This window comes from Bacillus sp. Bvel1 (genome assembly GCF_014872755.1).
In the GTDB taxonomy this organism is placed as follows: Bacteria; Bacillota; Bacilli; order Bacillales; family Bacillaceae; genus Bacillus; species Bacillus velezensis.
In genome coordinates this window covers 288,358-345,054 of record NZ_JAAOBZ010000004.1, presented here as the reverse complement: position 1 = coordinate 345,054, position 56,697 = coordinate 288,358, and the positions used below count along the sequence as shown (strand labels likewise).

Below are 56,697 nucleotides of genomic sequence, written 5' to 3'. Positions count from 1 at the left end.
AATAAGCAACATTTATTTTTTTGAGAAAGCATCGTTGTCTCTCAACGACTTTTATAATTTAACACAGATCATTGAAATGAGTCAAGCCTTTTTAAAAAATTCTTTTGATTTTTCCTCTGCACTTTCCGCAGGCATATCTTTCCGGATTCATTGCCCGCTTCTTTATATACTGTTGGCCGCAGGCCTCGCATCTATACATATATGTTTTCTTTTGTGTCTTTTTGGTTTGCAGCGGCGTGCAGAATCTTGGCGCTCCGACTTTCTGAAGCAGGTTTCTGAAGTCTTTGTCTCTGTGCTTGTACCCTTTTCCCTCAAGATGAAGATGATAATGGCACAGCTCGTGCTTGATGATGCCTACCAGCTCGCTCCGTCCGTGTTCGAGCAGATATTTTCGGTTTAATTCAATGTTATGGGAAGACAGCATGTAGCGGCCGCCTGTCGTTTTCAGCCGGTCATTGAAAAAGGCCCGGTGACGGAACGGCTTTCCGAAATCTTGTGCAGAGATGTCTTCCGTCAGCTTTTGAAGTTGTTCGTTATCCATATGTGCACCCCGCTTTAAAAACATTGAACGGGACAATTCACCGTTCGCATACAATGTGTTAAAACCGACCTCTAACTAAAAGCTGAGGAGGAATGAGCCATGCCGAATTGGCTGATGAAACAAATGCAAAAAGCGTTTTTAGAAAAGGACAATTACCAAATCAAACTGCTGAACCAGTGCTGGTATTTCTACAGAAAAAAACACTGCTCGTAAGCAGTGCTTTTATTTTACCATAGACAGCGACACTCTGCCTTTTTGCACGTCCACCCCTTCAACCCATACGGTGACGATGTCTCCGACCGATACGACGTCGAGAGGGTGTTTGACGAATTGATTGCTCAGTTTTGAGATGTGCACAAGCCCGTCCTGCTTGACGCCGATATCGACGAAAGCGCCGAAGTCCACAACGTTCCGGACGGTGCCCTGCAATTCCATTCCTTCCTTTAAATCCTCAAGCTGCAGAACGTCTTTTTTCAGCAAAGGCTTCGGCACTTCGTCACGGGGATCTCGCTCCGGCCTTGTCAGCTGCCCGCAAATATCCGCAAGCGTAATCTCTCCTATACCGAGCTCTTCAGCCGTTTCAGACAGCGGCAGTGCGCTGATTTTCTCTTTTACGTCCGCGCTTCCGATCTGATCCGCAGTGAGCTGCAGTTTTTTGAGCAGCGCCTTTGTCTCTTTATAGCTTTCCGGGTGTATTCCGGTGCGGTCGAGCGGCTCCCGTCCTCCGGGCACTCTCAAAAAGCCGATGCACTGTTCATATGTTTTTGCGCCGAGACGCGGGATTTCTTTCAGCTCTTTGCGGTTTGTAAATTTTCCGAGCTCTTCCCTTTTTTTGACGATATTGCCGGCAACGGTTTTGGATAACCCGGCTACATATTGAAGCAGCGCGGCTGATGCTGTATTGACATTCACCCCGACTTGGTTGACGACGGTCTCTACGACAAAACGGAGAGATTCGTTTAAATGCTTTTGGCTGACATCATGCTGGTATTGCCCGACACCGACGGATTTAGGATCAATTTTCACAAGCTCGGCCAGCGGATCCTGCAATCTCCGCGCGATGGAGACGGCGCTGCGCTCTTCGACCTGAAAATCCGGAAATTCCTCACGGGCGATTTCTGACGCGGAATACACGCTTGCTCCGGCCTCATTTACGATGACATAATAAATGTCCCGCTCTGTTTCTTTCAGCACATCAACGACGAATTGCTCTGTCTCCCGTGATGCCGTGCCGTTTCCGATCGCCACAACCTCGACTTCGTACCGGTCCAGCAATTCTTTGATTTTTTTCCGGGCTTCCGCTGTCTTTTTGACGGGAGCGTGCGGGTAAATGACGTCGATTTTCAGCACTTTTCCCGTCTCATCAACGACTGCAAGTTTGCACCCCGTACGGAAGGCCGGATCGACGCCGAGCACGACTTTTCCCTTCATCGGCGGCTGCAGCAGGAGCTTACGCAGGTTTTCAGCGAAAATATGGATCGCCTGCGCGTCTGCTTTTTCTGACAGCTCTTTGCGGATATCGCGTTCAATAGCCGGCTGGATCAGGCGTTTATAACTGTCCTCAATGGCTTCTTTCAGCGTTTCTTTCACAGGTGTTTCACGGTGTTTGATGATTTGCTTTTCTAAATAAGCTTTTATCTGATCGGCGGGCGGTTCGATCGCAACCTTTAAAATGCCTTCTTTTTCACCGCGGTTCATTGCAAGCACTCTGTGAGGAACGACCTTTTGGATCGGCTCTTCGTACTCGTAGTACATCTCATAGACGTTTTTCTCGTCATCTGCGGCTGACTTGCCTGCCGCGGAAGTGAGAATTCCTTTTTTATACGTTTCCTGGCGGATCCACTTTCTGAAATGAGGATCATCCGAGATTTGTTCGGCTATGATGTGCTTCGCGCCTTCAATGGCTTCCTCTCTTGAAGCGACTTCTTTTTCTGCACTGATATATTGATCAGCGACGTCGTGAAGGCGGTTTTCTTTCGGGAGAGAAAGAATATAGTCCGCAAGCGGTTCAAGGCCTTTGCTTTTGGCGACGGTGGCTTTTGTTTTCCGTTTTTGTTTGAAGGGGCGGTATAAATCCTCGACTTCCTGAAGCTTGACCGCTTGCTCGATTTTTTGCTTCAGCCCGTCTGTCAGCTTGTCCTGCTCGGAGATCAATCTGATGACTTCTTCTTTCCGCTGCGTCAGGTTTTGTATGTATTGCCACCGCTCGGAGATTGCCTGAATCTGCACCTCGTCCATTGAGCCGGTCTGCTCTTTTCGGTACCGCGCAATAAACGGGACGGTATTGCCGTCTTCCAGCAGGCGGATGACACTTTCGACATGTTTTTGGGATAACGCTGTTTCTTCAGCAATTTGTTTTTTCAAAAGGGCTAACGTTTCCATATCACAAAAGCCTCCATCTCTTCTTTCTTTCTCTAGTGTATCAAAAAACGGCGGAACATAAAAAAAGCAGCCTTACGATAAAAGCTGCCCGAGAATATAGGTCAAATCATCACGTCTGGATGTTGTGTACGGATGAAGTGATTTTGATATTTCTTCTATTGAGTGTCCCTGCTTTAAGCAGGTGCGGATATGCGGAACCTCAAGCCCATCCGTGTAGATGATGAATGTCGCCCCTTTTTCGTATGATGACGTATACGTTTTGTATCTTTGCGGTTTGCCTGAGAGGTAACCCGAAATCGGCAGCGGATGAAAAACTTCGCCTGATGGGGAGTGCAGGAAGAAACGGACGTTGCCGATCGAGCAGTATGTCAATTCCCTTTTGATGAAATTGATTTTTAAGATGGAGGCAGTCGCCCCTCTTTTGTTTTTCATCGCTTGATTGCAGCGCTCAATGATGCTTTCCACATCCTCATCCGCATACGTTTCCACGATGTCTTTAATGGCTGACGAGGATTCGTTGGCAAGAGATCCGCTGCCGAGACCGTCCGCTACCGCGCAAACTAATTCTTCTTCATTCGCCTTCATAAAAAAGCTGTCGCCGCATATGGACTTGCCTTCTTTATTTAATTGGTATACAAGAGTTTGAACATGTTCATTTTCTTCAACCTGAATCATTACATTAGCTCCATGGAGGGATCTCCAATCAAGGCCTCTCTCAGTTTTTTCACCGCTTTCCGCTGCAGGCGCGAGACGTGCATTTGAGATATTCCGAGAATGTCCCCTGTTTCTTTTTGGCTTTTATTTTGCACAAATGTTAGATCGATAATCTGTTTTTCGCGGTCGGACAGCACATGAAGCACGCTTTTGATCATCATCTGCTGGTTGACGCGTTCGTATCCTTCCTCCTGCGACCCGACGATATCTAAAATCGTGACGGTGCTTCCGTCCGCATCCGCTTCGATGCTGTGATCGACAGAAAGCGCCTGATAGCTTTTTCCCATCTCCATCGTTTCAAGCACTTCCTCTTCTGACACATCGAGAAAGGCTGCGATTTCTTCGACTTTCGGCGACCGCTGCGTCTCTGTCGTCAGCTGATCCACCGCCATTTTAATGCGCGGCCCGAGTTCTTTAATCCGTCTCGGGACGTGTACGCTCCATGTTTTATCTCTGAGGAAGCGTTTGATCTCGCCGATGATGGTCGGAATCGCAAATGCTTCAAAGGATTTGCCGACCTCGGGATCATACCGTTTAATGGCTCCGAGAAGTCCGATCATCCCGACCTGGCGGAGATCTTCGTGAAAGCTTTTTCCTTTTGAATATTTCTTTGCCAGCATTTCGACGAGATTGGTATACACCTCGACGAGTGTTTCCTGGGCTTCTTTATTATCATGTGTTTGAAAGTCGCGTATGAGCCGATCAACTTCATCTTTAGTTAGTTTCGTAGTTTTTGATGGTTGTGCCATGATCAACTCGCTCCCCATTTAAATACTTTGTCATCGCCACGGTTACGCCAGAGTTGCTTTGAACTTTGACTTCATCCATGAGCGTTTCCATTAAATACAGACCGAGCCCTCCTTCTGACAATTGATCGACTGTGTGCGAAGGTGTGTACGGCCCGAGATCCTGCTGCTTCTGATCAAAATCAAAGCTGTCTCCCTGATCGGCGACAATGACCTCCAGCCGATCCTCAAACACACCGAACCGCACGGATACTTCTCCCTTATTTTCATCTTTGTATGCATGCTGGACAGCGTTTGTACAAGCTTCGCTGACAGCGATTTTTAAATCTTCAATGTCATCATAGGTATAGCCCATTCTGCTGGCGACTCCTGATAATGTAAGCCTGACGATTCCTACATATTCCGGTTCGGCCGGAATTTTCATCTCTATATAATCAACTGATGTACTCATTGCACGCCACCTTCTGACTTTGCCGAAATGTCGATGATGTCCTTAAGCCCCGTAATTTCAAACAGACGGACGAGCCGGTCGGAAAGATTCTCAAGCTTCAGAGAGCCGCCTTCCTTGCTCACCGTTTTAAACACGCCTACAAAAACACCTAAACCCGTACTGTCCATATAGTTTACATCTTTTAAGCAGATTCTCATGTCCTTCCCCTCGTTTGCCAGGGGCATCAGCTTTTCACGAACCACCGGAGCTGAGTATACATCGATTTCTCCAGCGATATTGATTTGTATATCTGAAAGATTCTCCTTCATATCTACCGTTAAATTCATCGTATCACCTCTGAAAGTTATCCTTACTCGTGCTAATGGCTTTTTACCCGTGCTGCCGTTTTTTTAAACCTTTCTTTTCAAAACAATTAACGTAAAATCATCATGAAGCTGAAAGTCCTGAAGTCTCAGCAGGCTGTCGTAAATATTTTTGACCATATCCTGCGCGGAGCAGTCCATATGTTCTTCCAGCATGCGCTGAATGTCGCTGCGTTCTAAGAAACCGTTTTCGGTACGGCATTCGGTGACGCCGTCAGAAAAAAGAACGATCATGTCTCCTTCGTCCATGTGCTGTTCATATTGGCTGTAATCAAAATCCTGGGAAATCCCCAGCACCAATCCTTTTGCCTCCAGATCATAAAACTTTTTTTCTTTTTCAGAGTAGTAGAAGCCCGGTTCATGCCCCGCAGAAGCATATGTAAATTGGTGATTTTTCGTATTGTAGTTTGCGTAAAACATGGTGATAAACATGCTTGAGTCCACGTTCTGTTCTACAACGCGGTTAAGATTTTTCAGCACTTGGGAGGGGTGAATGCCGATCTCCGGAAGAGAGTCCATGGCATACTTGATCATCGACATGCACAATGCGGCGGGTATTCCTTTTCCGATGACATCGGCTATCGCGATGTTAATCGATTCCTTGTCTTTGACAAAGTGATAATAGTCCCCGCTCATTTGCTTGGCGGGGACGCTGATCGCCCCGATATCCAGTTCTTCTTCTTCAGGAATTTTTGTGCCCAGCAGCGTCTGCTGAACATTTGCGGCAATTTCAATTTCTGAACGAAGCTCCTGCTGGATATCTCTCAGACTTTGGTGTTCCTGATAAGCCATCCCGTAGCCAATCATGACTTCTATTAAAAAATCCAGCGAATGAAAAACATCTTCCGGCAGATCCGGATACAGTTCCTTTACCACTTTTCGGTGGATGCTGATGATCTCCTCCGGAGGAACCTGATGTTCAATCGTTTTTCGGCTGAATTTTTGGGCTTGATATAAAGATGTTTCTGTTAATTCGGCTATATATCGGCTAAGCAGCTGATGATACCGCTGCTCTATAACCTCCCTGAAATCCACGTTCTAACCTCCTACCGAAGCCATTTTACGGCTTGAATCTCTGTTCCTTCCTCTGCAACAGATTGCAGGCTGAATTCGTCCATCAGCCTTTTGACGCCCGGAAGTCCCGCTCCCAGTCCGCCTGACGTTGAAAAGCCGTCTTCCATCACTTTACGGATGTCGGGGATTCCGGGTCCTTTGTCTTCTGCTATAATTTTAAGGCCTTTTTTCCCTCTGTCGTTTACTTGTTCTATGCTGACCTGGCCCTTGCCTGCATATAAGTAAATGTTTCTGGCCAATTCTGAGATAGCCGTCGTGATTCTGGCCTGGTCCACCGTGCCGAAGCCTAATTCCTTCGCAACGTTGCGGCCAAGCTGTCTGGCGGCTACGATATCCCATTCTGTCATGATTTTCACACAGGATTGGTCGTTCATCGCTATTCCCCCAATTCCCGCTTCAATGTCTCAAGCCCTTGCTCTAAATCGAGCGCCGTTTCAATTTCCTCAAGTGAGATTCCGAGTTCAATCAATGTGACCGCCACAGCCGGCTGAATTCCCGTCAATACGACCTTTGCGCCCATCAATTTAGACATGGTGATGACATCGCCGAGCACTTTCGCGATAAATGAATCAATCATGTCAACGGATGTCAGGTCAATGACGACCCCGTTTGCGCCGGTTTCATAGATTTTGTTCAGCAGATCTTCTTGAAAATGCAAAGCTGTCTGGTCGTCAAGCTCCCATTGGATGGATACCAATAAGCAGTTATACAGTTTCAGGATCGGGATTTTTGGATGTCTCACAATGTTATTCCCCCAATGAAACGATTTTTCGATTTGTCATTTCAAGCGCTGTTTGAATTCCTTTTTGAAGGGTATTCTTCGTAATAACCTGCGACAAATCAATTCCCAGATTAACGATCGTCTGCGCGATTTCCGGACGGATTCCGACGAGCAGACATTTCGCGCCGACAAGCCGCACCGCTTCTGATGCCTGAATAATATGGTGCGCCACCATCGTATCAACGACCGGCACGCCCGTGATATCAATTAATACAACCTGTGAACGGTGCTTTACGACGCCGTTTAACAGATTTTCCATAATATGCTTTGCACGCTCTGTATCAATTGTCCCGACAAGCGGCATGACCGTTACATGCTCAAATACCGGGATCAGCGGAGCCGACAATTCCTGAAGCGCGATTTTTTGCAAAGTAACCGTTTTTTCCCAGGAGATAGAATACTGATTTAAGATTTCCGTGTTGATCGGATTGAAAAAGCTGTCTATTTCCAAAATCAAATCTGCTCTGTCCTGATCGGCCATATTAAGGTCGACCATCGTTTCGTAAAGCAGTTTCCAAAACTCTGACAGGGTGGCTGAAAGAAGTTTCAGCGACAGGCCGAGCTGAACGGCGCGCAGTGCGAGTTCACTGATCTGCTCTTCGGCAGCCTCGTCATTTTTTGTCGATAATAAAAGAATGTCTATATAATCTTTACAAATATTTTCACATATGTGATTCGTAAGCTGATAGTCTTCCTGATTGCCTACTTCTTTTAGTTTGGCTGTCCAAGTATCAAGCAGTTCATCATGCTGATCAATAATGAACTGATACACTTTCTGATTCGACATGGGTTTCACTGACCTCCCGACACAAAACAACAAATTTTGTTTGATTATTTCTTTATTATAGCGCTTATGTTTTTCGAAAACAAAAAAAGTTGCTCTATATGAGCAACCAAAATATGACTAAAAATCAATGAGTGCCAAACTGATTTGCAGGGCTTCATCAACCTTATCCATCATTTCATCATCCAGATGAGTTATTTTATCCGTTAATCTTTGCTTGTCAATCGTCCGAATTTGCTCCAGCAAAATAACGGAATCTCTTTCAAAACCGTAGCGTTTTGCATCAATTTCGACGTGGGTTGGTAATTTCGCTTTCTGTATTTGGGCTGTTATGGCTGCAACAATAGCAGTCGGGCTAAAGCGATTTCCGATATCATTCTGGATCACTAAAACCGGGCGTACGCCGCCTTGCTCTGAGCCAACAACAGGAGATAAATCAGCAAAATAAACATCGCCGCGCTTTACAATCAAAATGATTATCCTCCGCTGACTAAGCGCTCAACGGTCGTTTCTGCTTCGCACTCAGCATAGTGAGCCTCAGAAGAGATATTCAAGTTGATTTTCGCCATTTCCATATACCCGCGTCTCATCAAATCACGGTTATGGCGAGTTGTCCGTTCGCTGACATACGCTCTCACTGCTTGTGATATCAGTTCGTTTCTGCTTCGTTTCTCCCGCATCGCTACACCATCCAATTCAGCTACTAAGTTTTCGGGCAAGCTGATTTTCATTTCGGTTCTTGCGCTGGATTCAGACAAAAAACATACACCTCCACCAAACTTACGGATACGACCAATTCATCCATCCAGACATAATGATACCATTATTCAAACGTCAAGCAAAGCTGTTTTATAAATTCTCTTTTTCCGGATGACGGCTACTTGTTTGTATTATCTTGCAGTAAAGGATTTCTTACTTCCATTATACTCTCATTTTCCAAAAACATACGGGGAACGCGGGAACTAATGGTACAAGGGACCTCGTAATTAATCGTCTCAAGCCGCCCTGCGATTTCATCCATCGTGATCGTTTCTTCCTTCTGGCTGCCGATCAGGGTGACTTTGGTGCCCGGCGGATAAGATTGATCTAATTCGACCATCAATTGATCCATGCAGATTCTTCCCGCGATGTTCATCCGTTTGCCGCCGATCAGCACAGACGTGCCGCTCAGCTTGCGGAGCCACCCGTCTGCATAGCCGATGGGAACCGTTCCGATCCATTGATCCTTCTCTGCGGTATATGTTGCGCCGTAGCTGACGCTTTCCCCTTTGCGGATCTTTTTCACATGGGATAACACAGAGTGCAGCGCAAAAGCCGGCTTTAATTGAAACGGAATTTCGCTTTGGATGTCAGCAGAAGGACGAAGCCCGTACATACTGATGCCGAAACGAACCGCGTTAAAGAAGCCTTTTTTAAGGCGAAGTCCGGCGGCGCTGTTCGCGCAGTGCACCATCAATTCTTTTAAAGGGAGCGGAGCGATCAATGTTTTAAAGCGGTCAAACTGGAAGAGGAAATAATCTCTGTTTTTCTCATCCGCGGTAGCAAAGTGGGTGAAAACGCCTTTACAGACTAAACCGGGATTTTGGCTGAGGATTTTTAACACGCTTTGGATTTCTTCCTCCGTTTTGACTCCGAGTCTGTTCATGCCGGTATCGACTTTCAGATGAAACGGCAATGTGGCACCTCCGAGGTGGCGCGCAGCTTCCTGAAGCCATTCAACAGAATATCCCGTGAGTGTTACGTCATACTCGGCAGCTGCTTGTACATATTCGGGCGGCACGGCGCCAAGCACAAGAATCGGCGCTGTAATGCCCCGTTTTCTCAATGAAATCGCTTCATCCAGTATGGCTACGGCAAGACAAGAGGCACCCGCTTCAAGCGCGGCTTTCCCAACTTCCAAATCTCCGTGGCCGTAAGCGTTCGCCTTTACAACCGCCATGAGATGGACGTTTTGCCCGATGTGTTTTTTCATATGCGTGACATTTTCTTTAATCGCGGACAGGTTGATTTCCGCCCACGTTTCTCTGTAAAAGGATGCTGTGTTCATTCGATACACTTCCTAGCATTATTTTCAATTCATATTGTTATTATCATACTAAAATTATTCTGCAAAGTGAAATGGAATCAAAAAAGAGACCGACAGCGGCGGCCTCTTTTTTGACATTATTTTGACGACTGTCCCTGCATGCTTTTGGCGGCGGCCACCATTTCATCCTTTGTCAGATCCTGTGATGACAGAAGATAATCCACTCCGTCATATGTCCACGTTAAAGACGTATCAGATAATGCGGCCACCGTGAAGCCGAGATTAACCGGTTCGCCTTTCAGCGTGACGGCAGAGGCGGCTTTTGCGATATGGGCTTTTTCTTGAATAAGGGTGAAGGATTTTTCTCCGCCGTAAGTCATGACGATCCGTTTGCCGTCCGCCGTTGAAATATCTTTCTCTTCAAGCTTTTTGACGCCGGCCGGCACTTGAAGCGGTGTTTTGACCGCAAATGAATCAGACGGCTTGGCGCTTGTGGCGACGTCCATCTGGGAAAGCGTCATATTTTTCTTCTCGTCAAAAGAGTCTTTATCAAACGGCTTGTTGAATTCAAAGCTTTTGAATTCGACTTTTACCATCACTTTCCGGTCTGTATCCATGACTTTGACGAGCGAAGGGCTCATGTCCTTTTTGTTGAAAGTGATTTCCTGAGTCGGCAGCATTTTGTTGTGCTGATAGTTTGTTTTTGTTTCAAACGTGTACTTTTTATCTTTGGCGGAATAGACGGCGTCTTTGTCATGCTGCACGTCCTTTACAAGTGACTCAAACAAATATACTTGGCTGCTGTTATTCGGCCAGTCGCTTTGGAACCTGAAGCTCTTATTTAAAGACGGCGTAAGGACAAAGACTCCGTTGGCGTTCCGTAAAATGACTTGGTTTTGGTCTTTTTTCGGATTTTCCAGATAGACCCGGTACAGGGAAGGTTTTTTATGCCAGATTTCCACATTGTATACTTGCGGATCACTCCCCGTCTGAATGGTCATTTTGGCTTTCGCTTTGTACGAGGTGTATTCTTTCGCCTTCTTATCTAAACCGTTCACGATATCTTCCTGTGATTTTTGGCCGCAGGCCGAAAGAATAAGGACGGCAAGCAGTCCCGTTAAAAGCAAAACAAAGCTTTTTCTCACCTTTTTTCAACCCCTTCTTCTCAATTGATGTAAAGGGAAGAAATCGCTTGTTTGACTTTAACGGTACGCCCTGAACGGACGGACGCGTACCATAAAAGCCTCAAACAACTTGTCTCCCTTAATGCACTATCAAATATATGAAGGGGTTTCGGCTAATATGCAGACTAGCGTGACAACCTTTCAATCACGACCTGTGCCGCGGCGTATTCTTTTGTATGGGTAATGGAGACGTGAACCGCCGCGCCGTCCAGCTTGGCGCAGGTCAGCACCGGCTTGCCCGCCGTGTCGTTTCCGGTTTCGATATCCTGAAAGCTGAGCTCTTTGCCGATACCCGTTCCGTATGCTTTCGAAAAGGCTTCTTTTGCCGCAAATCTTCCCGCGAGAAATTCAATTTTCCTTTTGTCCGACAGCAATGTAAAACGGACGTATTCAGCCTCCGTCAATATTCTTTGCGGAAACCTCGCCTGCCGGCTGAGCATGTTTTCAATTCTGTGCAGTTCAACGATGTCGATTCCGATTCCGAAAATCATGTGAATTCCTCCTAAAAGTCCGTACTAAAAAACGGTTTATGTCATAAACGTGTTACTATATATGTAACAAATCAGATGCAAAGGGGCTTGCGATGTTTATACGTACGGAAAATTTCCAGACTTTTATCAGACGTTATCCGGCCGTCAGCTGTATCTTGGCGCTGCAGGCGTTCTTGTGGCTGTTTTTCAGTATGCCGCTTCATTCCGTCATGATGTGGTCAGATGCAGTGACCGGCTATAATTACGGCGTTTCCTCGGGAGAATGGTGGCGGCTGGTGACACCGATGTTTTTACATGCGAATTTCACTCACCTTTTGTTTAACTCCATGTCTCTCTTTTTATTCGCGCCCCCGCTGGAGCAGATGCTCGGAAAAGTCCGTTTTCTGATTGTGTACATCGCATCGGGCATTATCGGCAATATCGGCACATATCTTGCCGAACCGCTTGATTATGTGCATGTCGGCGCATCCGGCGCGATTTTCGGACTTTTCGGCGTGTATGTGTTTCTGACTGTTTTCCGCAAGGAGCTGATCGGCCGGGACCAGTCGAAAATGATTATGACCCTGCTTATCATCGCGGTACTGTCGACGTTTATCAATTCTAATATTAACATTATGGCGCATTTGTTCGGACTGGCAGGCGGATTTTTGCTTTCCTTTTTATGCGTGCAGCAAAAAAAGCGGCGGTATTAACCGTCCGCTTTTTCATATGAATACCAGCGCCCGATGCGTTCTGCATCTTCCTCGCTGACATCCTTCAGCATGACATGCTCCATGTGGTGAGCTGATTTCACTGCGGTAGCCACGGATGCGAGCCGCCTTCTTTTTTGCAGAAAGGAGCGGCTGACTTCAAACATCTGCATTCTTCTTCTCAGCATAATCGTGGTCGTCTTCCCGATCAGCCGTGTGGTGAGCTGCAGCCTGCCGCCGTTTAAGCACCATGACGCGCTCTTAAATGAGGCGTAGCCCAGCACCAGTTCGACGGGAAGCACAAGGAGCGATGCATACCCCCACGGTTTAAACAGAATACAAAGCGGAATGATCACGAAAACCGAGAAGATAACGGAGCGGAATAAATACCGGCGCAGCGCCCTTTTCGGCAAATGATTCCGGTTTTCTTCCAGTACGTAATCCGGTGTGAAACCGTTCAGCATCACAACGAGCTTTGATTTGCGGATGATCGGAAACAGAATCGTCTGAGCTCCTTCTTTCTCATTCCCCGCACTTCCGGCGCTGACAATCGCAACCGTCGCGTATCCGAATAACTGCCTGATTACATTTTCTTTAATTTTAATGGCTTGGATTTTACGGAGCGGGATGGTCACTTGATGTTTTTCAATAATTCCTCTCGTAATGACCAATTCGTGTTCCTTTTTTTCTATCTTAAAGTTGGCATGCTTGATCATCATACCGGCGATGCTTAACAGCCAGGCGATGAACAATCCTATGAAAATGATCACGGCGTATATGCCGATGCTCGCATGCTTGAGAAAAGAAAACCTGTCGTAGAGCCAGTCCATCGGAAGTACTTCATCAAGCTGAGAAAAGAGGGCGAATACCGCTGAGATGATGACACCGATCCCCCCGGATGTTGAGGCGGCCATAAGCAGCTCACCCACAGACAGGCGGTAAACGGATTGCACATCTTCCCCGCGCATCGGCTCCTGCTCCGCTGCGGTCTCCCCTCGTTCTTCTTGCTCCGCTTTTTGCTGAAAAACAGCCGCTCTGATCCGTTCCGCCTCTTCCACAGTAATGGCGGATAAGACAGCCTCGGCGTTTTTCCCGTCGCCGGCCGTTTCGATTTGAAGCTTAACAAGCTTAAAAAGCTGCTGAACGATGCCGGCACTCGTATTCATTGATTGAATCCGGTCAATGGAGATGTATCTCTTTTTCGTAAAAAACAAGCCTTCTTCAATTCTGAATTCTCCGTCCTCAATCCGGTATGTAAATTTTCTCCACTCGATCACACTTGCCGTAATCAGCCAGACAAGCAGGACAGCGAGCGCAATGCCTCCGTAAAAGCGGATGAAGTGGTTGGAATTAACAATATAGACGAGAAAAAATGGCAGAATAATGTTTTTAATGGTTTCGATAATAATATGGAATAAGTTCAAAATCACGGCCGCCGGGTGCAGACGTTTCGGCTCAGACATCATCTTCCGTCACCCTTGCCAGACGGGAAATGGAATCCCTCAGCCGGTCAGCTTCCTCCATATCAAGCGCCGGAATGGAATGAACGGTAGCCGCCGTAGAGATTTTGACTGAGGCCAGGCGGTACCTTCTGAGGAGCGGGCCTTGTGAAGTATCTACGTGCTGCACCCTCACCATCGGCACAATGACCCGTTTGACTATAAAAATGCCGGATTGAATATCAATTTCATTTTCATGGACCTCATAGCGCCAGATCCTGTGCCTGATTTTCGGTATGGCATAGACGGATATCACTGAACCGATGATCCAAATGATACCGAGGACTCCGGTGATCCAATACGGCCAATGGAAGAAATGGCTTAAAACAGCTGCTGCTATAACGGCCAGAAGACAGAAGGCGGACAGGATGATTTCCTGAAGACGCCAGACTTTTAAGCCGCTTGGACTGATTCGATTTTTTGGCTGTGCTCTCAACATACCTACCTCCCATTTTTTATCATACATACAAATACGGCTGATTTGCAAAAAAGATTCACTTTCCGGCATATCGAAAAAAAGCGGACCCCGTAAAAGGGTCCGCTTCCTGTGTTTTAGTATGATTTTTTCTGGCGTCTGTCACCTGAAGAACGGCGGTCGCTTGAGCGTTTTTTATCGTAGGAAGAACGGTTGTTGTTTTTCCCTTTGCCGCCGCGGTAGCCGCCGCCTTGGCCGTCTCTGCGCTTAGAAGTACGCTGGTTTTTATAGCGTTTGCTGACCATCGGCGCTTCATCAGTGAGGCGTACAGGCGTGCTGTCCGGCTCTTTTGTCGCCATTTTAATGGCTGCAGCCACAACTGTCACTGCATCATGATCTTCTAACAATTCCGCAGCTGCCGTCATGTAGAAGTTCAGGTTGTTTTCGCTGATCGCCGTGCGCAGACGGTCAACCGTCACCTGCTGCTGACCTTCTAATGCTTCGTCAAGCGTCGGCTCTTTCATGCGGTCCATTTTGCGTTTTGTCGTTTGTTCGATCGCGCGAAGCATGTTTTTCTCACGCGGTGTGATAAACGTCATCGCCATACCCGTTTTTCCTGCGCGTCCCGTTCTTCCGATACGGTGAACGTAACTTTCAGGATCTTGAGGCACGTCAAAGTTGTAAACGTGGGTAACACCTGAGATATCAAGTCCGCGGGCAGCAACGTCAGTCGCTACAAGCACTTCGATCGCACCTTCTTTAAACTTACGGAGCGCTACCATACGCTTCGCCTGCGTTAAGTCGCCGTGAATTCCTTCAGCCGCATATCCGCGAAGGTTCAGCGCTTCCGTCAATTCGTCAACACGGCGTTTTGTACGGCCGAATACAATCGCAAGTTCCGGAGACTGAATGTCAAGAAGACGAGTCAGCGTATCGAATTTTTTGCGCTCCTGCACTTCCAAGTAGAATTGCTGAATGTTGGACACAGTCATTTCTTTCGCTTTTACTTTTACGTGTTCCGGCTCAGTCATGAAACGCTCTGCGATCCGTTTGATCGGCGCAGGCATTGTTGCTGAGAATAAGAGCGTTTGGTGGTCGCTCGGCACGTTTGAGAGAATGGATTCAATATCATCAATGAATCCCATGTTCAGCATTTCATCAGCCTCGTCCATGACAACCGTGTTCACGTTGTTTAAACGGATCGTGCGGCGGTTGATATGGTCAAGAAGACGCCCCGGCGTACCTACGATGATATGCGGGTTTTTCTTCAATGCGCGGATCTGACGTCCGATATCCTGACCGCCGTAAATAGGCAGCACTTTCGCACGCTTATCTTGTCCGATTTTATATAACTCTTCAGATACTTGAATGGCTAATTCACGGGTTGGCGCGATTACGATTGCTTGAATATTAGGAGACTCGGGGTTCATTTTTTCAACAAGGGGTATACCGAACGCAGCTGTTTTACCTGTACCTGTTTGCGCTTGTCCGATGACATCTTTATTTAAAAGTCCGAGCGGAATCGTTTGTGCCTGAATCGGTGTTGCTTCTTCAAATCCCATACGATTGATTGATTTCATGAGATCAGAACTTAATTGGAAATCTTGAAACGTTATAGTCAAATTATTCAAACTCCTTCTGATTGCTGTTTCAGTAATGTCGTGATTTACCACTAAAAACTGCCCTTTCATCCAAAGGACAGGATCATACGTATACAAAGCCCGAATTACTTTACGTTTAATCTTACCATTACACTATGTGTTTTTCAATAAGGCGAGATGGTCAGGCGGCCGGAAGCGGCCTGACCGGATTCTTCCCGCAAACGAGGCCGGACCCCGCGCCGGACGGGATTTCCCAGCCGGCGGCCTTTCTTTTTCATACGGACAGAATTATTTCACCCTGAATTAGTTTCTTCATTTTTGTATATTTTTATAATGCTGATCAGTATTTTTTCAGTTCTTCTCTAATAAATCTTTAACGATTTCTTCGAGCTTCATACCTCTCGATGCTTTAAACAGAAGGAGATCGCCGGAAGCGGCCATATCCTGTATGGCGTGAAGCAGTTCTTTTTTGTCGAGATAATGGCTGACGCGCCCTTCTTCAAAATGCCGGCGCGCTCCGTCTGCGATGAATGCGCCGAGTGTGCCGTAAGTAAATACATGGTCAATTTCCGCCGGATTGATCGCAGCTCCGCATTCTTCGTGGAATGCTTTTTCTTCATCACCGAGTTCAAGCATATCACCGAGCACGAGCATTTTCTTCCGATAGCCTTTCATCGTTTCGATTAATTCGACCGCCGCTTTCATTGACGTCGGGCTCGCATTATACGCGTCGTTTACGATCGAGATGCCGTTTTCCGTTTTAACCAGTTCCAATCTCATCCCCGTCACCTTCAGGCGGCTCAGTCCCAGAGCGGCATTTTCCGGCGTAATGCCGAAATAGATGCCGGCGGCGTATGCGGCCATGGCATTCATCACATTATGTCTGCCGAGAACCGGAATAAAGAAAGAACGTTCGATCCCGTCGATATTGAAGTACGTGCCTTCTTCCGCCTGTTTTATTTCTTTCAGGCGGAGATCATTGTCAGCGCCTGCGCCGTATGTCGTTGTCCGGCAAGTGTACGCCTTTTCGCGGAGCAGCGGCTCATCCCCGAAATAAAACAGAACGCCGTCTTCCCGAAGTCCGTTTATAATTTCAAGTTTCGCCTCCGCAATTCCTTCTCTTGAGCCTAAATCCTGCATGTGGGATTCGCCGATATTGGTAATGACGGCAGCTTCCGGTTCAGCAAGACGGCTCAGAAAATCAATTTCGCCTCTCGCGCTCATTCCCATTTCTAAAACGGCGATTTCTGTATCTTCAGGCATGGCAAGCACGGTCAGCGGCAGGCCGATATGGTTGTTGAAATTGCCGGCGGTTTTGTGAACGCGGTACTGAGTGCCGAGAACGGCGTGAAGCATGTCTTTCGTTGTCGTTTTTCCGTTGCTCCCGGTCACCCCGATGACCCGTGTGCCGAGTTCTTTCAAATAAGCTTTCGCCAATGTCTGCAGCGCCTCCAGCGTGTCATCGACAAGGATGACAGCACGCTCTTCCGGCGGATTCGGTTCAGAGCGGTCCCACAACACCGCGGAAACGCCTTTTTCGAATGCTTGCGGCACAAAAGTGTGGCCGTTAAAATGCTCGCCTTTTAAAGGAATGAACAGCTGATTTTTTTCCAAAGTCCGCGTATCGGTTGCGGCGCCCTCAATCATTGTTTGTTCAAATACAGGATTTGTCAGTGTGCCTTTGACCATGTCGGCGATTCGTTTTACAGTTCGCTTTATCAAAGGTGGCACCTCGCTTTCTGAAAATGTTGTCTGTTACGGGAAAAGACACTACCCCTTCAGGCAGTGTCCGTCTTCATTAAAATGTATGTTTAATCAGCTGTTTTTCGGCATGGCGTTCTTTTGCCAGCTCAACCAGCTGTTCGATCAGATCACTGTAATCTACGCCTGCTTCTTTCCAAAGCAGCGGGAACATGCTGAATGGCGTAAAGCCCGGCATTGTGTTCACTTCGTTAATGAGCACTTGACCGTCATTGGTCAGGAAGAAATCGGCGCGGACAAGGCCTGATCCGTCAATCGCTTTGAAGGCTTTAATCGCCATCTCGCTGATTTCCGCATATTGTTCATCCGTCACTTGCGCGGGAATCATTAAATCCGTGTCGCCGTCTTCATATTTCGCTTTGTAATCGTAAAAGTCGGTTTTCGGCGCGATTTCACCGACGGCGGAACATTTCGGTTCGTCATTTCCGAGTACGCCGATTTCGATTTCTCTGCCGGCGATTCCTTCTTCCACCACAATTTTCCGGTCATACTCAAAAGCCAGTTCGAAGGCTTTTTCAAGCTCTTCGCGGTTTCGGCATTTGCTGATTCCGACGCTTGACCCGAGGTTCGCCGGTTTGACGAAGCACGGATATCCCAGCTCCTCTTCAACCTGCTGTAAGCAGCTGTCCGGCGTCTGTTTCCAGTCCTTTTTTAAAAAAGCGGCGTACTTCGCCTGCGGAAGCCCCGCTTGAGCAAACAAATGCTTCATGATGACTTTATCCATGCCGGCTGATGATGCAAGCACGCCGTTGCCGACATAAGGAACGTTCAGCAATTCCAGCAGACCCTGAATCGTGCCGTCTTCACCGTTCGGTCCGTGGAGAAGCGGAAATACGACATCGATCGGCGCCTTTTCGTCAGGCGACGCTTCTGGAAACATTTCCCGGTTCAATGCTGATAGAGCGAAACTTTCACCGTTTTGTTCCAGCTGAAGCATTTTCACGTTGGAAACCGGCTCAGTCAGCAGCGGGCCTCTTTGCCATTCTCCTTTTTCAGTGATGTAAATCGGATGTATATCAAACTTCTCAGTATTAAGCGCTTTTGTTACAGCTAATGCTGTCTGCAGCGATACATTGTGTTCGGCTGACTTTCCGCCGTACACCAATCCTAGACTTGTTTTCAATGGATATTCCCCCCACAACAATTCATCTTTACTATCTTATCACTTTCCTCAGAAAATGATCTAATTATTTTTGGGCATTCTGAATATGAAAGCATTTGTATGTAATTCCTTTTTATTTTATATTAAAATGGCATGGAAAAGGAGATGTGTCATATGAAAAAAATCAGTACAACAGAACAATTTAATGAACTTATTCAATCCGACAAGGAAATCATCGTGAAATTTTTCGCTGATTGGTGCCCTGACTGCACGCGCATGAATATGTTCATCGGCGATATTTTGGAAGAATATAATCAAAATGATTGGTATGAGCTGAACAGAGACGAGCTCCCTGAGCTTGCCGACAAATATCAGGTAATGGGCATACCGAGCCTTCTGATCTTTAAAAACGGCGAAAAGAAAGCGCATCTTCACAGCGCAAACGCGAAAACGCCCGAAGAAGTCACAGAGTTTTTATCACAGCATATTTAATTCGTTTCACGATCTTTGTTTATGACTTCAGGCTCTACATGAACATGGACATGAGTCACATCATGTTCATGTTTTATTGCATATTCGACTTCATCGGCTACTTCATGGCCTTCTTTCACAGACAGTCCCGGATCTACCGTAATGACCATTTCCACATGAACCGTGCTCCCCAAATACCTTGCTTTCACATCCTTCAGCCTGCTGACCTCTTTTATTTCTTTCACTGTGTGTTTATACGGCTCCAAATCTTTCAGATCAAACCCGTCTGTTAATGAGTGGGAAGCATCTTTGAAGATGTCCCATGCCGTCTTACAGATGATAATTCCGATCAGAAAGGCAATGACCGGATCAATCCACGGCAGATGAAGCCGGGCCGTTAAGACGCCTATCAACGCCCCAATACTGACATAGGCGTCAGAACGGCTGTCTTTCGCCGCCGCATGAAGCGCAGAACTTTTAACCCGATCCGCAAGACGGCTGTTATATACATACATGCCGTACATGACAATCGCGCTTCCGAGCGCCGTCCATGCCGCAATGAAGCTCGGCTCGGCCTCCGTTCCGCTGACAATCGCCTTTGCTCCTCCGATCAGCACTTCAATACCGACCGCCATCATAATAAAAGACGCAATTAATGAAGAAATTGTTTCAGCCCGATAATGTCCGTAGGCATGATCACTGTCCGCGGGGCGCTGGGAAATCCGGAGCCCGATCAGCACAGCCAGTGATGCGACAATATCCGTGGCATTATTTAACCCGTCCGCACTGAGCGCTTCGGAATGATAAATAAGACCGATCACCAGTTTGACGGCGGCAAGGATGAGGTACGCGGCGATATTAAGAATCGCGCCTTTTTCGCCCCGTTTTAAGTTTGCCGTTTGATCATTCATGTAAGGACTCCTCCATTCTCATTCATAGTATGGATGGAAAAGCGGAAAAATAGCAGCTTTGATCTGACCAAATGCAATATTCGACAGCATTATTCCCCGGGAAACTATTTGTCGAAAAATTGGCGGTATTTTTCCTTTACATATGAATATGTCCATTGTATACTTTCATTAACTGATAATGATTCTCAATATCATTTGATTAGGAGGGTAATCATGAGGTCTTCTCCTCAGCTCAGATCATCAGTTGAAGGACGAAAAAAACATCTGATCCATTTGCTGATCAATAACGGAATATACAAAAAGTCGGAACGGCATTTATATGAATTATCGCTCGGAGAATTAGAAAGCGAATACAAATATGTAAGGAAGGTGCGGGCTCATGGCGAAACGTAAAATAAAAACATACGAACAGCTGATAAAAGAAAACAAGGCGGCCATTATGAATAATCAAAAGCTGATGAATGTGATCTATGACAGAATTGACCGCAAGCATCAAAAACTGCTCCGGCACAACAGCCATACATAAAAAGAGCCTTTTTCAGGCTCTTTTTTTTATTGCTCAAAGGCTTCCGCCGCTAATTTGCCGATGACCGCATCGTCCATCGGCGGATTGTGAAGGCCGGCCCGGGCATCCCGATAATACCGCTGAAGCGGATTATTTCGCTCCAGGCTTTTTGCGCCGGTGATTCTCATTGCTTTGTCAACAACAGAAAGGACGGCATTTGTCACAATATGTTTAGCCGCGCCGAGCTCGCTTTTGATGAAAGGGCGGCGTTTCGGGTCATCATACATTTGCGCCGCCGTGAAGAGAAACTGTCTCGCTTTTAACAATTCAAGCTCCATTTCCCCGACACGCTGCTGAACGGCCGGCACGTCTTTAATCGGTCCGTTCAGGCTGTTCGGCGAATATTCAGATGCAAACCGGACGGCATAGTCCCTTGCCGCTTGAGCGATGCCCAGATAAGCAGCGGGAATGTGAAGCAGCCAGCCATTCACTTTCGCCGCTCTCGGCCCGCTGATAAGCTCCACAAGCCGCTCGTCACTGACCGTGACATGATCTAAAAGGAGATCATGGCTTCCGGTCGCCTTCATGGCAATCATATCCCATGTTTCTTCGACTGAAACGCCTGCCTGATCTTTATGAATGAGAAAAACACCGGTCGTTTGTTTTTCTTCAATCCATGCCGTCACAAGCATATAATCCAAAGTCAGCGAAAGGGTTGTAAAGGTTTTTCGGCCGTTCAGCACCCATTTTCCGTCTTTTTTGACAGCGGAAGTGCCGGGTCTTCCTCCCCTCGTCGGACTGCCGGTCTGCCGTTCCGTCGCTGCCCTGTTCAGGACGGCTCCCTTTTTCACCTCTTTTGTGATAAATGAAAAGACATCTTCATTCCAGCTGTTTCCTTCTCCGAGCTCACCCATGACGGATAAATGCCAGCCGATTCCGAGAGCGACGGCCGCGTCTCCCCGCGCCAGCCGTTCCTGAAACAGCACCATCTCATAAACGGAAATGCCTGCACCGCCGAATGCCTCAGGTACCGTTAACGCCGTATATCCCGCGTCGCGCAGTCTTTGAATTTTCTCCGCGGGAAAACGGCCCGCCTCGTCATCAAGCGCGGCTGTTTTTTGAAATTCGTCTGCAAGCAGGCCGATTTTTTCCATCCATTCCCGCTGCCGTTCATTCTGTATCCATAAAGACACTGGAATCCCCCCATTATAATTCCGATAAAGTTAATAAGTATTATAGAGATTCAAGTCTCGTTTCGCAACTGTAAGGCTGTACAAAAAAACACGCTATCCCATAGAATAGCGCGTTCAGACTGCTTCCGGGCCGCGGTCCTGCTTGAGCCCGAGATAAATCAGCATATATGTGAGATAACCCATCGTCATCACAAGCCCGCCAAAGAAAAAGCTTGAAAAAATCGGCTCTTCAAACGCGGTAACCGCCGCAAGCACGATCCAGCTTGCATACAGGTAGATGATGAAATAACGGAATCCCGTCTTCATTTTATATAAGAGAAACAGCCCCACTGTAGAAAACAAACCCAGCGCAAGCCTGAAATAAACAAGATGTTCGAATTGAAACATGAATGACACAAAGGAAAAACCAAGCAATAACACAATCGGTAATGCGGTAATAAAATTTCTCAAGTGAGCACCTCCGTCATTACCTTTATTATAAATCAAAATAGCATAAATTATTGATTTATCGTGATCTTTTTCACAAAAATGTCATTCCTTTACTTTATACCCGAACATCGCGTTTGCAAAAGCTCCACCAAGCGACGGCTAAGAAGAATACGATATGGATAATGATAATGCCTGCGGAAAATAACGGCGTCATTCCCGCAAACAGCGGCTTCGCCCCGCTCATATATTGCGTCAGGTCAGTATTTGCGAACAGCAGAAAACTACCCCATTTATTTTGGAAGAGCGACATAATCGTCACAAGTGATTTTGCGCCGTACAGCACGATAAATGACAAAATGACGGCCGTTGCGCTGTTTCGGAATACAGAAGAACACAACAAGCCAAAGCATGCCATCGCAAACGCCTCGACCCAGTTCGTGCCGATTACTTTCAGGGTGTTCACAAGAAGCGTCCCTGATTCAGATGTCACCGACACTCCGAAGAAAGCCATGCCGAACAGCAGAGACAGAATATAGTACGCCGCATACAGGTACAAGCTGACCAAAAATACGGTAATGAGTTTAGATACAAAAATCCGCTCCCGCTTTACCGGGCGGATTAACAAAAATTTGATCGTTTTCTTATCAAATTCAGCGGAAATGATCGTTGCCGCGATCACGATCGTTAATGCCTCAAGCAGAATATTCAGCCCGGGGGCGTACGCCATATAGCCGATGAAATTCTCATCCGTTCCGGAACTGATGACAAGCCGTTTAATGACAAGCGCCATAATAAATTGGAGAACGGCCATCAGAATCAGCGCCACTAATGAGACTTTTCGGTTAAAGAGTTTCATATGCTCATTCGCTGTCAATTTAAACATTCGTCTTCCCCTCCTCTTGAAGCGCCGTCGTCACTTTCATGAATTCATCCTCCAGTGATTCCGCATACGGCATGATGGAATACACGAGAAAGTCTTGTCCGACGAGCGCACGGTTTAATGCCGGGATGTCCTTCTTCGCTACGGTGACGGTAATGCTCCCGCCGTTTTTCTCCGGAACGAATTGCTGCTGGGACAGCCATTCGAAGGCTTCGTCAGCCGGCTGAATGTCGAGGATGGCTTTTTCTTCTTTTTCCGCAGCGCCGCGCAGAACAACCTCTGTTTTGATCTCACCTTTTTGAATGATGATGACACGGTCGCAAAGGTCCTCCACTTCACGCAATAAATGCGTCGCAAAAAGGATGCTCGTCCCTTCAAGCTCCGCGAGTTCCTTTAAGTGATCGCGGAAATCCTTCATTCCGCCGGGATCAAGCCCGTTTGTCGGTTCATCTAAAATGAGCAGATTCGGACGGTGAAGAATGGCCTGTGCAATCCCGAGACGCTGACGCATGCCAAGGGAATACGTTTTAACTTTGTCATGAACGGCATTTGTGAGCCCGACCCGCTCGATGACTTCCTGAAGCCTGTCTTCTTTGATGTTTTTGTGCATGTTGGCAAAGTGCTTCAGATTTTCCCACCCCGTCAGGTACGGGTAGAATTCAGGATTTTCCACGATCGCTCCGACGGATTCAAGCGCTTTTTCGAAATCAGCATCGTGCTGAAAGCCGTTAATTGTAATCGTGCCGCTGTTTTTCTTTAAAAGGCCGACGATGATTCGGATAAGTGTGGTTTTTCCCGACCCGTTCGGACCGAGCAAACCGATGATCTCGCCCTGCCTGACATCCATGCTGATGTTTTTTAAAATGTGCTTTTTGCCTATTGTTTTGTCAAGGCCTTCAATATGTAAAATCGGCTCAGTCATACAGCCTTCCTCCTTTTTCACAAAAAATAAACAGTGCCCGTACATAGGCACTGTCTGCATTATAACATTAGTCATATATTCGTGAAGAGCCGGAGCCGTCGTTATGTCTTATCCGGGACCGGTCCGTTTTTTTCCTTCTCCTCATTATTGACGACATCCAGAATATCAAGCAGGAACACAAAAATCGGAATTCCGATAATCAAGCCCCAAATGCCGAAGAAATGTTCTGAGAAAATCAGAACCGTAAAGGTAAAAAAGATCGGCAGTTCCGTTTTTGCTGACATCAGTTTCGGATTAAGGAAGTACGTCTCAATCGCATGAATGACGAAAATGACCAGCACGATGTAGATGACGTACACAGCGCCGCCCGTCGTATACGCGATGATGCTGAGCGGAATGAGCGAAATCACCACACCCGCCACGGGAATGAGCCCGAGGAAAAAGACCATGATGGACAGGCCGAACAGCTGCGGAAAATGCAGAATCGCCAATGCGATCAAGGTGAGGATACAGTTCACCAGCGCGATAATAAATTGGGCTTCAAGCACTTTGCCGAATGTTCTCGCAAATTTGCTGCCGAAATAAGCAAGTTCGTAGTAAAAAACAGACAGCTTGCTGTGCTGAAATTTTTTCATAAACTCCGTGAGCCGCTTTTTCTCGAACAGGAAAAACATGCTGAGAATCAGTGACATCACGACCTGCAAACCGAAAGTGCTGATATCGGCCAAGTATGTATACAGTACATTAAAACCTTCTTTTACATAGGAACCGATATTGATATCGCCGAACACGCTCGATATCTCATCATAAAACGGAATGACATCGGGATGATACGCGATGTGCTTGATCTGCTTAATCAGCTGTTCAATCTGCTTGGCAACAATCGGGTAAAAGACAAAGCCTCCGACAGTCGCCCCGACAGCCAGCGCAATATATAAAATGGTGATGACCACCCTCTGGCTGATCCGGAAAAAATGGTTCAACACGTGCCGGATGACAGTCTCCAGCCGATCCATCAGAAAAGTAAAAATAAACGTAAGCAAAATCAAATTAATCATACTTCGGAATACAACTAACACCCCAGTCAAAACAAGAAAAACGGAAAAACGTCTGACACCCGGATGCTGAAAAAATTTAAAAATAGCCGCCATTTATACACTCCTGCTAGGACAAAAAGCCCTTAGATTTCATCTTTCACTCTCTAATTGTAAATTATATAACAAAATGACGCTAAGGTCTTTGTCCACCTCCTAATAAATTTAAACAAATTTATCTTTTTTACTCATGGCGGCCGAAAAAAAGAACGGCATGCCGGATGCATGCCGTTCCTTTCCTTTTATACCGCCGTTTTCATTTCTTTTACGGCCTGTGTGCTTTTCGCTTCGTCAAACTCATTTTCGCTCTTGGCTACGATGATGGTGGCGATTCCGTTTCCGATCAGGTTGACGATCGCCCTTCCTTCACTCATAAAGCGGTCAACGCCGAGGAGCAGCGCCAGTCCCTCCAGCGGAATAACCTGAAGCGCCGATAAAGTGGAGGCGAGCACGATAAATCCGCTTCCGGTTACGCCCGCCGCGCCTTTTGATGTCAGCATCAGCACGAGAATGATCGTAACCTGCTGGCCGATGGTAAGGTCAACGCCGAACACCTGCGCCAGAAAAACCGTCGCCATGGACAGATAAATCGAGGTGCCGTCCAGGTTAAAAGAATATCCCGTCGGAATGACAAGGCCGACAACCGATTTGGAACAGCCGTAACGCTCCATTTTATCCATCATCCGCGGAAGGACGGACTCAGAAGAGCTTGTGCCGAGAACGATGAGCAGTTCATCTTTAATAAAACGGAGATAGTTCCACAAGCTGAAACCGAATAGTTTGCAAATGATATTCAAAGCGACAAATACAAACAGGAACATCGTAACGTATACAGACAGCATCAGACTCGCCAGCGGCTTGATGGAATCAAGGCCGAAGTGCCCGATCGTATAGGCCATGGCCCCGAATGCGCCGATCGGCGCCGCGCGCATGATGTAGCCGATGATTTTGAAAAAAACGTGCGACAGTTTATCAAAGAAATCAATAATGCTTTTGCCTCTTTCACCGAGCGCCGCCAGGCCGACACCGAATAAAACAGAAAAGAATAAGACCTGAAGAATGTCGCCTTTTGCGAAAGCGTCAACCATATTTGACGGAACGATGTGAGTGATAAATTCAATCCAGTCAATCCCCTGTCCCCCGTTTTGGGTGTACTGAGAGACATCCCCTTTTTCAAGCTTGCTGTAATCAAGGCCCTCACCGGGTTTCATGATATTGACGACCAGAAGTCCGATAATAAGGGCAATGGTGGTCACGACTTCAAAATAAATAAATGCTTTTCCCCCGACTTTGCCGACTTTTTTCATGTCTCCCATCTTGGCGATGCCAAGCACGATCGTCAGGAATATGATCGGTGCGATAATCATTTTTACCGCATTGATAAATGTATCGCCGAGCGGCTTCATCTGCTTCCCGGCCTCAGGCCAAACGAGTCCGACAATGACGCCGATGATCACCGCCGTGATGACCTGCACCGTAAGATTTTTGAAAATTTTCATTCCTACTCCCCCTTGCCTCTCGCTGCGTCTATACAAAAATGATAGCGTTTTCATACGAAGAGGGGAAGCTTATGATCATAACGGACATTTTGGTCTTTTTGGTCTCGGCTAGCGGACGAATTTGTAGCGGTTAACCGGCCGTCCCACTCCCCCGTATTGAATGTCGAGCTTAATCTGGCCGTCCTTCTCAAGAAAATCAAGATAACGCCGCGCCGTCACCCTTGCGATTCCGAGCGCTTTGGCGGCTTCTTCAGCTGAAAGCGGCTCCGTCTGCTGTTTCATATAAGTCAAAATTTCATTCATCGTAAAATGATTTAATCCCTTCGGCAAATCCCGGGACGGATTTTGCGGAATTTTCAGCAGCATGTCAAGCTGCTCTTGCGACATCGTGTCATGCTCTTCAATTTTCCGTTTATATTGTTTATAGTTTTCGAGCGCCTGTCTCATCCGCTCCAGCTTAAACGGCTTCAAAATATAGTCGGCCGCACCGTTTTGCAGCATAAGCTGGATTGTTTCTTTGTCTTTTGCGGCCGAGACGATGATGACGTCCACTTCGAGCTTTTGTTTTCTGATTTCCTGGAGCGTTTTAATTCCGTCTTTTTTCGGCATGTATACGTCTAATACCACGAGCCCGGGCCGCAGATCTTTTATAAGCCTGATTCCCTCGTCTCCGTCAGCGGCCGTGGCGATGACGCTGAACCCTGAAACACCGGTGATAAATTCTTTATTCACCTCCTGCACCATCGGGTCATCTTCAATAAGCAGCACCTTGATGTCCATCGAATGATTTCTCCCCCTTCATCGGAAATAATATAGAAAATGCCGTTCCCTGTCCCTGCCGTGTGTCGACTTCAATCACGCCCATCCCTTTGTCGACGATTTGTTTGACGAGGTACAAGCCGTATCCCGTTCCTCCCGTTTTATTGACGGTAAACCCTTTGTCATAAAGGCGCGGGATGTGCTGATCGGAAATCCCGCTTCCGTTGTCTTCTATTAATATAGCAAGCACTTCATCATTTTGCTCGATACTGATGTCAATATGTTTGTCCTCCGTGTCCGCTGTTTCGAATGCGCCGAACGCATTTTCAATTAAATTGCCGAGCAGGACGACGATGTCATGCTGGTCGACATGCTCCGGAAATGCCGAGAAACTGCTGTTTTCATCAATTTTCACAGAAATGCCAAGCTCTTTTCCTCTTTTGATTTTGCTTAACAGCAGCCCCGCCGCGGCGTCATTCTGAATGGCCTGATGAAGAAAATCAGTGACGCTTTCTTGTTCTGATGATTCCTTAAAAGCAAGCCGGAGCGCTTTTTCTGATTTTCCGAGCTGAATCAGCCCCGCGATGGTGTGAAGCTTGTTCATATGTTCATGATTTTGGACTCTGAGCGCATCGACAAAATTTTTCACACCTGTCAGTTCTTCCGCCATTTTCGCCGCTTCCGTCCTGTCCTGAAAAATGGCGACGGCTCCGATGACCTTCTTTTTCATGACAATCGGAATTCTGCTGCTCATGATCACCTTTCCGCTGACTTGGATTTCTTCATTATATACGGCTCGGTTCCGCTCGACGATTTCAGGGAGCCGCGAATCTTTTAACACGTCCCAGATCAGCCTGCCGTCGGTCTCTTGTCTGACATTGAATATCTGCTTCGCTTTTTCATTAAAAATGGTGATGTGATGCTGATTATCGATCGCAATGACGCCCTCATTCATCGAATGAAACGTAGCGGTCCGTTCCTCATACATTCTCACGATCTCATGGGGCTCGAGCCAAAACATTTGTTTTTTGATGTGGCGGGCCAGCAAAAAGGAGCCGGCCAGTCCGAACCCGAGCGCCAGCAGAACGATAAACAGTATTTCATGTTTCAGCTGAAGAAGAATTTCACCGAATCCGGGCAGCGTTTTACCGGCAAGGACGACGCCGATCTGATTCAAATCCCGGTCTTTGATGGGATAAAAAGCGCGGACGGCGGTGCCGATCTCTCCCTTTGCTTCGGAAAAATAAATGTGCTCGGCGAACGCCGCGGCTTCGTCCTCACCCCTTGAACGCTTTCCGATCATTGTGCTGACGGGATGTGAATAGCGGATATGATCCATATCCATGACGACGATGTAGTCCGCTTCATTGATGATCCTTATTTCTTCGACCGCATGGCGCACATCTTCCCTTTGTTTTTTCTGCTCCAGGGCGCGTTTGACATCGGTCATCTCAGATACCGTCCGCGCGGTATTCATCAGCCGTTTTTTCAGCTCGCGCTCCTCTGTATGCTGGATATTGCCGACCAGCACGATGCCGACGATCAAAAAGGTAAAAAGCACGACGATATAAGAAAGTATGGTGATTTTCCAGCGGATGGTAAGCTTTTTTTTCGTCATTGGCCTCTTCCTTTCCGTCTCTTTACGAAAACGGCCCGCCCGATTATGCTTGTTATAGAAAATGGCGGAGGGGGTTTTCGATGAAAAGCTTGCTGACTTGTCTCAGCCTGATGGTACTCGGTATCGGAACCGCTTTATTCATCGGCTTTCATGATCGTTTCTCAACGGAAGAACCGTATTATGATGACGAACAGGAAGGCCTGAAAGATCAAATGGTTTTCAAATTCAGCCATGTCGTGGCTGAAAACACGCCTAAAGGGCGGGCGGCGAATAAATTTGCCGACCTGGTCTATCAAAAGTCCGGCGGCACCATTAAAGTAGAGGTATTTCCAAACGGGAGCCTCTATTCAGATAATGAAGAAATAAACGCCCTCCAAAACGGGGACGTGCAATTCATCGCCCCCTCCACCTCAAAGCTCGGATCACTGTCTCCCGAATGGGGTGTTTTGGATCTGCCGTACGCGTTTACAAACTATAAAGCCGTGCAAGAAGGCCTCAACGGCAAAATCGGCACGCGCCTGTTCGCTTCTTTAGAAAAGCATCATTTGAAAGGACTGGCGTACTGGACGAACGGGTTTAAGCAGCTCACGTCAAATAAAGGGCCGATCTTCTCTCCGGACGATTTGAAAGGACAGGCGCTCAGGATCATGCCGAGCAGCGTGATCGAAGACCAGTACCGCCTGCTCGGCGCGCACCCGCGGCAGGATTCCTTTAATTCCACGTTTCAGCTCTTGGAAAGCAATCTCGTAGACGGAGAGGAAAATACGATTTCAAATATCTATTCTAAAAAATTTTATAATGTTCAAGATTATTTGACAATCAGCAATCACGGGTACCTCGGTTATGCCGTGATGACCGACGAGCATTTCTGGAATTCACAGACAGAAAAAACGAGAACCATCTTAACGGAGGCGATGAGAGAAACGACGGAATGGAACGAAGCCTCCGCTGAGAAAATGAATAAAGACCAGCTTGAAGAGATAAAGAAGAATTCATCCATTCATATTCATGTGCTGAGCAAAGCTGAAAAGAACACATGGATGAAACGCCTCGACCCGATTTACGGACAATATGAACAGGTGATCGGCCGCGGGCTTGTGCAGGATTTGTTATCCTTGCGCCGCGAGCCTTAGCAGGACCAATACGCCCATCTCCGTTTCATCCCTTTTCCCGCCGGGGAAGTAAATAGGGACAGAGCAAAAAAGGAGATGGAGACATGTTTACACATACGAAAAAACTGCAGCATCCGGCTAAACCGGATCGTCCTGACCCGCTGTTCGCAAAAAAGATGCAGGAAATTTTAGGGGGGCAATACGGGGAAATATCCGTCGCCATGCAATATTTGTTCCAAGGATGGAATACACGGGGCAATGAAAAATATAAGGATCTTCTGATGGATACCGCGACGGAAGAAATCGGCCATGTCGAAATGATCGCGACGATGATTGCGAGACTGTTAGAAGACGCCCCGCTGGCAGAGCAGGAAAAAGCGGCTGATGATCCGGTCATCGGGTCCATTTTAGGCGGGATGAACCCGCATCATGCCATTGTCTCAGGACTCGGCGCCATGCCGGAGAGCAGCACGGGCGTTCCGTGGAGCGCAGGCTATATCGTCGCAAGCGGAAACCTTCTGGCAGACTTCCGCGCCAATCTGAACGCCGAATCACAAGGAAGGCTTCAAGTCGCACGCCTGTATGAAATGACCGATGATAAAGGCGTGAAAGATATGCTCAGCTTTTTATTGGCCCGCGATACCATGCATCAAAACCAATGGCTTGCGGCCATTAAAGAATTAGAAGAACAGGAAGGTCCGATCGTTCCTTCCACATTCCCGAAGGCGCTGGAAAAACAGTCATTCTCCCATAAGCTTATTCATTTCTCAGATGGAGCAGAAAGCGCTGAACAAAATTGGCTGAAGGAAACAGCGCCGGACGGAGAACCATTTGAATACGAAAAGGAACCGAAAGCGCACGGCGAAATAGCTAAGCTGGACCCCGTCCCGCCGTATGTCCACAACACGCTTCCCGGACGAAAATAAAAAAGCCTCTAAAGGGGCTTTTTTTATGTGCGCACAACTGTCCAGTCCGGTTCGTACCGGATGTCGGGGTGATGTAACAGCTCGTGAATGACAGGTTCATCCCCCTCGTACAGCATCACTTCTATTGAAAGAATCGCAGCCTTCTGCTCGTTTTCTTCGTATATGCGGTCATGTTCGTTCTCCATAAAATCATCATAGGCCTGTCTGTCCTCCCAAACGCTGATGATCTCTGCGATGAACAGGCCGTCTGCGTTTTTCCGCCAGCCGCCTGCCTGTCTGACGAAGCCATTTACACATGATAATGCTCCCCACCTTGACTGTGCTTGCGCAAATGCTTCAGCGTTTGCAGCGTCTGTTTCACATACAATCTTTTTGATCAGCATGACCGTTCCTCTGTGATGACTGTTTTCGCATGCGTATGCTCGACACAGAGATTCACGGTTCTGACGTAAGAGCGGGTGCGGTGAATCGTGCCTTTCGGGATGAGCAGGCTGTCATTTGCTTTGAGCACTGCGGTTTCTTTGTCCTTAAAATCGATCAGCAGCTCACCTTCCAGAACGATGAACCATTCATCTGAGTCAGGGTGATGGTGCCAGTCATATTCTCCCGTAAACACTGCGAGGCGCACACAGTGGTCATTGATCTCCGCGATTGAAAAATTGTCGTGTTTTTCTTTGACTTTATTGGCGATAGCGAGCAAATTCAGCATGTCAGACACGAGTGAAAAACCCCTTTTTCATTTTATTGTATCGGTTTTGCGGCTCAGATCAAGATTTTCCCAAAATCAAAAGCGATCCGGCTGATGTGCCGGATCGCTTTTGATCTGCAGGTTGTCTGCCTTTTATGCTTTTATTAGCTGCTTCGTCTGTTTCCGCCTTTTTGGCCGATTTCTTTATAAAACTCTTTGTCATGATTTTTACTTGTAGCTTCTCCGCCTTTTTGGCCGATTTCCTGATAGAATTCCTTGTCATGGTTATTGCTTGTGGCTTCTCCGCCTTTTTCACCGATTTCCTGATAGAATTCTTTGTCGTGATTTTTGCTTGTGGCTTCTCCGCCTTTTTCACCGATTTCCTGATAGAATTCTTTGTCGTGATTTTTGCTTGTGGCTTCTCCGCCTTTTTGACCAATTTCCTGATAGAATTCTTTGTCATGGTTATTGCTTGTAGCTTCTCCGCCTTTTTTACCTGCTTCTTCTCTGCTCATTTTGTTATTATCTTGTGCCATTTTTGAATTCCTCCTTTAATTGGTGTTGGTTGTTGGTTTCCCGATTTCAGAACTGATAAACAAAGAAAACACATTGAATGTGTTTTCGGGTGGTTTTTTATCATTCTGTATCGTTCATGCGTTTTAGAATCCGGCGTTTTTTATAAAGCATGATGCCTGTTTCCGCGATGCTTTCTAAAGCTGAACGGTTGGCGGACGCGCCGAAGATGATGCCTGCGGCCGGAACCATTTGCAGCAGTTTTTTCGCGGCGAACGTATCGCGGTAGCTGTAAACGACTTCCCGCCAGCCTTGGATTTGCGAGGCGACGCGCTGATAGGTTTGGTCGTTTTGATCATATTGCCGTAAATCTTGCAGGATCGCTTTTTTTCCGATGACGTCACTGGATGCAAGCTGAAGCAATTTGACGATAAACACGCGTTCTTTTTTGTCTTTCGGATCAAAGCCGTAAGCAACCGCGATATCTTGCAGCGTCTTTAAGGACAGGCCGAGCATCGCCGGAATGTCTGCCGCAAGCGTAAACACGCCGCCGACTCCCGTTGCGGCTCCCTGCACCGTCGCGGCCTTTACGCTTGTACGCGCTATGGCTTCTGCGATTTCGTCCATGACGGCAAGCGGCGCATTGCGGATGTCGTGAAGCGTTTGACATGTACCGTGCGGCAGCCGTTTTTGAAACTTTTTCATGATGCGCTTTTCTGATGTAAGGTACTGTCCGCCTGACTGAATAAACGTTCCCGTTTCATCGAGAATGAGTCCGATTTTCCTCTGAATAAATTGCGGTGTCAGCTTGTCCAAAAGCTGAAACGGCAAGCGGGTGAATGTTTGCCAGAACATCGCCCTCTGCTGCGCCTTTTCCCATTTTTGAATGTCTCTCAGTTGTCTTTCCAGGTCTGTCCGCTCTTCTGTCACCCGTCCTGCACGTCCTTTCTGATTTCTTTCTACATAGTATACCTTTATGGCGTTTTCTTTTTACACCCGGCCGGACTTTTTATCCGGAAAACATTCCATTGATTAATTTTCTTCAAATTCTATATATTGTATAATTTTGAATAATACGATTGAAGGAGAATGCTGTATGCAATGGATTTATTTAAGTTTAGCGATCATTTTTGAAGTATTGGGTACGGTCAGCATGAAATTATCAAATGGATTTACAAAACTTGTTCCAAGTATTTTATTGTTATTGTTTTATATCGGCAGCCTTTGTTTTCTTACTTTGACTTTGAAATATATAAGTGTCTCCATCGCGTATGCGGTCTGGTCGGGAATGGGGATCGTGCTGATTTCCATGATCGGAATTTTTTTCTTTCATGAACAGTTCTCTGTCATAAAAGCTGTCTCTGTTCTTCTGATCATCATCGGTGTCGTTTCCTTAAACTTTATTTCTGAAAGTGAAACGTCATCAAACGGCATCAGCGTTCATGCGGACAGAAACAGATGATGAAAGGGTTAAAGGTTCTCTTCCTCATTACAGATATTGGATTTATCATTTATTGGATTGTTACTTTTTTTGAGTGGATTCCAAAAAACATGGCGTTTAAAGATTATGATAACGCCATGATAATGGCCTGGAACTGGTCATTCTTTCCCCTAGATATTTTCATTTCATTGACCGGGCTGTACAGCTTGTTTCTTTATAAACGGAAACATGCGTTATGGCGCCCTTTCGCATTAATATCACTTGTGCTGACCTTTTGTTCAGGCCTGCAAGCGATTGCCTTTTGGGTATTTATCGGTGATTTTGATCTCATGTGGTGGGCATTCAATCTGTACTTGCTTCTTTATCCTTTATATTTTATTCGGAAATTGCTGGTCTCTCGTAAAAATAGCTGTCATTCTTTTTGATGAGGCGGTTTTCTTTTTCTTCAGGCGGGAAACACTTTTCATAAAGGAGTGATAGACATGCCTTGGTCTATGAAGGATTATCCGCAATCATTGAAGAATCTCGAGGAACCTGTGAAGAAAAAAGCGATCGAAATCGCGAATGCGATGGTAGATGAGGGTTATGAAGAAGGACGGGCTATTCCCATTGCGACAAGTCAGGCGAAAGAGTGGAAAAAAAACGCTTCTAAAGAAGAAATCGATCAGCTGATGAAACACGATGATGAAACGAAACGCGGAAATTGAATCGGAATATAGAAAAACCCCGCTCTCAAGAGAACGAGGTTTTTCTGCTTATAAACCGTAATAATAAGATAGTGTGGTGACTGAAACGTAGCCTGTCGCTCCTGCATACGTGACTTTCAGCCATTTATTGGAATTGGTGTAGTGGCCTTGAACATATTCTCCGGTGACCCAAGAACCTGTAATTTTTTTACCGCTTGAGAATGTTGTGATCGTTGAACAGCTGACCTTAGAGCATGAGCGCATATTAGCACCGTAAATACCGACTGTGCCCCCGCTGGCTAAAATGGAAACGTCCGGTTCAGCTTTAGGTTTGAAAGCTGCTGCTGATGCAGAGCCGCCAAAAGCGAATAAAGAAACAGCAAAAATCATGGCTAAAGAAATGATCGACAAACGACGTACCAAGAAAATTCCCCCTCTTTTATCATATGGCCGGAAAGCTTTCCTGACGTTATTATACTTTTTTGCCCGGGAGACTGAAATAAGTCTAATGCTCCAACTTCTTTTCTTCGCAAGTGACCATGCCGATTCTTTTTTTGATAGATAACAGCCGTTTATTGGACTGGAATCACTGATATATCGTTGATTCAAACGTTTATTCAGAGCGGCCGGAGTTTTTCCGGAGGTCATTTGAATGGTACAGAAAGGTTTTATCTTCCAATGGAAAGAAACATTATTATTCTATTTACCCGGGAAAACGGAGGAAATACTGCGTCTTTTCCTCAGGATCAGTTGCACCGGACAGAAAGTTGTGAAGTGATATGAGCAAGTGTTCTCTTTTCACCTTTTTAAAAGAACGCTCAACGCATCCGCGCATGATCGGACGCGGAAACATGCTTTGCGAACGGCATCGCTTCTTTCCCGGAACGATGCCGTTTTCATTTTCGGACCTTTCTTCGGCGGGATACATATCATAGATAAAACAGGGCATCAATGTACCGGTTTATTGAACATAAAGAACTTGACATCTCATAATAGCGGATTTATGATGTAGATAAAATAATTTGCATCTAGGAAACTTTTTGTTATTTAGCTAAAAATCTATCGGAATTTAGGTGAGACATAATGAGCAAAGACATCTCAGCACAATCACTGCAAGCAAAAGCCGTGCAGGATGCACTTGACGGCAAAAGCAAGGGATTCAAGCGGCTTCTGCCTTTCTTAGGCCCAGCCTTTATCGCGGCGATTGCCTACATTGATCCGGGAAACTTCGCTACGAATATCTCAGCTGGTTCGAAATTTGGGTATATGCTGCTGTGGGTCATCCTCTTTTCAAACTTGATGGCTTTTTTAATCCAAGTTCTTTCCGCGAAGCTCGGCATTGCCACGGGTAAAAACCTTCCGGAAATCGCCAGAGACCGGTATCCGAAATGGGTATCCGCCGGGCTGTGGATACAGGGTGAACTGGTGATTATGGCAACTGACCTGGCAGAATTTATCGGGGCGGCGCTCGGGCTCAACCTGCTGTTCGGCATACCGATGGTTGAAGCGGCCATTATCGCGGCGATCGGATCATTCGCGATTTTAGAGCTGCAGCGCCGGGGTTACCGGGCGCTGGAAGCGGGCATCGCCGGACTTCTGTTTGTCGTGGTGATCGCCTTCGCTCTGCAGACCTTCTTTGCCAAACCTGACGCCGGCTCTGTTCTCGAAGGGCTGTTTATCCCGAAAATTGACGGAATGGACAGTGTGCTCTTGGCAACCGGGATACTCGGCGCAACCGTGATGCCGCATGCCATTTACTTACATTCCGCACTGACACAGCGCCGTGTCGTCGGAAAAACGGATAATGAGCGGAAAAAGATTTTTAGATTCGAGACGATTGACATTCTCATCGCGATGGTGATCGCCGGGGCGATTAACGCAAGCATGCTCATCGTCGCTGCCGCGCTTTTCTTCAAGAACGGGCTGTATGTAGAAGATTTAGACGTGGCCTATCAGCAATTCGGCCACTATATCGGACCGGCTTCAGCCATTCTCTTCGGGATCGGGCTGCTGGCCGCAGGGCTTTCAAGCTCTTCTGTCGGCACATTGTCAGGCGATATTATCATGCAGGGCTTCATCCGTTACCGTATCCCGCTTTATTTGCGGCGTTTCATTACCATCATTCCGCCGATGATCATCATTATCTCGGGGGTCAACGCCACAGAAGCGCTCGTATGGAGCCAGGTCGTTCTTTCATTCGGCATCTCCTTTGCGCTCGTGCCGCTGATTATGTTTACAAGCAACAAACGCCTGATGGGCGCCCTGACGAACCGAAAATGGGTGACGGCTCTCGCCTGGCTGATTGCGGTTTTGGTGATCGCGCTTAATCTGTTTGTGATCTACGATTCATTCCGTTAGAAAAAAACCGGCCGTCAGCGGCCGGTTTTTCTTTTGACGCCGGGTGCCGTTCGTATCTTTTTCCGGGCGTTTTTGGTATGATAGAAGAAAAATCGGAGTTTTGCTTATGTCAGTATTTATCCTTTTTTATCTGTGGATTGTGCCGATTGTCATCGGCATCTTCTGTTCTCTTTTTGCTTATCGGACAACGGGTAAGAAACGTCTGATTCCCGGCTTTGTGATGATCGCATTAAGTATCGTTTCCTTAATCACGGGGCTTTGGATCGGCGGGGTGAACTACCATGTGTTCATCGGAGGCATGTTTTTATTCGGTACGTTTTTGGCCGGTTCCGCCTTCCCGTTTTTCTTCGCTCTTTCACGCAAACGAAAATAAACAGGCATGCCGCCTGTTTATTTTTTTTACCTAAGCCTGGCCTGCATTATAAAAACCGCTCCGATAATGTGATTCCGCCTCAATCAGCCTATACATGCAGGCTCCAGCCCATGTTCATTTCACGAAACTGCAGCTAAAATAAATCCTGCCAAAAAAATTTTGAATTGCGAGAAAAATATCGTATTAAAATCCTATTTACCCAAAAAATACCTATTGATAGAATGGTATCTGAGAGGGAAAAATGTTCAAAGCGGATCATACAGGTCCCGCCTAAATACATAGTCTTTCATTTCTCTCTACACTACATTTCTAAAGGAGGATTTCCCATTAGACACGCAGCTAAAGGCATTCTGTTTGCCGCATCTTTAGCCCTTGTAACTACTGCTTTTGTCCCCGCATCCTTAGCTAAAGAAAATCATCATAATACTGCCAATGCCACTGGAACGACAAAATCATTTTTTTATCAGACTGATACGCAATTTTCCTACGGACTTAAAGCACAAAGCGATGCATCTGTGTCAAAACCAGTCAAAGATGCAATCAGAGAGGTGCTGAAAAATAAAACAAAATTATTCAATCTTGTTGAAAAATTAGCGGGAAAGAAAATAAGAAATGAACTCGAATCCGTTTTCAATCAACATATAGAACCGGTTTTAAAGAAAATGCTGAACGAGTATGTCGCCTTAAGCTGGACTGATGTGGAAAAGAATCTTTATCTCTCACTTAAAAAGTCCGGACTTTCTGACAGCCAGGCTAAAAACCTCGCTCATTTGACAACTTTAGCAATGAAAGCTTTTTAAAATCATTCATAAATGATCGTCAGGAAAATACGTATGAAGTAAATGCAAAGTGCTGTTAGATTCACTCTAATAGCACTTTTTCATTGGAGATGTCACATGACTGTCTTTTTTACTGTTTTGCTCACTTTCTTATGCTGCCTTGTGATTTCATCTCTTATTTTTATGTTTCTATTAAAAAAAGAGATCGTGGATACACCGCCAAACCGCTTAGCTCATGCAGCATTCATCATACTTATTGGATTCTCCCTGTTCTTCGCTATAACTGTACCCAGCCTAGTTATTTATTTTGCAGCTATAACTGTAAATCATTTTTTCGGAGAATATATCATCTATGGTTCACTTTCAGACTTATACATATTTTCTGTCGTCGTCAGTATTTTAGCTTTAGTTTATATGCTTATCCTTACAGCAATTGTAAAAGGAATGACTCATGTTTTGACATTGCCTGCTTGGTCAGCCTATATCCTTGAATTCATTTTTGCATGGGCTGCTGTTTACTTCTCAATCCAATACGTTTCCAATCATATCATTGAGAACATATCTATATTTCAAGGTGGAGAAATTCTTCTTTCATTGTTCATCACTTTCTTATTTTCGGGATTGGATATCCTTTTTACTAATTTGGATAAGATCACAAAAGAGAAATTAGGCTAAGGGGGTAACAAATATGAGGATCATGACATATATATCTTATTTTTCTATTTCTTTAGTTTTGCAGGTGGTATGGCTGCTACTAATAAAAGAAACCTCTAATCTATCTCTGATAGATATGATTACGGTGTCCTTCTTATTCACTCTCTTTATGTTCATCTTGGATCAAATGTTCAAAAAAAAGCGGACAAATTAGGGTCTGTTTTTAATAATCCTCGGGCTTCTCTTTCGTTTTGAAATTGTTCCGGATCTGGGGATGTTGCGGCGAACCGTTCATTAATGTTTAACACCAGCCTCGGTAAAATACTTCTCCTTTTATATAACATCCTGACTTTTCCGTCATATATTCAAACGGCAAAACGGCAAAAAGGAGTAATGAAACATGATATTGTTTATTGGCAAGTTCATGTTGCTCTTTTTATTCTGTTCGCTGGCATATTATTTGTTTAAAATTGTTTATTACAATATAGGGAAGAACATTGCGCTTAAAACTCCGAAAGGGACAAAGACGAACCGGACGGCACATGTGTTTGTCAAAAATGGAACTAAACTGAAAGATGGAGATTACTTTATGATCGCTGTTGTGACCGCTCTCTGGCTGTTCTTCAGATGAAACCGCGCTGATCCATCACGAGTTTTTTGATCAGCCATCGCTCGCCAGCTGCGAATTTTACGACCTCCTTTACCGTTTCCGGAGATTTTAATACGATATACTTTCGGTTACGGTTCCCGTCCTCTAAGCTTCCAAGCGGGTCAAACTGCTGACCACTTCCTTACCATGGAAGGGGGGCAGTAAAGAAATAATCATCAATAAGAAAGCCTAAAAAAATTAACAGGCATGCTGCCTGTTAATTTTTTTATAACCACCGGCTTCTTAAAACAGCCGTTTTAAGCTTTTCTTGAGTGACGGCATTTCGATTTTTTGGTTTTCAAAGAAGTTTTTCAGCATGTATTTGCTGAAGCCCTTCGCTTGGCCGTAAGTGATTTTTCCCGGAAGCGGCGGCTCGTCGCCGATGACGGCGTCGATGACGACCGGCTCATTTGAGTTGAGCGCTTCATGAAAAGCGGGAGCCAATTCCTCGTGTTTCGTCACTTTGATGCCTTTTGCCCCGCAGCTTTCTGCAAAGGCGGCGTAATCCATATTTTGCAGCTGGGTGACGTAGTCAATGTTGCCTTTGACCCGCTGTTCATATTCAATCATGCCTAAATTTTCGTTGTTTAATATGACAACCGTAATCGGCAGTTTATATTTAACAGCCGTCGGCAGATCCTGCATCACCATTGAAAATCCGCCGTCTCCGCAAATGGCGATGGACTGCCGATCAGGTTCGGCAAGGCTTGCGGCAATCGCTCCCGGAAGCCCGCATCCCATTGTGGCGAGCCAGCTTGAGACGATAAAGTCCTGCTTCTTCATTTTAAAATGGCGGGCCATCCACACTGTAACCGTTCCGACATCCACTGACAGGACGGCGTCCTCTGCGGCCGCATCCTGAAGCCGGGCAATGACCTGCTGCGGCTTGAGCGGATGAGTCGCTTCGGTTTCATCCTTTTCGATTTCCTTCCACCAATGCTTCATGTGCTCGGTGCAGGCGTCCAAAAATCTTCTGTCTTCTTTATATTCAATGTATTCCGTCAGCTCTTTCAGCCCCAGAGCCGCATCACTGACGATTCCCGCATTGACGGGATAGCGCTTGCCGATTTTCGCCGGATCCGAATCAAGCTGAATGGCGGGCGTATCATCCGGGAGATAATCCCTGTACGGGAACGATGTGCCGAGCATGATCAGCAGATCGCATTCCTCCATTGCTTCGTAGGCGGGCTTTGTGCCGATTTGCCCGAGATTCCCGAGAAAGTGGGGATGGCTGTCAGGCACGACGCCTTTTGCCGGAAGGGTGATCACAATCGGAGCGGCCGCTTTATCGGCGAATGCGAGCAGCTCCTCTTTTGCTGATTTTAACCCTTGGCCGGCGAGAATGACCGGTTTTTTTGCGTTGTTAATATATTGCGCGCATGTCACGAGATGTTCTTTTTTCGGCTCTATATCGGCTTTGAGGTATATCGGCGATGTGTAAACCGGCTCCCGTTTGATTTTTTGCGCGAATAAATCATCAGAAACGGTTAAAACGGCAACGCCTTTTTTGCTGTAAGCCGTGCGGATCGCCTGATTCAGAAGATCGGGCAGCGCTTCTGCCGTATGTACCTGCTGGTTGAATACCGCCACGTCCTCAAACATCTGCTCTAATTTGATTTCCTGAAAGCTGTCACGGCCGATTTCATCGGAAGCCACCTGTCCCGCAATCGCCAGCACCGGAACGCCGTCCGCTTTGGCGTCGTATAAACCGTTCAGCAGATGAACGGCCCCCGGTCCTGCGATTGAAAGGCAGACACCGATCTGCCCGGTCAGTTTTGCCTCAGCCGCGGCAGCCAGGGCTGCGACTTCTTCGTGCCGGGTTTGGATGAATGTCAGGTTATTTCGTTCATGTCTCAGTTCTTCGATAAATTCATTAATGCTGTCTCCGGGAATGCCGTATATATGACCGACTCCCCATTGTTCAAGCAGCTCCGTCATTACGTGTCCTGCTGTTTTACTTGGCATACTGCATCCTCCTTTTACCTGTATTCATCCCCTTTTTCATACGGGTTGAAACACGGGCTATACTCTCAGCTTTTTTCTCAGCCGATCAAGGATGGATAACAGATTTCGGTCTTTAAGGACTGCCTTACGATTTGCCGCCCCATTGAGTCCGTCTTTTATTTGCCGTTTTCTGTTCGGCACCATGAACAGCGGCAGCCGGTTTTGGGAAAACCAGCGTAAATCGGCGGTTTCCGATCCGTTCATCAGCGGTGTTCCTCCGGTAATGGCTCCGATGAATACATGCTGTGTATCTTCAAATGCCGGCCTTTCATACTCACCCGCTTTATGCAGAATGGTCACGTTATAACCGGTTTCTTCGAAGGCCTCTCTGACGGCTGCGGCTTCAGGTATTTCACCTTCTGCGACCCTGCCCCCGGGCAAATCCCATAAGGGAATATCTTTTCGATTTACGAGCAATATCTCCCGCCCCTCATTTTGTATGATGACAAACGCGCCTTGTGCCATGTCGTCCTCCTTTACAAAAAAGACCGCGGCATTTCAGCCTGCGGTCTTTGCCGTTACTTTTTAAAATGATACGGCAGGGTGGCGACAATGATGTCCTTCTTCCAAAACAGCCGGACGCGGAGCAAGAAGGCTGATTGGTTGTGAAGGATGGTCTGCCAGCGTTTTTTCGTAATAAATTGCGGAAACAGCACCATCACGGAGAACTGTTCTTTTTTCGCTTTTTGTTCGACCGTTTCCAAAAACTTATCAAACGGGTGAACCAGACTGCGGTATGAGGAATGCAGGGTGACGAGGCGGACGCCGTTATGAAGCTCTTCCCAGCGCTTTTCCACCTTTTTTTCGTGTTCTCTGTCAAAGGAAACATGAACCGCAATGACCTGATCCGATAATGATTTCGCATACTGAATCGATTTTTGGACGACGGTGGTGACACCGGCGACAGGCACGATGACGACGGTTCCCTTGATTTCCTCAGGCTGCTGATCAACGACCCGCAGCTGTTCGCCGACCGCGGTGTAGTGATTTTTAATGACGAAAAACAGCATGACGACAGCAGGCATGAATAACAGCACCGGCCAGACAAGATTGAACTTCGTCGCGAATAAAATACACAGCACCATAAATGAAATGGCGGCGCCGCATGAGTTGATCAGCATTTTTACCGCCCAGCCCTTCGGTTTCTGCCTGATCCACTTGATGCACATTCCCGTCTGCGACAGCGTAAACGGAATGAACACGCCGACGGCATAAAGCGGAATTAAATGTTCCGTGCGGCCGCCGAATAAAAGAATGAGCAGGATGGACGCGATACCGAGAAAGATGATGCCGTTTGAAAAGCCTAACCGGTCGCCTCGTACCGTAAACATTCTCGGCATATACTGATCGCGCGCTAAATTAAACGCCAGCTGCGGAAATGCGGAAAAGCCCGTATTCGCCGCAAGCACAAGAATCAATGATGTAACGCCTTGAATGAAATAATACACCGTATGGCGTCCGAAAGTTTCCGCGGCGATTTGTGAAATAACGGTCTCGTTAGGCTTCGGACCCGTGCCGTAGCCGTACGCCAGCACCGTAATCCCCGTAAATAAGATCGCCAGCAGAATCCCCATCATGGCCAAAGTGCGGGCCGCGTTTTTCGCCGGAGGATTTTTAAAGGCCGGGATCGCGTTTGAAATGGCTTCCACACCGGTCAGTGCCGAGCAGCCGGATGAAAAGGCCTTCAGCAGCAAAAACAGCGTGATGCCCGCTACGGGCGTGCCGATCGGTGTATGCTCGGCCGGATGAACCTGCCCCGTCATGAGCTTAAACAGTCCGACGACGATCAAAAGGACAAGCGCCGCCACAAACAGATAGACGGGATACGCCAAAATGGACGCCGACTCTGACAGCCCTCTCAAATTTAAAATCATAATCAGAATCACAAGCAAAACAGCAATGAGCAAATGATACGGGTGCAAAGCCGGAAATGCCGATGTAATCGCGTCAGTTCCGGCAGAAATGCTTACCGCCACCGTCAGAATATAATCAACAAGCAATGAGCCGCCCGCAATCAGGCCGGGCTTCTCACCAAGATTTTCTTTAGAAACCATATAAGCGCCTCCGCCTTGCGGATAAGCGTAAATAATCTGTCTGTAGGACAGAATCAAAGCAAGCAGCAAAATGAGAACACCCGCTGCGATCGGAATGGAATACCAAAACGCGGCCGCGCTTACCGCAGCCAAAATGATCAGAATCTGTTCCGTTCCGTAAGCAACTGATGACAGCGCGTCTGAAGAAAGCATGGCGAGCGCCTTGAGTTTCGTGAGTTTCTGCTCTCCGGCCGCCTGTGATTTCAGCGGTTTCCCAATCAAAAATCTTTTGATTGAATGGTACATTTTTTGTCTTCCCCTTTTTTTCATTTTCCGTTTGATTTACAAACCCTTACTGCTATGATGTCTCTGAATAACGATTGCATGCCATATTTCGGCACAGCAAAAAGACACAGAGGCAAACGGATGCCCCTGCGCCATAATCGTGCACAGGTTTCATTCATCTCCTCTCATGAACGCTTACGAGGTTAGCTGTCGGATTCGGGCTGATGAGAGTTGGCCCTACCTGAAAAAGGATTCACCCCAAGCGGCATGACGCGCCGCAAATTGGTTCCCCCGCTCTGATTACAGATTAAGCGATATAGATTATAAAAGAGATCATACTCCCGTCCCGTTCAGTTGTAAAGGGGCTTTTATGCTGTTTCAAAAATAAAAAAATCACCGCCAAAAATGGAAATAAAAATACAAAAAAAGAGGCCTGTTAACGGCCTCTTTTTCCTTCATTACTCTTCACTTTTTTCATTGTCCGCTTTTCTTTTTTTCCTTCTTGCCGTCAGCCAGATCAGACCGGCCGCAATAATTATAAGCGCCGCGAAAACAGCGATATACGTGACGTTCAGTGCTGCGGAACGGCTTTTCGTATCAGGCGATGGACTGCTGTCGTCGGATTTGATTTGCTGATGGTTTGAAAACAGCTGCTTGCCGGCCGTTTCGTTGACGACGGTTGCGGCATCGCTTGTGCTGTCTAAAAAGCTGATCAGCTCTTTTGTGACAGACGCGCCGCTGCCTGATAACGGAGCAAAAACAGCGATGCTTCGGCCGGAGTCCCAAGGTGATTCCTGGGTAAACGCGACTTGTTTCGTTGTCTCATTCAGCATCTGAAACGGAGAAACATCGTACGCGCCGCTGCGGTCTGACGGCACGAGAAGCTTAGAGGCGTTTGATTTCAAAAGCGGAATTTGCGGCAGGCCTCCGATAAACACAACATTCCGGCCTTTGGCATCCGCTTCCTTCATGTCTGATGCCGTCTTTACGGTAAAGCCGTTTCCGAATGAATCCGCCACCAGAGAAAGTTCTTTCAGTGTCTGTATGTTTACATTATCCGGGATGACGATCACTGTTTTCTCTTTCACGCCGCCCGCAAACGGGAGCGGCCATTGCCCGAAATCCGCTTTCTGCGCCGCATCACTTACCGGATACGTCAGCATGCTGCTTTTATCAATATAGACCCATTTATTTTCGTCACGGTCGATACACGGGTTGTTATGTTTCAAACCTGATGTGACAAATTGCAGATCAATGTACCTGCTGCTTCGCAAAAGCTTCGGATCAATCGGGATTGAGACGTGGTAAAAGCCATCTTTATCTTGATTGCCGAGATCATCAAGGCGCACCGCATTCGGCTGTCCGTTGATCATGACGTTCAGCTCCGCTCTCTCGGCGTCATTAGCTGAATCCGCCTTCGTCCGGATCGATTCCGACGTCTTTAATGTAAGTGAAAGCTTGACCTTACCGTCTTTATCAACAGCGGCCGCCGCAGGGTAAAAGAAGTGCTCTGACGCCGTTTTGTTTGATCCGACCGTTACATTTCCCGCGCCGAAGTCCTCTAATGTCAGTTTATTGCCTGTCTTTTCCGCAGCGGGCTGAAGGCGGCCGATTGTCAAAGTATCTCCGCCCAGCTGGCTTGAATAAGCGCTGTCTGTGATGACGCGGATTTTATCCGCCAGCGTTTTGTCTGAGTGCGCCGTGACAAACAGGACGGGCTGCCGTTTGTCCCCTGATGTCAGAACCCGTTCGGCGAGAAGGAGTTTGTTGTCTTCCGCTTTGAAGTTCCCCCGTTCGAAAAGCTCTTTTATTTTCCCGTTCCAATGCTGATCAGCGCCGATGACAATTGACGGATTGCTGATTTTGCCGGCATCGGATTCTTTTACATAGGATACCTTCAGCCTGCTGTCTGCCGTTTTCAGAAATCCTTCTGTTTTGACTGCGGCTTCAGCTTCCGCCGAGGTCGGTTTGTCAGGAAGGATAATATCGGTTTCTTCACCCGTATTGCCTGATTGGGCAAACGGATACGGGAAATGGCCGAGATCCGCTCCCTTTGACTTGCTTGCTTCTGAAAGCACAAGGCGGCTGTCCGGATAAATTTTTATCCAGTTGCCTGACGTATCCTGCCTGACGCAGACGCCCTCTTTTAATACGCCGTAAAATCGTAATGATACATTGTGATAGCCTTGGGCGGATTGGCTTTTGCTGAGATTGAGCTTCACCGTTTTCCGCTTGGAGCTGCCGTCAAGCTTTATGGATTTGACGGGTTCATCATCAATGGCGATGGTTAAAGAAGACGGGGCAATTAATAAGTTTGACGCCTCGTAATCAATCAGAAGCGACTGATCGGCATTCGAAGCTCCCGCAGGAATCTGATAGGTCAGCTCTGAGCTGTCTTTCGCCCCGTACAGTGTCATCAGATCGCCAGTCAGCGCCTGCTGCTCTTTTGCGCCGGCGCTTGTTCCGAGGGCGGAACCGTCCGTTTTCAGCTCCCGGGCCGCGGCCGCCTGCCCGTTATACATCAATAGCAAAAGGCCAGTTATCAATATGATCGCTTTTTTCAAAAAGGTCACCCGCTTTTATTTTGATTGTATCGCTCCGTTTTGTACCACTTGACTTCCTGCTTGAACAAGCGGTGCTTGATCTCTGTGAATAATGACCAGATGACGAGCACGATCCAAGCCTGGGAGTATGTAAAGTACATCAGAAATACGATAAAGAAGTTTTGTTTGTTCATTTCTGTTTTTTCAATGCTCAAAGTAATCATGACCTCAGTCATAAACAGGAAAAAGGCCAGTATCCACAAAATCATCGCCAAAAACCCGACTGTCAGATGCAGGTCGTAAAAAAGATTGATGATAAAAATCGTGTTTGACATGATCACACCGAAGAAAAACAAAAAATACGTAAAAAAGAAATAAAACAGATCGAAGATGATCCGCTTGCGTTTCAGCTTGAAAAATTGGGATAAAAACTTAAGAACGACGTACTGGTTGCCGCGCGCCCATCTTGTCCGCTGACGCCACCAGACCTTCCATGTCTCAGGCTCCTGCTCCCATGTCACAGCCGCCGGGAAAAAGCGGATATGATAGCCGAGATTATACACGCGGATGGTCAGCTCGGTATCCTCCGCCAGCGCCTTATCATCCCAGCCGCCGAGCTGTTCGATAATGCTCCGCCTGATCGCGAAGTTCGTTCCCGGGATGGTGGCGATTTTGAACCATTTCCATCTGCCGCCCTGCGCCATCCACTGAAAACAGATGGTTTCAATATTGATAAACTTCGTCAGGATCGTTTTCGCCGCATTGATAACACGGAATTTCCCGACAACCGCTCCCGCTTTCTCATCATTCATCAGACCGAGAACCAGGTAGTACACCGCCATTTTTTCCGGCGTATTGTCCGCATCATACACGCAGATCACGTCTCCGTTCGATTCCGCGAACCCTGAGTTCAGCGCCGAAGATTTTCCTTTTCCGGCGTTCGGGGGCTTTGTGATGACCATTTTAATGAAGTCATACTGACGGGAAAATTCATTGACGATGTCTCCCGTCCGGTCGGAGGAATTATCATTAACGACAATGATCTCAAGCCTGTCTTTCGGATAATACAGGTTCACCATCGCCTTCAGCGTCTGCCTGATGACGACCTCCTCGTTATGCGCGGGGATGAGCACGCTGACCTTCGGGAGCTCCCCCATCTTTGCGCGCCATTTCGGAATGTTCCGTTCGAAGGTCATATAATGCCTGAATCCGCCCTGCATCAGAAACATGTGATAGAGAAGCATCACCCATATTAAACTTAATGAGATAAAAAACAGAATGTTACTCAAGGCTTCTTCTCTCCTTAAAGATTCGTTTTTTTAATGTGGCGCGCAAATAAAGGACGTAGCAGGCGAACATGATGATAAACAATAACACCACGCCGGAGAGAATCCAAAGCGCTTTTTCAAGAGGCGTCTGCTGGTGATGATTGAAAAAGGCCGTTACCGGATGAATCTTGTTTTCCACATGAATGGTTCCGTCTCCGTCCGTTTTGATCCTGACGCTGTCCGACGTTACCGTTTGCTTTGTTTTCTTCAGATCGAGCCACTCGCCGCCGGGAATCCGCTCCATCTGATTGACGAGCTCGGGAAGGTATTTCATGCCGAGATACGGATGGTAGAAACCGCCCGCCGTTCCGCCGCCGAAATCAATCATCTGAGAAATATGATTCTCCATATCTCCGAGCGGATTTTCCTTTGAGTTATCGGCATAACCGATTGTTTCAGGGTACAGCGTCATCCCGTCCAGCATAGCCGGCTTTGAGACGAACGGAGGGGCGCCCGAGGTTTTCCACGTCGCGCCGCTGAGCTGCACTTGTCCGAAAATGCTGGAGAAATAAGAAGATGCGATTTTGTAGCCTTCTTCAGACATCGTGTAGTGCGGCGCTTCGAATGACAGCGGGTAAAGGCCGAGCTCTGTCAGATCGTCAATCGCCTGCTCCAGCTTCGTTCTCGTGTAGATGTTTTCTTTTTCACGGAAAGGCTTCACATACGCCCGGTACGCTTTTTCATTCGGAAAATCCTGTTCCTTTTCAAGCTTGACCGGAGTATCATCCGCATTTTCTGACGTAATCGGCTGATCCGCTTTGGCATCCCAAAATTCAAAGCCTTCTCCCGTTTCGCTGTATCGGTAAGCGTGCGTGTAGCCGTGAATAATGATGCTGCCGCCCATTTGCTGAAGTTTTTTCAGGACACTTACCATTTTCGGCTTGTCCGCCAGGTATACTTTTTCTCCGTTTTCCGGATTGAGATAGACCGGAATGACCGCCAGAATAAACGGAATGTGTCTTTTATGCAGATAAGCGCCCGCTTCGTAAAGCAATGTTTCATCTGACATCGGACTGATGTCTTCAAGCCGCAAGTAAAGGAGGGTGCCGCCCTGTGATTCTCCGAATGCGCTTCGCATCGCTTTCGCCGTCAGAAACGAATCATTTAACAGGCTCGTCACACCGAAATAATAGTCAGAGCGCGCCGTTTTCCACATAAAAGGGCGGGTGCTGCCGTCACCGGACCGGTATGTATAAAGGGACTTTCCTTTTACTCCCGATACGCCGAGCACGGACATCCCTTTTTCAAGCGGCATGTCTGTTTTTTCTTTTTTGCCGTAAATGCGGTATACCGTTTCTTTTTCTGTCAGGGACAACCCCGCAAATTGGCGGAACTGTCCGGCGTTATAGCCGATGCTGATAAGCTGCTGCGGCATGCTGCTGATCAGTGACACAAATGATGTGCTGAGCTTTTTTTTCGTGACGCCGTAATAGATGACGCGCCGATTCTTTTTGAAGTCCGCGGCTGTGATGTCTCCGTCGCTTTTCACGGTGACGGCGGATGAGAAATGGCCCGCGGTCAGATCAAGCATTTTGACCTCAGCGGTTTCTTTGCCGTCCGTGCTTGTATAAATAATGAGAATACCGTCCTTTTTGTCTTTTGCTTCCGCCGGACGGGGAACATAAACGGCCGAAATCATGAAAAGCGCCGAGAGTAAGAGACGTATCCATTTAGAGTTCATTCATCATCATCTCGTTTTCCAGTTCATTTAAAAATTGCTCGGCCGTTTGTAAATCCTTTCGGTACGCCAAGTAACATACACGGAAGGTGATGGAGACGTATTTACCGTTTTGCAGCCGGTACGTATCCAATTCCTTTTTCAGCTTCGCCAGAACGGCCGGCATGTTTTCTTCAGGCGTATGGGTCAGCACGATGCCGAACCGTTCGGCGGACGGCCTGAATTTTTTGTCTGTTTCCCGAACGCTTGACCGGATTTGGCGGCTGATAAACGCCAGCAGCCGATCGGTCTCTTTTTCTCCGTACAGGGATTTGAATTCCTTGAAATAATGCATGTGCAGCAGCAAAAAGACGAAGGAATTGCCGTAGCGTTCCGCCCGCTTGATTTCCTCGGAAAGCTCCAGCTTCATCCGCAGATGGTTGTCAAAGCCGGTCACCCTGTCGACGGCGACAAAGCTCGTAATCTCTTCACGCAGCTGTTTCACTGAGCGTTCAAGCCCCTTCGCCAACTCGTGAATCCTTCCCGCTATGTAAGAAAAGAGCAGCAGCGCAATCCCCCAAATGACCAGCACCTGCAGACTTTCGGCATCGGCAGACGCCATAAAGCTCCCGGTCTGAAACCACAGGAGCAGGCTGCCGAGAACAAATAAGACGAGTAAGGTCATGACGAGCGCGTAGATTGCCCCGAACCATATACCGGCTCCCGCAACAAGCAATGTGATGCAGGTTATCAGAAGCCCTGCGGATTGCTGAGACGCATAGTAAATAAAAAAAGACAGCAGCACCAGCATAACTGCTGTGTAGCTGCACAGTTTTTGTGATTCATTGAATGATATTTTCATTAAACAATTTCCTTTCAGCCAGAAGCGGCAGCAGGTTATCGAAAGAATGTGTATCGCTCCCGCTCATATAGCCGCCGTAATCGGGTTTCAGCGTGTCCAGTGTTTCAAATGAAGTCATTCTTTCATAAAGCGGCTTGATGACAGCCGGATCAGCTTTTTGTTCTGCTAAAAAAAGAACGGCCAGGGCGTAAACGGACGGTGATTCGTACTGAACCGCCGGCTCCTTCGTGTCTGCGCTGTATCGTCCGTACAGCTGTCCGCGCGACTTAAATTCCTCTATCATCCATTTTGACAGCGCGGCAGCCTTGCCATCGCCCCGCTTCAGATTCACGGCGGCGTACAGCTGGTCGATGACATTCACTTCGCTGTCATATTTGTATTCCTTTGTTTCGGTATTGAATGATTTCGGCAGAAAACCATTTTTCAGGGGCGCATGATTGAGAACATCAAGGTTCCGGTTTTCCGTTTTCTCATCGATAATCCCTTTTTCTCTGAGCATCTGTAAGGCGCCGGGGTCAACATAGGACAAGGTCACGGTCTTTGATGCGGCATTTGAAGCGGCATCATAATAATCCGTAAAATACCCGTCATTTGTATTGTATTTTTCCAGCGCCTTCCCGATCTGCACCGCTGTTTTCCCGTATTCACTGTTTCCCCACAGGGTTCCGGCCTCATTCAGACAGTTCATGATTCTGAAATCGTCAATTAAGGCATTGGTGCCGCTCGCTTTATTCCCGTCAATCTTCCACGACACGAGCCCGTTTTTCGTCAGAAACGAATCGGTGAGAAGCTGATATTGCGCTTGAAACTGCCGTTCATCTTTCCTGTTCAGCAAAAATGCCATCCATAGTCCGAGAGACTCAGATAAATATTCCGGCTCACCGGATATGTTCGTCCGGATCATCCCCCGCCCGTTCATCAATTTATGATAAATAAAATGCTCTGCGGGCTGAAGCGGTCCGGACGGTTCGGCCGCCATCTGTTTTTCAGGTCCGGCCTCCGCGCACCCCGCCGTCAGAACGATCGAAATCAAAAGGATCATCAGACGAAAAACGAATTGCTTCACAGTCCATCCTCCTATTTTACAAACCCTTTTTTAGACCCATATCTTATTTTTTCACAAAGTATTTTTACTATAAAGGAAACGATAAAAGAATACTAGCATTTTTTCACATTGGAAAATTTTAAATGGAAGCGCCGCCTCTCACCTTTTCCCTCTTCACATGGATCGTATTCCCATTACAGTAAAAAACACAACAAAAGGCAGCATTTCTTTACAAATGCTGCCTTTCTCTGATCTATTTATCCAGGCCGAGTTTTTTCAGCTGTTCTGCCAGCGCGTTGTTCATCGGCTCCTCTTTGTTTTGGCTTTTCATATAAGAGTTAATGTCCCGCTTGGATGCGCGTCCGGATTTATCTTTCGCCTTCCGCTTTTCAAAGACGGACAGTTTCTCCCGGTGGCCGCATACACATGCGAAGGTTTGGCCTTCGCCCTGGCCGCGAAGCTCCATTTTCTTATGACAGTTCGGACAGCGGGCGTTTGTTTTTCTTGCCAGCGTTTTCCGGCTGCCGCACTCACGATCCTGACATACGAGCATCGTGCCGCGTTTGCCGTTGACTTTAAGCATCATTTTGCCGCAATCAGGGCAGGCGGTGCCTGAAATGTTGTCATGTCTGAAAGTCTGGCTGCTGTTTTTGATCTCCTTCACCGTTTTGCCCGCATATGTTTTCATGTCTTTAATGAACACGGCGGATTTCAGTTTGCCCGCTGCGATGGCGGAGAGCTTTTGCTCCCACTCAGCGGTTAAGGCCGGCGATTTTAAATCTTCCGGGACGAGCTGTAAGAGCTGCTTCCCTTTTGACGTAATGAAAATATCTTTTTCTTTTTTCTCGATCAAGAAACTGTTGAACAGTTTTTCAATGATATCAGCGCGGGTGGCGACTGTTCCGAGTCCGCCGGTTTCACCCAATGTTTTCACAAGGTTCTTCTCTTCTCCCTGCATAAAGGCGCTTGGGTTCTCCATCGCGGATAACAGCGTGCCTTCATTAAAGCGCGCCGGCGGTTTCGTCTGACCGCTCGTTTCTTTCAATGATGAGACAGTGAGGCGCTGCCCCTGCTGAAGATCCGGGAGCGTCTGGTCTTTGTCTTCCTCATGATCGTCGTCATCCTCGTACATATCATACACGGCTTTCCAGCCAGGCGATTGAACCGTTTTCCCTTTTGCGGTAAATGTTTCGCCGCCGATATCGGCTGTGACCTTTGTTTCTTCGTATTCGAACGCCGGCATTAACACGGCGAGAAAACGTTTGGCAATCAGATCGTAAAGCTTTCGTTCTTTGTCGCTGAGGCTTGAAAGGATCAGCGGCTCCTCTGTCGGAATGATGGCATGGTGATCCGATACTTTCTCATCATTGACGAATCCTTTATGCGCTTTGACGCCCCGCTTCAGTATTTGATTGACGTACTGGGCGTACGGCTTAACTTCCATACCGTTTAAACGGTCTTTTAAAGTCGGCACGATGTCTGCGGAAAGGAATCTGGAATCCGTCCGCGGGTAAGTGACAAGCTTATGCTGTTCATACAGCTTTTGAAGCACGGACAGCGTCTCTTTTGCGGAGAAACCGAAGCGCTTATGAGCGTCCCGCTGCAATTCCGTCAAGTCGTAAAGACCGGGAGCGAAGCTTTTCTTCGCCGTTTTTTTCAATTCTGAAATGACTGCCGGCTTTCCTTGCAGGTCTTTTGCCAAACGGCCGGTCACCGTCTGATCGAACGTTCTTGTCTGTTTTGTTTTTTTATCCTGCCATGTCAGCGTCATCTGATCAGCCGCCGCGCGGAGGCCGTAATAAGGAACGGGTTTGAACGCCTGAATATCCGCTTCGCGTTTGGCGATCATCGCCAGTGTCGGAGTCTGGACGCGTCCGCATGACAGCTGCGCGTTAAATTTCGTGGTCAGGGCGCGGGTCGCGTTGATGCCGACGATCCAATCCGCTTCCGCTCTGGCAACAGCGGAATGATACAGGTTTTCGTACTCTTTGCCGCTGCGGAGCTTTTGAAATCCTTCTTTAATCGCCTTATCCGTCACAGAGGAAATCCACAGCCGCTTAATCGGTTTGCGGACGTTTGCCTTTTCGATAATCCAGCGGGCCACAAGTTCCCCTTCCCGTCCTGCGTCTGTAGCGATTACGATCTGGCTGACGTCTTTCCGGACAAGCTGAGCTTTGACCGCATTGAACTGTTTTCCTGTTTTTTTAATGACGACGAGCTTTAAAGGCTCCGGAATAATCGGAAGATCCTCAAGCCGCCATGATTGAAATTCTTTGCCGTATCCTTCAGGGTCAGCGAGCGTTACCAGATGCCCGAGCGCCCATGTGACGATGTAGCGGTCGCCTTCAAGATATCCGTTTCCTTTTTTATGACACTTCAGAACGCGGGCCAAGTCCCGGCCGACTGAAGGTTTTTCAGCTAATACAACTGTTTTTGACATGCTTTTCACTTCTCTTTCTTTCACACTCATCCTGTTATTATAACAGACTTCCTCACGCTCCCTCTAATCGAGGACGTTTTTTGTGTCAATTTCTGAGAAAATGACGTGGGTCACGGTTTGGGCATACGGAGAGGTGCGGTTGATGAAGTGTTCGATCGTTTCCAGACTGTCCGCGTTAATCTTCAGCATATAACACGCCGCCCCGGCGACCCGAAAACAAAATTCAATGTTGGGAATGGATTGAATGTAGGTTTTGAATTGATCATATTTTCCGTTTTTCACCGTCGCTTCGACAATGCAGGAGACGGGGAGCCCGATCTTTTTTTGATCAATGTCCAATGTATAGCGCTTAATAACGCCGAAGGATTCAAGCTGTCTGACACGCTCTGTGACGGACGGGGCTGACAATTTGATTTTTCTGCCCAGCTCCCGCATGGACAGGCGGCTGTCCTGCTGCAGCTCTTTAATGATGCTCAGATCCACATTATCTAGTTTCATGACTGTAGTCCTTCCTTACCCTTTTGGCTATATTATCAAGAGAAATCCGAAAAATGACAAGAACAACAGGCTGAAATCATGAAGGTTTTTTCAGGAACTGACGCGAAATGGTCATATTAGGACTGCCCTTTGCTTATAGTATAGAGGAAAAAAGATGTCCGACAGGAGGGAGCTGTATGTTACACACGCCGATCGGCAGACTTCGCACGATGGGGTTTATTGAAGGAATGTCGCTTTTGGTGCTGCTGTTTATCGCGATGCCGCTGAAGTATTGGGCTCATCATCCGCTCGCCGTCACCATTGCCGGTTCCATTCACGGCGGTTTGTTTATCATTTATCTGGCGGTGCTGGCGTATGCGGCGTTTACTGTCAAATGGCATGTGAAATGGTCAGCCGCCGGTTTTATCGCGGCCTTTATTCCGTTCGGTAATTTTATTTATGATCGCGGCCTGAGAAATTATCAATAAAAAGCTCCTCTTCTGCAGAGGAGCTTTTTTCATGCGTTACATCCATTTCGTCACCCAGGCGATATAATAAGCGCCGGGGATGAATACGAGCTGGGCGAGAAGCGTGCCCGCGACCCTTGATGTGACCATCGTCAATGAGGTCCATTTTAAGGAGACGTAGCTGCGCTTGCCCTTCGCCACATCGTCTGCCAGTACGGAGACTTTCGGGTCAACAAACACGGCCAGCAGCATAGTCGCAACGCCGTTGATTAAGCCTGATGCCATAACGGCCGTCGTGCTGTGCTCAGGCGCCAGAAGGCCGGCGTACAGAGCGGACAGAACACCGATCGTGTAAATAGACGTAATGACCATATTAATGACAAACAAGCGTTTCGGGATCATTCGGAATTGAAGCCCCTTTAAATAGGAGACTGACGGCAGTCTGATATAAGAACGCGCATGCTTCAGCCCGTTCAGTGAAAATCCTTTTTTAAATACCTGCATGACGGAGCCTCCTCCGTCCGCCAAGTGTATAATCGCCCTGGAGAATAACGCGACGAATGTCGGCAAAAGACAGATGCCGAGCATCGTTCCGACCGTGGAGCCGAATATTAAAAATCGAAACTGAGCGCCCACAACAGACAGAGCGTTTGATCCGGCGGCATCAATCAGATGTCCGGTAAACGGCTGCTGAACCATGTTTGACATGCGCGACACAATAACCATGACATTAAATAATGACAGCGCGGACGCGATAAATCCGACTCTCGCGCCGGAAAGCCGTGTTGCATAGGCAAGCGTTTCAATCGAATGTATCAGCAGCAGAAAACAGAAGATAAACAGTACTTGTGAAGTAATAACGTGCAATGTATGATTCCTCCAAATCTTTTCATACTGATTAGACTCTGCAGACTGCGGCAAGGTTTCGGCCGTTTACATAAAAAAACCGCCCGGATGTCCGGCGCGGTTTTGTCTTATTCTTTTCTTACGCAAATAAATAATATATGGTTGCCCGCCTTAGCCTGCGGGTGATTCGTATTAACAGTTCCGACAGAATCATTCTTCGAAAGTAAACACCATGGAAGTTCTTGAACACAAGACAACGAAAGCCCTACCTCTCAATCGTCACTGCGGCTCCGAAGCCGCGCCGGTGTGAATTGTAAAACAAAAAGTCTTTTTTCCATCTCTTCGTTAGGGGCGAATATCAGAAGGAAAAGAATAAGCTCAGCTTTTTTTCAAGCTGTCCGTTGAAGCCTGAAGCTTCTATATCAAAACAGAAAAAAGAAGTTTACTTTCTTTTTTATTTGCATGTTGTCACTTAGCAGTTAAGTATAACAGATTGCCCCTGAATAATCAAATGATTTATTAAAGTTCCAGCTCGGCCGGCGTTTTTTCACCCGCGTTCATGAGCTTGATCTGCTTCGGTTCAATTTCGAGAATCACCAGGTTCGGATCGTCTTTTCCGTCAAACCAGCGTTCCAGTTTCGGATCCCACAGCTTTTCTTTTAAATCTGCTGAGTTGTTCAGTTTGGCGGTTCCGGCCACTTCCACATAAGCGTCACCGAATCCTTCACAGTCATACCCTAACAGAATATGAACATTCGGATTGTTTTCAATTTCTTCCGCTTTATGAGTGTCTTTGCTCGTCGGCGTGTAAATCGTTAAGCCGTCATGGAAAAATGTCATGTAGCGTGAATGCGGTTTGCCTTGCTCTACCGTCGCAAGCGAACCGACTTTATGATGATCCAGTACTTCAAGCACTTTTTCTTTGATTTCATTTTGATTCATGAAGAATCACTCCTTTTTAACGTCTCCGCTGTTACTTTTCCACATTGGGGAGACATTTAAACCAAGAAATGTGCTCTTCTGCCGATCTTCGCTCCATTCCCGCTTCAGCATGCTGTAGTTCACCGTGTCATGATAGGCGCCCTGTACAAAAATGCCTTCTCTCGTCAGTCCTTCTTTCTGAAATCCGAGCCGTTCCGCCACCGCCCTGCTTTTCGTGTTTTTTTCAGCCGCGCTGATCATGATGCGGTTCAGCCCGAGGTCCTGAAATGCATGGGTGATGACCGCCCGGCAGCTTGCGGTGATAATGCCGAATCCTTCATGCTCTCGATCCAGCCAGTAGCCGATCTCTGCTTTTTGATTAACTGTATCGACATTATGGATGCTGATCATGCCGCAAAACCGGCCCTTCACAAAAATTCCGGCGTCAAACCCATTCTCTTCCGCATATTTATAGCGCCATTCGGGGATGATCACATCGCGGTACGTATCGATGTCAGCCAGTTCTTCCGCCCAGCTGAGCCATTCGCTGAGATGGTTTTGATTTCGCTTCATAACAGAATACAATTCGTCCGTATCTTCTTTGGCAAGCAATCTGATCGTCAGATGTTCCCGGATTTGACAGGAAAACACGACCGCACCTTCTTTCCTTTATTAGCCATTATACAGGTAAATTTATTTTTTTCCATCCAAAAAAGATGAGGCGTG

The 56,697-nt window shown here is 47.1% G+C and carries 62 protein-coding genes, 1 pseudogene and 1 riboswitch; of the genes and pseudogenes, 16 read left to right on the top strand and 47 right to left on the bottom strand.

Annotated elements, in window-relative coordinates; all coding sequences use genetic code 11:
- Window positions 1-91: 91 nt before the first annotated feature.
- Window positions 92-541: a SprT family protein gene (locus HAP68_RS02305; RefSeq protein ID WP_024084913.1), complete on the bottom strand. Its 450-nt coding sequence runs from the start codon at window positions 539-541 to the stop codon at window positions 92-94.
- A 99-nt stretch (window positions 542-640) separates the two neighbouring features.
- Between HAP68_RS02305 and cmpA the strand changes: the two genes are divergently transcribed.
- Window positions 641-754 (top strand): cortex morphogenetic protein CmpA, encoded by a 114-nt coding sequence (gene cmpA / locus HAP68_RS02300; protein ID WP_003156164.1) that lies wholly within the window; start codon window positions 641-643, stop codon window positions 752-754.
- Between the two features lie 9 nt (window positions 755-763).
- Here cmpA and HAP68_RS02295 read toward each other — a convergent pair whose 3' ends face one another.
- The 14 genes from HAP68_RS02295 to acpS form a co-directional block, all read right to left on the bottom strand.
- Complete coding sequence (locus HAP68_RS02295) at window positions 764-2,923, bottom strand: Tex family protein (RefSeq protein ID WP_024084912.1); 2,160 nt, start codon at window positions 2,921-2,923, stop codon at window positions 764-766.
- A 72-nt stretch (window positions 2,924-2,995) separates the two neighbouring features.
- The gene (gene rsbX / locus HAP68_RS02290; protein WP_003156170.1) at window positions 2,996-3,598 is read right to left on the bottom strand and encodes a phosphoserine phosphatase RsbX; all 603 of its coding nucleotides are present in this window, start codon (window positions 3,596-3,598) and stop codon (window positions 2,996-2,998) included.
- Window positions 3,598-4,386, bottom strand: coding sequence for an RNA polymerase sigma factor SigB (gene sigB, locus HAP68_RS02285; RefSeq protein ID WP_003156171.1), 789 nt, complete (start codon window positions 4,384-4,386; stop codon window positions 3,598-3,600). The genes rsbX and sigB overlap by 1 nt, the downstream gene beginning before the upstream one ends.
- Entirely contained in the window at window positions 4,352-4,834 is a 483-nt protein-coding gene (gene rsbW / locus HAP68_RS02280; protein WP_003156173.1) for an anti-sigma B factor RsbW, read from the bottom strand. The genes sigB and rsbW overlap by 35 nt, the downstream gene beginning before the upstream one ends.
- A complete protein-coding gene (gene rsbV, locus HAP68_RS02275) occupies window positions 4,831-5,160 on the bottom strand; it encodes an anti-sigma factor antagonist RsbV (protein WP_003156176.1) in 330 nt (109 codons plus the stop codon). Before rsbV ends, rsbW begins: the two co-directional genes overlap by 4 nt.
- Window positions 5,161-5,223: 63 nt before the next feature.
- Complete coding sequence (locus HAP68_RS02270) at window positions 5,224-6,231, bottom strand: PP2C family protein-serine/threonine phosphatase (RefSeq protein WP_003156177.1); 1,008 nt, start codon at window positions 6,229-6,231, stop codon at window positions 5,224-5,226.
- 11 nt (window positions 6,232-6,242) lie between these two features.
- Entirely contained in the window at window positions 6,243-6,644 is a 402-nt protein-coding gene (locus HAP68_RS02265; RefSeq protein WP_003156178.1) for an anti-sigma regulatory factor, read from the bottom strand.
- 2 nt (window positions 6,645-6,646) lie between these two features.
- Window positions 6,647-7,012, bottom strand: coding sequence for an RsbT antagonist protein RsbS (rsbS, locus tag HAP68_RS02260; protein WP_003156180.1), 366 nt, complete (start codon window positions 7,010-7,012; stop codon window positions 6,647-6,649).
- Between the two features lie 4 nt (window positions 7,013-7,016).
- A complete protein-coding gene (locus HAP68_RS02255) occupies window positions 7,017-7,838 on the bottom strand; it encodes an STAS domain-containing protein (RefSeq protein WP_014304404.1) in 822 nt (273 codons plus the stop codon).
- Between the two features lie 117 nt (window positions 7,839-7,955).
- The gene (gene ndoA, locus HAP68_RS02250) at window positions 7,956-8,306 is read right to left on the bottom strand and encodes a type II toxin-antitoxin system endoribonuclease NdoA (RefSeq protein ID WP_003156187.1); all 351 of its coding nucleotides are present in this window, start codon (window positions 8,304-8,306) and stop codon (window positions 7,956-7,958) included.
- A 5-nt stretch (window positions 8,307-8,311) separates the two neighbouring features.
- Window positions 8,312-8,593 carry a type II toxin-antitoxin system antitoxin EndoAI gene (gene endB, locus HAP68_RS02245; RefSeq protein WP_003156188.1) on the bottom strand — a complete coding sequence of 94 codons (282 nt, stop codon included), beginning with the start codon at window positions 8,591-8,593 and terminating at the stop codon, window positions 8,312-8,314.
- 119 nt (window positions 8,594-8,712) lie between these two features.
- A complete protein-coding gene (gene alr / locus HAP68_RS02240) occupies window positions 8,713-9,882 on the bottom strand; it encodes an alanine racemase (RefSeq protein ID WP_003156189.1) in 1,170 nt (389 codons plus the stop codon).
- A gap of 116 nt (window positions 9,883-9,998) precedes the next feature.
- Window positions 9,999-11,006 carry a LolA family protein gene (locus tag HAP68_RS02235; protein WP_003156191.1) on the bottom strand — a complete coding sequence of 336 codons (1,008 nt, stop codon included), beginning with the start codon at window positions 11,004-11,006 and terminating at the stop codon, window positions 9,999-10,001.
- A gap of 164 nt (window positions 11,007-11,170) precedes the next feature.
- Window positions 11,171-11,536, bottom strand: coding sequence for a holo-ACP synthase (gene acpS / locus HAP68_RS02230; protein WP_003156192.1), 366 nt, complete (start codon window positions 11,534-11,536; stop codon window positions 11,171-11,173).
- 92 nt (window positions 11,537-11,628) lie between these two features.
- Here acpS and HAP68_RS02225 point away from each other — a divergent pair, with 92 nt between their 5' ends.
- The gene (locus HAP68_RS02225; RefSeq protein ID WP_003156193.1) at window positions 11,629-12,228 is read left to right on the top strand and encodes a rhomboid family intramembrane serine protease; all 600 of its coding nucleotides are present in this window, start codon (window positions 11,629-11,631) and stop codon (window positions 12,226-12,228) included.
- Here HAP68_RS02225 and HAP68_RS02220 read toward each other — a convergent pair.
- The 5 genes from HAP68_RS02220 to HAP68_RS02200 all read right to left on the bottom strand — a co-directional run bounded on the left by HAP68_RS02220 (window position 12,225) and on the right by HAP68_RS02200 (window position 18,624).
- Complete coding sequence (locus HAP68_RS02220; RefSeq protein ID WP_014304401.1) at window positions 12,225-13,691, bottom strand: PH domain-containing protein; 1,467 nt, start codon at window positions 13,689-13,691, stop codon at window positions 12,225-12,227. The genes HAP68_RS02225 and HAP68_RS02220 overlap by 4 nt on opposite strands.
- Complete coding sequence (locus HAP68_RS02215) at window positions 13,681-14,160, bottom strand: PH domain-containing protein (protein WP_015388678.1); 480 nt, start codon at window positions 14,158-14,160, stop codon at window positions 13,681-13,683. The genes HAP68_RS02220 and HAP68_RS02215 overlap by 11 nt, the downstream gene beginning before the upstream one ends.
- A gap of 116 nt (window positions 14,161-14,276) precedes the next feature.
- On the bottom strand, window positions 14,277-15,761 hold the full coding sequence (cshA, locus tag HAP68_RS02210; protein ID WP_003156196.1) for a degradosome RNA helicase CshA: 1,485 nt from the start codon (window positions 15,759-15,761) through the stop codon (window positions 14,277-14,279).
- Window positions 15,762-16,091: 330 nt separating this feature from the next.
- A complete protein-coding gene (locus HAP68_RS02205) occupies window positions 16,092-17,462 on the bottom strand; it encodes a UDP-N-acetylmuramoyl-tripeptide--D-alanyl-D-alanine ligase (RefSeq protein WP_024084911.1) in 1,371 nt (456 codons plus the stop codon).
- A gap of 76 nt (window positions 17,463-17,538) precedes the next feature.
- On the bottom strand, window positions 17,539-18,624 hold the full coding sequence (locus HAP68_RS02200; RefSeq protein ID WP_003156199.1) for a D-alanine--D-alanine ligase: 1,086 nt from the start codon (window positions 18,622-18,624) through the stop codon (window positions 17,539-17,541).
- Window positions 18,625-18,777: 153 nt separating this feature from the next.
- Between HAP68_RS02200 and HAP68_RS02195 the strand changes: the two genes are divergently transcribed.
- Window positions 18,778-19,095 (top strand): thioredoxin family protein, encoded by a 318-nt coding sequence (locus HAP68_RS02195; RefSeq protein WP_003156200.1) that lies wholly within the window; start codon window positions 18,778-18,780, stop codon window positions 19,093-19,095.
- Here the strand turns inward: HAP68_RS02195 and HAP68_RS02190 are convergent.
- The gene (locus tag HAP68_RS02190) at window positions 19,092-19,985 is read right to left on the bottom strand and encodes a cation diffusion facilitator family transporter (RefSeq protein WP_003156201.1); all 894 of its coding nucleotides are present in this window, start codon (window positions 19,983-19,985) and stop codon (window positions 19,092-19,094) included. The genes HAP68_RS02195 and HAP68_RS02190 overlap by 4 nt on opposite strands.
- 213 nt (window positions 19,986-20,198) lie before the next feature.
- Between HAP68_RS02190 and HAP68_RS02185 the strand changes: the two genes are divergently transcribed.
- Both HAP68_RS02185 and fbpB read left to right on the top strand, forming a co-directional pair.
- Window positions 20,199-20,378 carry a Fur-regulated basic protein FbpA gene (locus tag HAP68_RS02185; protein WP_003156203.1) on the top strand — a complete coding sequence of 60 codons (180 nt, stop codon included), beginning with the start codon at window positions 20,199-20,201 and terminating at the stop codon, window positions 20,376-20,378.
- On the top strand, window positions 20,365-20,511 hold the full coding sequence (fbpB, locus tag HAP68_RS02180) for a Fur-regulated basic protein FbpB (RefSeq protein ID WP_003156206.1): 147 nt from the start codon (window positions 20,365-20,367) through the stop codon (window positions 20,509-20,511). The genes HAP68_RS02185 and fbpB overlap by 14 nt, the downstream gene beginning before the upstream one ends.
- Window positions 20,512-20,537: 26 nt before the next feature.
- Here fbpB and HAP68_RS02175 read toward each other — a convergent pair whose 3' ends face one another.
- The 8 genes from HAP68_RS02175 to HAP68_RS02140 all read right to left on the bottom strand — a co-directional run bounded on the left by HAP68_RS02175 (window position 20,538) and on the right by HAP68_RS02140 (window position 28,884).
- Window positions 20,538-21,683: an acyl-CoA dehydrogenase family protein gene (locus HAP68_RS02175; protein WP_003156208.1), complete on the bottom strand. Its 1,146-nt coding sequence runs from the start codon at window positions 21,681-21,683 to the stop codon at window positions 20,538-20,540.
- Between the two features lie 114 nt (window positions 21,684-21,797).
- Window positions 21,798-22,133 carry a hypothetical protein gene (locus HAP68_RS02170; protein WP_003156210.1) on the bottom strand — a complete coding sequence of 112 codons (336 nt, stop codon included), beginning with the start codon at window positions 22,131-22,133 and terminating at the stop codon, window positions 21,798-21,800.
- 94 nt (window positions 22,134-22,227) lie between these two features.
- Complete coding sequence (locus HAP68_RS02165; RefSeq protein ID WP_088005483.1) at window positions 22,228-22,968, bottom strand: ABC transporter permease; 741 nt, start codon at window positions 22,966-22,968, stop codon at window positions 22,228-22,230.
- A 19-nt stretch (window positions 22,969-22,987) separates the two neighbouring features.
- Entirely contained in the window at window positions 22,988-23,914 is a 927-nt protein-coding gene (locus tag HAP68_RS02160) for an ABC transporter ATP-binding protein (protein ID WP_014304394.1), read from the bottom strand.
- 101 nt (window positions 23,915-24,015) lie between these two features.
- On the bottom strand, window positions 24,016-25,065 hold the full coding sequence (locus HAP68_RS02155; RefSeq protein ID WP_024084910.1) for an AI-2E family transporter: 1,050 nt from the start codon (window positions 25,063-25,065) through the stop codon (window positions 24,016-24,018).
- A gap of 185 nt (window positions 25,066-25,250) precedes the next feature.
- Window positions 25,251-26,507 carry a C4-dicarboxylate transporter DctP gene (gene dctP, locus HAP68_RS02150; RefSeq protein WP_012116859.1) on the bottom strand — a complete coding sequence of 419 codons (1,257 nt, stop codon included), beginning with the start codon at window positions 26,505-26,507 and terminating at the stop codon, window positions 25,251-25,253.
- Between the two features lie 108 nt (window positions 26,508-26,615).
- The gene (locus tag HAP68_RS02145) at window positions 26,616-27,287 is read right to left on the bottom strand and encodes a response regulator (protein WP_003156219.1); all 672 of its coding nucleotides are present in this window, start codon (window positions 27,285-27,287) and stop codon (window positions 26,616-26,618) included.
- Window positions 27,262-28,884 carry an ATP-binding protein gene (locus HAP68_RS02140; protein WP_014304391.1) on the bottom strand — a complete coding sequence of 541 codons (1,623 nt, stop codon included), beginning with the start codon at window positions 28,882-28,884 and terminating at the stop codon, window positions 27,262-27,264. Before HAP68_RS02140 ends, HAP68_RS02145 begins: the two co-directional genes overlap by 26 nt.
- A gap of 80 nt (window positions 28,885-28,964) precedes the next feature.
- On the opposite strand from HAP68_RS02140, the gene HAP68_RS02135 reads away from it, so the two are divergent.
- Window positions 28,965-30,017 carry a TRAP transporter substrate-binding protein gene (locus HAP68_RS02135; RefSeq protein ID WP_003156223.1) on the top strand — a complete coding sequence of 351 codons (1,053 nt, stop codon included), beginning with the start codon at window positions 28,965-28,967 and terminating at the stop codon, window positions 30,015-30,017.
- An 83-nt stretch (window positions 30,018-30,100) separates the two neighbouring features.
- Window positions 30,101-30,922: a manganese catalase gene (locus tag HAP68_RS02130; protein WP_003156225.1), complete on the top strand. Its 822-nt coding sequence runs from the start codon at window positions 30,101-30,103 to the stop codon at window positions 30,920-30,922.
- A 23-nt stretch (window positions 30,923-30,945) separates the two neighbouring features.
- Here HAP68_RS02130 and HAP68_RS02125 read toward each other — a convergent pair whose 3' ends face one another.
- The 4 genes from HAP68_RS02125 to HAP68_RS02110 form a co-directional block, all read right to left on the bottom strand.
- Window positions 30,946-31,305 carry a DUF4937 domain-containing protein gene (locus HAP68_RS02125; protein WP_014304388.1) on the bottom strand — a complete coding sequence of 120 codons (360 nt, stop codon included), beginning with the start codon at window positions 31,303-31,305 and terminating at the stop codon, window positions 30,946-30,948.
- On the bottom strand, window positions 31,299-31,640 hold the full coding sequence (locus tag HAP68_RS02120; protein WP_014304387.1) for a cupin domain-containing protein: 342 nt from the start codon (window positions 31,638-31,640) through the stop codon (window positions 31,299-31,301). Before HAP68_RS02120 ends, HAP68_RS02125 begins: the two co-directional genes overlap by 7 nt.
- Before the next feature lie 134 nt (window positions 31,641-31,774).
- Window positions 31,775-32,146 (bottom strand): glucose starvation-inducible protein GsiB, encoded by a 372-nt coding sequence (gene gsiB / locus HAP68_RS02115; RefSeq protein ID WP_003156229.1) that lies wholly within the window; start codon window positions 32,144-32,146, stop codon window positions 31,775-31,777.
- Window positions 32,147-32,246: 100 nt separating this feature from the next.
- On the bottom strand, window positions 32,247-33,053 hold the full coding sequence (locus HAP68_RS02110; RefSeq protein ID WP_003156231.1) for an EcsC family protein: 807 nt from the start codon (window positions 33,051-33,053) through the stop codon (window positions 32,247-32,249).
- Window positions 33,054-33,219: 166 nt separating this feature from the next.
- On the opposite strand from HAP68_RS02110, the gene HAP68_RS02105 reads away from it, so the two are divergent.
- The 3 genes and pseudogenes from HAP68_RS02105 to HAP68_RS02095 all read left to right on the top strand — a co-directional run.
- The gene (locus tag HAP68_RS02105) at window positions 33,220-33,585 is read left to right on the top strand and encodes a DMT family transporter (RefSeq protein ID WP_024084908.1); all 366 of its coding nucleotides are present in this window, start codon (window positions 33,220-33,222) and stop codon (window positions 33,583-33,585) included.
- On the top strand, window positions 33,582-33,989 hold the full coding sequence (locus tag HAP68_RS02100) for a DUF5360 family protein (RefSeq protein WP_025853738.1): 408 nt from the start codon (window positions 33,582-33,584) through the stop codon (window positions 33,987-33,989). Before HAP68_RS02105 ends, HAP68_RS02100 begins: the two co-directional genes overlap by 4 nt.
- A gap of 57 nt (window positions 33,990-34,046) precedes the next feature.
- Window positions 34,047-34,262, top strand: a pseudogene (locus tag HAP68_RS02095) (DUF2188 domain-containing protein); the annotation flags it as partial.
- Window positions 34,263-34,319: 57 nt separating this feature from the next.
- Here the strand turns inward: HAP68_RS02095 and HAP68_RS02090 are convergent.
- Complete coding sequence (locus HAP68_RS02090) at window positions 34,320-34,673, bottom strand: hypothetical protein (RefSeq protein ID WP_007410203.1); 354 nt, start codon at window positions 34,671-34,673, stop codon at window positions 34,320-34,322.
- 657 nt (window positions 34,674-35,330) lie between these two features.
- On the opposite strand from HAP68_RS02090, the gene HAP68_RS02085 reads away from it, so the two are divergent.
- The 5 genes from HAP68_RS02085 (at window position 35,331) to HAP68_RS02065 (ending at window position 39,045) form a co-directional block, all read left to right on the top strand.
- Window positions 35,331-36,608, top strand: coding sequence for an Nramp family divalent metal transporter (locus tag HAP68_RS02085; RefSeq protein ID WP_088037511.1), 1,278 nt, complete (start codon window positions 35,331-35,333; stop codon window positions 36,606-36,608).
- Window positions 36,609-36,714: 106 nt separating this feature from the next.
- Window positions 36,715-36,981 carry a hypothetical protein gene (locus HAP68_RS02080; protein WP_003156241.1) on the top strand — a complete coding sequence of 89 codons (267 nt, stop codon included), beginning with the start codon at window positions 36,715-36,717 and terminating at the stop codon, window positions 36,979-36,981.
- A 164-nt stretch (window positions 36,982-37,145) separates the two neighbouring features.
- Entirely contained in the window at window positions 37,146-37,781 is a 636-nt protein-coding gene (locus HAP68_RS02075; RefSeq protein WP_223203785.1) for a hypothetical protein, read from the top strand.
- A gap of 96 nt (window positions 37,782-37,877) precedes the next feature.
- Entirely contained in the window at window positions 37,878-38,435 is a 558-nt protein-coding gene (locus HAP68_RS02070) for a hypothetical protein (protein WP_024084905.1), read from the top strand.
- Between the two features lie 379 nt (window positions 38,436-38,814).
- A complete protein-coding gene (locus HAP68_RS02065; protein ID WP_024084903.1) occupies window positions 38,815-39,045 on the top strand; it encodes a hypothetical protein in 231 nt (76 codons plus the stop codon).
- Window positions 39,046-39,306: 261 nt separating this feature from the next.
- On the opposite strand, the gene HAP68_RS02060 is transcribed toward HAP68_RS02065, so the two are convergent.
- The 10 genes from HAP68_RS02060 to lrpC form a co-directional block, all read right to left on the bottom strand.
- Window positions 39,307-41,028: a pyruvate oxidase gene (locus HAP68_RS02060; protein WP_024084902.1), complete on the bottom strand. Its 1,722-nt coding sequence runs from the start codon at window positions 41,026-41,028 to the stop codon at window positions 39,307-39,309.
- A 57-nt stretch (window positions 41,029-41,085) separates the two neighbouring features.
- Window positions 41,086-41,532, bottom strand: coding sequence for an NUDIX hydrolase (locus HAP68_RS02055; protein ID WP_024084901.1), 447 nt, complete (start codon window positions 41,530-41,532; stop codon window positions 41,086-41,088).
- A 53-nt stretch (window positions 41,533-41,585) separates the two neighbouring features.
- Window positions 41,586-43,406 carry an APC family permease gene (locus HAP68_RS02050; RefSeq protein ID WP_003156252.1) on the bottom strand — a complete coding sequence of 607 codons (1,821 nt, stop codon included), beginning with the start codon at window positions 43,404-43,406 and terminating at the stop codon, window positions 41,586-41,588.
- Window positions 43,407-43,562: 156 nt separating this feature from the next.
- Window positions 43,563-43,709, bottom strand: a riboswitch (cyclic di-AMP (ydaO/yuaA leader).
- Window positions 43,710-43,843: 134 nt separating this feature from the next.
- Window positions 43,844-45,949 (bottom strand): cellulose biosynthesis cyclic di-GMP-binding regulatory protein BcsB, encoded by a 2,106-nt coding sequence (locus HAP68_RS02045; RefSeq protein WP_024084900.1) that lies wholly within the window; start codon window positions 45,947-45,949, stop codon window positions 43,844-43,846.
- A gap of 5 nt (window positions 45,950-45,954) precedes the next feature.
- Window positions 45,955-47,217 (bottom strand): glycosyltransferase family 2 protein, encoded by a 1,263-nt coding sequence (locus tag HAP68_RS02040; RefSeq protein ID WP_003156256.1) that lies wholly within the window; start codon window positions 47,215-47,217, stop codon window positions 45,955-45,957.
- Window positions 47,210-48,937, bottom strand: coding sequence for a DUF2334 domain-containing protein (locus tag HAP68_RS02035; protein WP_024084899.1), 1,728 nt, complete (start codon window positions 48,935-48,937; stop codon window positions 47,210-47,212). Before HAP68_RS02035 ends, HAP68_RS02040 begins: the two co-directional genes overlap by 8 nt.
- Entirely contained in the window at window positions 48,927-49,775 is an 849-nt protein-coding gene (locus HAP68_RS02030) for a diguanylate cyclase domain-containing protein (RefSeq protein WP_014304365.1), read from the bottom strand. Before HAP68_RS02030 ends, HAP68_RS02035 begins: the two co-directional genes overlap by 11 nt.
- Window positions 49,756-50,841: a hypothetical protein gene (locus HAP68_RS02025; protein WP_024084898.1), complete on the bottom strand. Its 1,086-nt coding sequence runs from the start codon at window positions 50,839-50,841 to the stop codon at window positions 49,756-49,758. Before HAP68_RS02025 ends, HAP68_RS02030 begins: the two co-directional genes overlap by 20 nt.
- Window positions 50,842-51,073: 232 nt before the next feature.
- Window positions 51,074-53,260: a DNA topoisomerase III gene (locus HAP68_RS02020; protein ID WP_024084897.1), complete on the bottom strand. Its 2,187-nt coding sequence runs from the start codon at window positions 53,258-53,260 to the stop codon at window positions 51,074-51,076.
- A 63-nt stretch (window positions 53,261-53,323) separates the two neighbouring features.
- Window positions 53,324-53,758 (bottom strand): transcriptional regulator LrpC, encoded by a 435-nt coding sequence (gene lrpC, locus HAP68_RS02015; protein ID WP_024084896.1) that lies wholly within the window; start codon window positions 53,756-53,758, stop codon window positions 53,324-53,326.
- A gap of 176 nt (window positions 53,759-53,934) precedes the next feature.
- Here lrpC and HAP68_RS02010 point away from each other — a divergent pair, with 176 nt between their 5' ends.
- A complete protein-coding gene (locus tag HAP68_RS02010; protein ID WP_003156265.1) occupies window positions 53,935-54,225 on the top strand; it encodes a DUF3817 domain-containing protein in 291 nt (96 codons plus the stop codon).
- Between the two features lie 36 nt (window positions 54,226-54,261).
- On the opposite strand, the gene HAP68_RS02005 is transcribed toward HAP68_RS02010, so the two are convergent.
- The 3 genes from HAP68_RS02005 to HAP68_RS01995 form a co-directional block, all read right to left on the bottom strand.
- The gene (locus tag HAP68_RS02005; protein WP_014304362.1) at window positions 54,262-55,071 is read right to left on the bottom strand and encodes a lipid II flippase Amj family protein; all 810 of its coding nucleotides are present in this window, start codon (window positions 55,069-55,071) and stop codon (window positions 54,262-54,264) included.
- Between the two features lie 498 nt (window positions 55,072-55,569).
- Entirely contained in the window at window positions 55,570-55,992 is a 423-nt protein-coding gene (locus HAP68_RS02000) for a pyridoxamine 5'-phosphate oxidase family protein (RefSeq protein WP_003156270.1), read from the bottom strand.
- A gap of 6 nt (window positions 55,993-55,998) precedes the next feature.
- Complete coding sequence (locus HAP68_RS01995; protein ID WP_014304361.1) at window positions 55,999-56,622, bottom strand: GNAT family N-acetyltransferase; 624 nt, start codon at window positions 56,620-56,622, stop codon at window positions 55,999-56,001.
- Between the last annotated feature and the right edge of the window lie 75 nt (window positions 56,623-56,697).

Excerpts from the sequence above, each read along its gene's own strand:
- HAP68_RS02165 (WP_088005483.1), bottom strand. The coding sequence starts at position 22,968 with ATGAAACTCTTTAACCGAAAAGTCTCATTAGTGGCGCTGATTCTGATG.
- HAP68_RS02100 (WP_025853738.1), top strand. The coding sequence starts at position 33,582 with ATGATGAAAGGGTTAAAGGTTCTCTTCCTCATTACAGATATTGGATTT.
- HAP68_RS02140 (WP_014304391.1), bottom strand. The coding sequence starts at position 28,884 with ATGACGAAAAAAAAGCTTACCATCCGCTGGAAAATCACCATACTTTCT.
- HAP68_RS02195 (WP_003156200.1), top strand. The coding sequence starts at position 18,778 with ATGAAAAAAATCAGTACAACAGAACAATTTAATGAACTTATTCAATCC.
- gsiB (WP_003156229.1), bottom strand. The coding sequence starts at position 32,146 with ATGGCACAAGATAATAACAAAATGAGCAGAGAAGAAGCAGGTAAAAAA.
- HAP68_RS02135 (WP_003156223.1), top strand. The coding sequence starts at position 28,965 with ATGAAAAGCTTGCTGACTTGTCTCAGCCTGATGGTACTCGGTATCGGA.
- HAP68_RS02225 (WP_003156193.1), top strand. The coding sequence starts at position 11,629 with ATGTTTATACGTACGGAAAATTTCCAGACTTTTATCAGACGTTATCCG.
- HAP68_RS02020 (WP_024084897.1), bottom strand. The coding sequence starts at position 53,260 with ATGTCAAAAACAGTTGTATTAGCTGAAAAACCTTCAGTCGGCCGGGAC.
- HAP68_RS02105 (WP_024084908.1), top strand. The coding sequence starts at position 33,220 with ATGCAATGGATTTATTTAAGTTTAGCGATCATTTTTGAAGTATTGGGT.
- HAP68_RS02145 (WP_003156219.1), bottom strand. The coding sequence starts at position 27,287 with ATGGACATCAAGGTGCTGCTTATTGAAGATGACCCGATGGTGCAGGAG.
- alr (WP_003156189.1), bottom strand. The coding sequence starts at position 9,882 with ATGAACACAGCATCCTTTTACAGAGAAACGTGGGCGGAAATCAACCTG.
- HAP68_RS02265 (WP_003156178.1), bottom strand. The coding sequence starts at position 6,644 with ATGAACGACCAATCCTGTGTGAAAATCATGACAGAATGGGATATCGTA.
- dctP (WP_012116859.1), bottom strand. The coding sequence starts at position 26,507 with ATGAAAATTTTCAAAAATCTTACGGTGCAGGTCATCACGGCGGTGATC.
- lrpC (WP_024084896.1), bottom strand. The coding sequence starts at position 53,758 with ATGAAACTAGATAATGTGGATCTGAGCATCATTAAAGAGCTGCAGCAG.
- HAP68_RS02035 (WP_024084899.1), bottom strand. The coding sequence starts at position 48,937 with ATGAACTCTAAATGGATACGTCTCTTACTCTCGGCGCTTTTCATGATT.
- HAP68_RS02065 (WP_024084903.1), top strand. The coding sequence starts at position 38,815 with ATGATATTGTTTATTGGCAAGTTCATGTTGCTCTTTTTATTCTGTTCG.
- HAP68_RS02070 (WP_024084905.1), top strand. The coding sequence starts at position 37,878 with ATGACTGTCTTTTTTACTGTTTTGCTCACTTTCTTATGCTGCCTTGTG.
- acpS (WP_003156192.1), bottom strand. The coding sequence starts at position 11,536 with ATGATTTTCGGAATCGGAATCGACATCGTTGAACTGCACAGAATTGAA.
- rsbW (WP_003156173.1), bottom strand. The coding sequence starts at position 4,834 with ATGAGTACATCAGTTGATTATATAGAGATGAAAATTCCGGCCGAACCG.
- HAP68_RS02305 (WP_024084913.1), bottom strand. The coding sequence starts at position 541 with ATGGATAACGAACAACTTCAAAAGCTGACGGAAGACATCTCTGCACAA.
- HAP68_RS02185 (WP_003156203.1), top strand. The coding sequence starts at position 20,199 with ATGAGGTCTTCTCCTCAGCTCAGATCATCAGTTGAAGGACGAAAAAAA.
- HAP68_RS02030 (WP_014304365.1), bottom strand. The coding sequence starts at position 49,775 with ATGAAAATATCATTCAATGAATCACAAAAACTGTGCAGCTACACAGCA.
- HAP68_RS02010 (WP_003156265.1), top strand. The coding sequence starts at position 53,935 with ATGTTACACACGCCGATCGGCAGACTTCGCACGATGGGGTTTATTGAA.
- HAP68_RS02130 (WP_003156225.1), top strand. The coding sequence starts at position 30,101 with ATGTTTACACATACGAAAAAACTGCAGCATCCGGCTAAACCGGATCGT.
- HAP68_RS02155 (WP_024084910.1), bottom strand. The coding sequence starts at position 25,065 with ATGGCGGCTATTTTTAAATTTTTTCAGCATCCGGGTGTCAGACGTTTT.
- fbpB (WP_003156206.1), top strand. The coding sequence starts at position 20,365 with ATGGCGAAACGTAAAATAAAAACATACGAACAGCTGATAAAAGAAAAC.
- HAP68_RS02190 (WP_003156201.1), bottom strand. The coding sequence starts at position 19,985 with ATGAATGATCAAACGGCAAACTTAAAACGGGGCGAAAAAGGCGCGATT.
- HAP68_RS02000 (WP_003156270.1), bottom strand. The coding sequence starts at position 55,992 with ATGAATCAAAATGAAATCAAAGAAAAAGTGCTTGAAGTACTGGATCAT.
- HAP68_RS02220 (WP_014304401.1), bottom strand. The coding sequence starts at position 13,691 with ATGATGTCTGAGCCGAAACGTCTGCACCCGGCGGCCGTGATTTTGAAC.
- rsbX (WP_003156170.1), bottom strand. The coding sequence starts at position 3,598 with ATGATTCAGGTTGAAGAAAATGAACATGTTCAAACTCTTGTATACCAA.
- HAP68_RS02050 (WP_003156252.1), bottom strand. The coding sequence starts at position 43,406 with ATGTACCATTCAATCAAAAGATTTTTGATTGGGAAACCGCTGAAATCA.
- HAP68_RS02125 (WP_014304388.1), bottom strand. The coding sequence starts at position 31,305 with ATGCTGATCAAAAAGATTGTATGTGAAACAGACGCTGCAAACGCTGAA.
- HAP68_RS02060 (WP_024084902.1), bottom strand. The coding sequence starts at position 41,028 with ATGCCAAGTAAAACAGCAGGACACGTAATGACGGAGCTGCTTGAACAA.
- HAP68_RS02295 (WP_024084912.1), bottom strand. The coding sequence starts at position 2,923 with ATGGAAACGTTAGCCCTTTTGAAAAAACAAATTGCTGAAGAAACAGCG.
- HAP68_RS02160 (WP_014304394.1), bottom strand. The coding sequence starts at position 23,914 with ATGACTGAGCCGATTTTACATATTGAAGGCCTTGACAAAACAATAGGC.
- HAP68_RS02055 (WP_024084901.1), bottom strand. The coding sequence starts at position 41,532 with ATGGCACAAGGCGCGTTTGTCATCATACAAAATGAGGGGCGGGAGATA.
- cmpA (WP_003156164.1), top strand. The coding sequence starts at position 641 with ATGCCGAATTGGCTGATGAAACAAATGCAAAAAGCGTTTTTAGAAAAG.
- HAP68_RS02255 (WP_014304404.1), bottom strand. The coding sequence starts at position 7,838 with ATGTCGAATCAGAAAGTGTATCAGTTCATTATTGATCAGCATGATGAA.
- rsbV (WP_003156176.1), bottom strand. The coding sequence starts at position 5,160 with ATGAATTTAACGGTAGATATGAAGGAGAATCTTTCAGATATACAAATC.
- sigB (WP_003156171.1), bottom strand. The coding sequence starts at position 4,386 with ATGGCACAACCATCAAAAACTACGAAACTAACTAAAGATGAAGTTGAT.
- HAP68_RS02080 (WP_003156241.1), top strand. The coding sequence starts at position 36,715 with ATGTCAGTATTTATCCTTTTTTATCTGTGGATTGTGCCGATTGTCATC.